Genomic DNA, 55,882 nt, shown 5'->3' with positions numbered 1-55,882 from the left:
CTCCTGGTCGCGGTCGGCTCCGGGCTGCTCAAGGCCAACATCTCCACGATGGTCGGCCACCTGTACAACGGTCCCGAGGACCCGCGTCGCGACGGTGGTTTCACCGTCTTCTACATGAGCATCAACCTCGGCGCCTTCGCCGCCCCGTTCATCATCGGAACGGTCGGCAAGGAGTACAACTGGCACCTGGGCTTCGCGCTCGCCGCGGTCGGCATGGGCCTCGGCCTGACCCAGTTCCTCATGGGCACCCGCCACCTGAGCCCGAAGAGCAGCGTCGTCCCCAACCCGCTGCAGGCCGCGGAGCGCAAGAGCCTGCTGATGAAGGCCGGCGCCGTGATCCTGGCGGGCGTCGTCTTCTACGCCGCCGTCATCGCGCTCGGTGTCTACACCCTGAACTGGGCCCTCGTCCCGCTGACCATCGCGGGTCTGGCCATCCCGGTCGTCGTGCTGGTCCGCATCAAGCGCGACAAGCAGCTGGACGCCGGCGAGCAGTCCAAGATGACCGCCTACATCTGGTTCTTCGTCGCGGCCGCCGCGTTCTGGATGATCTACGACCAGGGCGGGTCCACCCTGTCCCTGTTCGCGGACAAGAACACCGCGGACAAGGTCCTCGGCCTCGGCTTCTCGTCCACCTGGTACCAGTCGCTGAACCCGCTGTTCGTGATGGCGCTCGCGCCGGTCTTCGCCTGGCTGTGGCTGTGGCTGTCGCGCCGCAACAAGGAGCCCAACACCATCACGAAGTTCGCGATGGGCCTGGTCCTGATCGGCGCCTCGTTCTTCATCTTCATCGTCCCGATGAACATGGCGGGCGACGGCACCAAGGTCTCCCCGATGTGGCTGGTCTCGATCTACATGATCCAGACCATCGGCGAGCTCTGCCTCTCCCCGGTCGGCCTCTCGGTCACCACCAAGATGGCGCCGCAGAAGTACGCCTCCCAGATGATGGGCGTCTGGTTCCTCGCCGTCACCGCCGGTGACTGCACCACCAGCCTTCTGTCGCTGGCCGGCGTCAACCTGGACGGCACCGGCATCATCGGCATGCAGGCCGCCCTCGCGTGCCTCGCGGGCTTCGCGGTCTACAGCTACCGCAAGCGCGTCCAGTCGCTCATGGGCGACGTCCGCTGACGCCGCTCCTGAGGCCGGGCCGCTGAGGCCCCGGGGCCGCCGTGGATTCCTGAGATCCGCGGCGGCCCCGGCCGTTTCCGGCCGATTTAATGCCTCGACGGGGCCGCACCGAGTGTGCCTATGGTCCCCGGCATGACCACCGACTCCCTCCCCCGGCAACTGGCCCGCACCCGGCACTTCACGCTCGGGGCCCCCGCCCAGGCCGCGCCCACCGCCGACGGCGCCACCGTGCTCTTCCTGCGCAGCCGGGGCGGCGCCGACCCGGTCCACTGCCTCTGGGCCCTGGACACCGCGACCGGCGAGGAGCGGCTGATCATCGACCCGAGCGCGCTCGGCAGCACCGGCGGCATCGCCTCGTACAGCACCGACGCCACCGGCCGGTACGCCGCCTTCGCGCTGGACGGCACGCTGTGGCTGGCCGACACCGCCACGGGTTCTTCGCACCCGCTCGCCACCGCCGCCCCGCCGCGGGAGGTGCGGCTCGACCCGACCGGCCGCCGGATCGCCTACGTCAGCGGCGGCGCCCTGCGGGTGGTCTCCACGGACGGTACGGACGACCGCGCCGTGGCCGACCCCGAGGCCGAGGACGTGAGCTACGGCCTGGCCGAGTACGTCGCCGTCGGCGAGATGTACCGCGACCGCGGCTACTGGTGGTCCCCCGACGGCACCGCGCTGCTCGCGGCCCGGGTCGACGAACGTGCCGTCGCCCGGTGGTTCCTCGCGGACCCCGCCGACCCCGGGCGCTCCCCGCGCGCCGTCCGCTACCCGCCGGCCGGCACCGCCAACGCCGAGGTCACCCTCTGGCTGCTCGGCCTCGACGGCCGGCGCACCCGCACCGAGGTCCGCTGGGACCGCGCCGCCTTCGAATACCTCACCGCCGCGGGCTGGGACGACCACGGGCCGTACGCCGCCGTGCAGAGCCGCGACCAGCGCACCGTCCGCACGCTGGCGATCGGGGCGGACGGCGCGACCCGGGTGCTCGCCGAGCGGACCGACCCGCACTGGGTCGAGCTGCTGCCCGGACTGCCGGTCCGCACGGCGGGCGGGGCGCTGGTCGACACCGCCGATCACCAGGACACCCGGCAACTGACCGTCGACGGCGAACCCGTCACCCCGGCGGGCCTGCAACTGCGGGGCGTCCTCGGGACGGAGGGCGAGCGGGTGCTGTTCACCGCCTCCGAGGAACCCACCGAGACCCACCTGTGGACGTACGAACCAGGCTCCGGCATACGGCGGTTGAGCAGCGGACCCGGACTGCACAGCGGCGTCGAACGGGGCGGCACGCAGGTGCGCACCGACGGCGCCCGCACCACCGTCCTCCGGGCCGACGGCCCGCCCCTCCCCCTCACCTCGTACGCCGAACCGCCCGTCGTCACCGCCCGCCCCGAACCGCTCCGCCTCGGCCCGCGCGAACTGCGCGCCCACCTCTTCCTGCCCACCGGCCACCGGCCCGGGGGTGCCCCGCTGCCCGTACTCCTCGACCCGTACGCCGGGCCGGCCATGCAGAAGGTCACCACCGGTGACCCGTGGTTCGGCCTGGTCTCGCAGTGGTTCGCCGACCAGGGCTTCGCGGTGCTCGTGGTGGACGGCCGCGGCACCCCGGGGCGCGGGCCGCACTGGGAGAAGAGCATCTGGGGAGACAAGGCCGGGCCGGCGCTGGAGGACCAGATCGAGGGCCTGCACGAGACCGCCCGGCTGCGCCCCGGACTGCTCGACCTCGGCCGGGTCGCCATCCGCGGCTGGTCCTACGGGGGCTTCCTCGCCGCGCTCGCGGTGCTGCGCCGCCCGGACGTCTTCCACGCCGCCTCCGCCGGGGCCGCCCCCACCGACCAGCGGCTGTACGACACCCACTGGCAGGAGCGCTTCCTCGGCCACCCCGACGAGCACCCCGGGCACTACGACAGCGGCTCGCTGCTCACCGAGGCGCCGAACCTCACCCGCCCCCTGCTCCTGGTCCAGGGCCTCGCCGACGACAACGTCTTCCCCGTCCACGCGTTGCGGCTCTCCGCCGCACTGCTCGCCGCCGGCCGCCCCCACGAGGTGCTGCCGCTGCGCGGCGCCGGGCACCGGCCGACGGACGAAGCGACGGTGGAGAACCTGCTCCGGCACGAACTCGGCTTCCTGCGGCGATCGTTGGGCGCGGAATGAGGGACGCCCCCTCGGGCCGGGGGACCCGAGGGGGCAGCAGGACGGCTTCGCCGGAAGCGTCAGTTGAAGTAGTAGTTGTGGATGTTGTAGATGATGTTGTTCCGGTAGTAGTTGCCCCGGACGTCGTAGAAGTTGCCGCCCCGGATGGTCAGACCGACACCGTCCGGCTCGGAGTCGACCCGCGGGGCCGACGGACTGGCGACATTGTTGCCGTTGGGCACGCCCTGGGGGATCGACGCATCGGCGGAGGTCGTCGAGATCTCGGCGGCCAGGACCTGGCCCGAACTGGCCTGGCGCCAGACCAGGACCATCCGATCGTCGTGGTGGTTGTAGGCGACCGACGGGGCGGCGTTGGTGTAGGTGTTCCTGACCTGCTGCCAGTTGTTGTCCCACTGCCAGTACAGGAAGTTCAGGCCCTGGCGGTAGATCCGGTTGTCGGTGCCGCGGTGGACGACGGTCAGCCGGTTGTCGGGCGAAGTCGAGGCGCCGGCCCCGGACTCCGTACGGGCGCCGCCCGGCAGTTCGGTCCAGCGGCTGAAGTTGCGGTTCACGCCCATGGTCGCGTGGTAGATGCGCTCGTTGGCGCCGACCACGACGAAGTGCAGCAGGTCCGGGGAGGCCGCGACGGCCGGGCTCAGGGTCGGACTTCCGGCCGAACCGGAGCCGCCGATGTTCTGGGTACTGAACTGGATGGGCCGGTTCCAGTACCAGCGCCGGTGGTTGGACTCACCGGGGTTGGCGAGGTTCTGGCCCCAGACGTCGCCGTTCTGGCCGGTGTGCCAGATCCACAGCTCGCCGCGGAACACGGTGATCGACGGCGCGGCGTACGTGACGCCGCCGATGTGGTTGAAGTCGCCGTTGTCGACGTTGAACCAGAGGTTGTTGTCCTGGCCCCGGATCACCTCGACGTTGCTCCCCGCGTAGAACGCCATCGCCGGGGAGTCGGGGGTGCTGCCGTTGTGGTTCGTCTCCTGCCAGGGCGTGACCGCACCGGCCGGGGCCGTGCTCGCGAAGACGGCGGCCAGCGCGGCGAGGAGGACGGTCACCGCGGCGACGAACCCGGAGGCTCTGCGACGGTGCAGTGGAGTGCGGGGTGGTGCGGTCATGTCTGCTGCTGCCCTTCTGGTCCGTGAGCCCGGCGATGACGCGCGGGCCCCGGAGTGGTGACGACGTGGTGCGGCCCGGCTCCGACGACGACCCCGCACGGGGCATGGCCCCCGGCGGACGCGGAACGGCCCACCGCAGAGGCTGCCAGCGCACCGGGCCACCCCACATCGGTCATCTGACTTAACGCCCGGGGCACCCCCACCCGAACCCGCCGGCACCCCGTCCGGTGCGTCCCCCCTGGTCCCGGGGAGCCCGGGCCGGGGAGACCGCGCGTTGTGACGACTGTCATGGGTGGCTGGTGATCATCGGCCCTGGCGGGCGGCGGCGCCCGGTTGCCAGGATGGGCGGCGTTGACGGGGTGAGTTGGCCCCGAGTTGTTCGAACGGGGGATGGGCGATGTCGCCGCACGTCATCGGGTTGTACGCGAGCGCTGCTGTGGTGGTCGGCGTGGGGATGCAGACACTGGTGCTGGCCGGGCCGGCGAGGGGCTCCGGGGCTGGTGGCCGCGCAGGTGGGGGTGCCGGGCCGGGTGAAGTGCTGGCCGTGGTCCGCGCGGCGTTGGCGCGGCGCCCTTGGGTCACCCTCGCGCTGTTCGCGGTGATGGCGGTGATGGCCGTGGTCCAGTACGCGGTGCCCTCCGTCGTCGGCGACCTGATGCGTCAACCGGGCGCCCTGTCGGACGGGCAGTGGTGGCGAGCCGGGAGCGCGCTGCTGGTGCAGTCCTCGGGCATCACGCAGATCGCGATCAACCTGCCGGCCCTGCTCGTGGTCGGCGCCGTCACCGAGGCCGCCCTCGGGTGGTGGCGGACCCTGGTCGTCTTCCTCGTCGGCGGCGTCCTGGCGCACGTGGTCAGCCTGGCCGGCTGGTCGACCCAGGGCGGCGGCGATTCGGTGGCCGTCTGCGCCCTGCTGGGCGCCCTGGCCGTCAGCTGCCTGCTGGGCACGACCCAGCCGCGCCGACCGCTCCGGGACACCTGGTACGTGCTCCTCATCCCCGCCGCGGGAGCGCTGCTGTGCCTCCTGCAGAACAACCACGGCGCGGGCCTGGCGGCAGGCTGCCTGCTCGCCCTCGCCCTCGCACCCCGCCCCGGACACCCGCTCGCCCGGTCGTCTGCCGCCTAGCCAGATGCCTATGGCGCCCGCGAAGCCCCCGCCTTCCCAGGCGGGGGCTTCGCGTGTTTCAGTCGCGGTCCTCGGGGGGTTGGATCTTGAGGGTGGCGATGGCGCCGAGGGCGACGGTGGTGAGGGCGAGGGCGAGGAGGGCGAGGAGGATCGCGCCGATGAAGTAGTTCACCGGTGCCAGGCCTCGTCGCGCTCCAGGTCGCGGAGCAGGTGGAGGAGGTTGAGGAGGGTGCTAACGGGCGCGTTGCCGAAGTCGATGAGGATGCGGCCGTCGAGGGTGGTCTCGCCGGGGGTGGCGGAGCCCCAGAGGAGGCCGTGGGGGAGGCCGCGGCGGTGCAACTCGCCCAGGAGGGTGGTGATCTGGGGCTCGGTGCAGTCGCGCATGCGGGGGTCGTCCGGGGCGATGGGGTCGCGGGTCACGAGGCGGCGTCCAGCTCGTACCAGGTGGTCTTGCCGCGCTTCTGGGGGTCGACGCCCCAGCGGTGGGTGAGGCCTTCGACGAGCTGGAGGCCGCGTCCGGTCTCGGCGAGGCCGGTGGGGGTGCGGGGCTGCGGGAGGGCGTCGCTCTCGTCGGAGACGGCGACGTGGAGGGTGGGGCCGAGGAGGGAGAACCAGACGACGGGCGCGGGGGTGGCGCCGTGCCGCCAGGCGTTGACGATCAGCTCGGTGAGGGCGAGTTCGGCGTCGTGGATGGTGTCCGGGTTCCAGCCGCTGTGGGCCAGGGCGTCCCGCAGGGCCTTCCGGGCGAGCACGAGGACGAGGGAGGGAGAGGGGGTGTTACGGGTGCACACGGGAACCTCCGCGAGGCTGTGGTGCGGGAGAGGGGCGGCGGCGGATACGTCGCCGTGAGCCAGGCCGGGGCGGCGGCTGCTCTGCGGCGCGCGGGAGGGCAGCAGGCGCCTACTGCCCTTGATCCAGGCATTACTGACGATCCGTCGGATCGAGCTGAGACGACGATAGCGCGCTCCGCCACAGATTTGTGGCGGAGCGCGCTAAGTTCCCTCTAACGTGGCAGTCTCTCTGCGGCAGACTGGTCCCACGACCTGCAGGGAGGACTTCATGGCGCTTCGATCGAACCCGACTCTCCGTCAACTGCGCCTGGGTGCCGAGCTACGTCGGATGCGGGAGCAGGCAGGCCTCGGCGGGAGTCAACTCGCCCGCGCGCTGGGCATCAACCCTGCCCATGTGACGCAGATGGAGAGTGGCAGGACTGGTATCAGCGTCGAACGCCTGCGTACGATCTCGGCATTGTGCATGTGCGTCAACGAGCCCCTGATCGAGGCCTTGGCAGCGATCATCACGGATCGCGACAAGGGCGGCTGGTGGGAGGACTACCGCGGGACCCTCTCGAGCGACTTCCTTGAGGTCGCCGAGATCGAAGGCCATGCGAGCGGGCTGTCGACCTACACGATGGCCTTCATCCCGGGGCAGCTCCAAACCAGCGCGTACACCTCCGCTGTCTTCGATCGAGCCTTGACACCTCTCCCGCGCCATGAGGTCGACCTGAGAACTGCATTCCGTGTCCGACGACGAGAGCTTCTTCGATCCGGTGCGACACCGTACTCCGCTTACATCCATGAGGCTGCCTTGCGGATGCAGTTCAGCGGACCGCAGGTCCAAGCCGAACAGCTCTGCAGCCTCATCGAAGACTCCGGGCGCCCAAAGGTCTCAATCCGAGTCGTGCTGTTCGAGGTGGATACGCTTCCACTCAACTACGAGAACTTCACGTATGTCGAAGGCCCGGTTCGGGAGCTCGACACCGTGCAGGTGGACTCCGCTGTCGGCAACGTGCTCTTCGATGCGCCGGCTCACATCGCCAGGTTTCGCTCCATGCTCGCCCGGCTCGATTCAGCGGCTCTATCCGAAGACGACTCCCGAGAGTTCATTCGATCCATCAAGAAGAATATGGAAAGTAAGCATGTCTAACTCTGTCTGGCAAAAGTCCAGTTACTCCGGCTCCAACTCCGACTGCGTTGAGGTGCGGACTGCAGACGGGTTCATCGAACTCCGCGAGTCCGACGAGGGCGACGTCATCCTCCGCACCACCCGCCTCAACCTCGCCGCCTTCCTCCAGGGCGCCAAGGCCGGCGAGTTCGACTAACGCAGAGCCCCCGCGCCCGCCACCCCGGGGGCGCGGGGGCGCGGGGGCAGTCTACGGGCCCTACACCGCCAGGGGCTCTACGGTCTATTCAGGGCTCACTCCCTTTCTCCAGGGGACTCCGAGGCCGCGATCAGATCGGCATGAAAGGTTTTACCGATGCGCTCCGAGGAAACACCTTGCCCGGTGACGGAAGAGTAGTTACAGCAACGGACAGGGCGGGGACTTCATCGAAGGTGACGACAGTCGCCCGGGGATAGTCCGCAACTCCAAAGACCCCGACGGGCCCCGCCTGCGCTTCACCTCCGAGGCGTGGGCCACGTTCGTCCACGCCACCGTGGACGGCGAGTTCAGCGACGCGTGAGCTGTCCTCCAACAGAAGAGCCCCCGACCCTTCCGAGTCGGGGGCTCTTCTGTTCGGGCGGCCACTCGTCCGCGCCTCGGGCCTCGGCCCACTCCTGGGACACGTGCGATTTCTTGGCCGATCGGGTGGCAACGTGCGGTGGCCGCAGTGGCCAGAAGGCTGCCGGTTGACCGGTTCTTCATCTGGAGCGGCATTGGCGGCCCACGATCAGCTTCGCGGGCAGCCAATGCATAGAAGGCTCAACCGCTTGTGCGTGACCCGCGTAGGTGCCTTGTCACGGACGCACCCTTCAGCCTTCCTCCGAGAAGTCGAACTCCTGGGTCTGCCGACGGTAAGGCAGGGAGATGATGGCGAGGCGGTGTTGGGGCCAGAGGTCGGAACGTTCGTTGATGCTCAGCCCACCATCCCGGCGCGTCAGCCAGATCTCCTCGAAGTCATAGTGAAGGACCGCATCATCGGGAATCCTCAACAACAATTCGACCGCAAGCCGAACGACGACGTCCTGTTGGCCGGCGATATTGGCCATCTTGTCGAGACGGAAGATGACCGCGACGGTCGGGCTGAAAACACGGCCTCCGATGAGCGGATCCCCCCATGGGGCTGGGCTCTTCGGTATCACCTGGATGCGAGTGCCGTTCAGCGTCCGTGCGCCGTCGCCGAGTAGCGTGTCGGCGTCTGCTGATGCGTCGGACAGCCGCAGTCCCTGTACGACTGCCGCAAGGTTCGTCGCGACCTCGCCGGCGCTGAGTGGCGTCGCCAATTCGAAGCTGTAGGAAATAGCCATATCGGCCGTCTTTCTCAGTTGGGTCACGGGTAGAGGTGGATGATGTTGCCAGACTTGTCGATCACTTTGACCTCCTTGAGGCCATTGACTGGCCAGTCGTTCAGCTGCTTTCGCATCGCAGCCATGTCGACCGGAGTGTCGGACATATTCAGAATAATTCGGTCAGCCTGGCCCGAGTCCACCTTCTCCTGAATCTTGTGGGAGATGGCACGAGGTTTGTCGGTCGTGGGCGCGTAGCAGTCCATGATTTCTCCCTCGACGCGATAGTCGGGGTTCTTGTCGCCAGGCACCTTGGGGTTCTGCTCGACCTTGTAGCCGTTCTTTGCCAGGATGTCAGCAGACTCGTTCTCCCGGGTGATCGAGCGAACCGTCGTCGCATCGGCACTCTTTTCGATGGGGGTGACGCGACCTCCCGGGGTGGCGTTCGGGTCGGGTGACCCCGAAGGCCGGGTTTCCACACTGGGTGAACTGCTTCCTCCGCTGCCCCCGCCGTTTCCCTCCATGTGAACCCGGTCGGGCCCGAACGCATCCTGGGCGATTTGGCTGGCGCCGACGCCGGCGATGCTGAGACCAGTGGCGATGACACCCGCTGAGGCCACGTTTACCGGCACGCCGATCGCCGCGCCAACACCGGTCATGTCCAGTCCGACCCCCAACACCTCGCCGCCGGCCCCAAGAGTCGCGAGCCCTAGACCGCCCGCTATTTCGAGTGAGGCGCCTGGGTCGTGGATCATGGCGTTGCCCACGGAGGCCAGATCCTCGACGACGACCTTGCCGGCGTCCAGGAGGAGGTCCCCGGCGTCGGAGAAGAAGTCGCCTACCTTGTCGAGCCAACCCGGCTCTTCTGGTGCCTTGTCTCGAACCTTGGCGATCTTGTCGGCAGCCGTGTCACCCGCACTCTTCACCTGGCTTCTGGCGGTGCTGAGTGTTTGTCGAGCACTTGTCCGAGTAGCCTCGCCCGGGTCGGTGAAGGGCAGCGCGTGGCCGGCATTCTTCTCCGCGTCTTGGTGATCAGACTTGGCCTTGTCGGTGGCGGCCTGGCCCTCGTTCCACTGGCGGATCGCATCCGTGGCCTGCCCCTGGGCCCACGTCAGCGTCGTCTGGTAGGTGGTGAGAGCAGTGGATGCATCATGAAAGCAGTCACCTGCTTCCAGCCACTTCTGCGGCTCGCCCTTGAAGGCCCCTCGAAACGCTTCGCCAGCCTCACCTGACCATCCATCAGCAGTGTCGATCCGCTTGAGCCCCTCGCCGGTCGAGTGGAGGGTGTCGCCATAGCTCTTGAGCCAGGCGGCGGTCGAAGCGATCGCGTCCGGGTCTCCCGGGACGAGATCGTTCGCGCTAGCAGTCTGCCCCAGCTCCTTGGCCACTACTTTGCCCCCGGGTCGTCGCCGCTGTCGCGGCTCAGCGTGCCGTGAAGATGGCCGACAAGTTGCCCTTCCATCTCCCGATAGGCCTTCACGCTCGCATTCAGGCGTTGGGAGACCTGTGTGGCGTCCTTTGCCAGGTTCTCGACGCCGATCTCCCAGCGGGTACAGAACTTCCCAAGGACATCGGCTAGGTGGCTGTGCCCGATGTCCTCTTTCTTGTGGTCGAGATCGCTGACCTTCTTGAAGTGCAGCTTCGCCAGGGTGTCCGTGATGCCCGAGGCCGCGTTGTCCAACGCTTCCAGATCCACCTTGAATCCCTCTGCCACGAACCTCTCCCCTCGGTCGTAAGTGGGATCAACGGCTCAGCTTCTCATGGGACAGTAGCTATGCGACCTTGGTTCCGGCCGCCCTTCGGCAACGGCAAAGGCATCGCGTGCGCAGGATCGCCGAGGGTGCCCACTCCGGTCGGGTCCCCCGACAGATGTCGAGTTGCAGGGGCGGGCAGGTTCGGTCAAACCCGCTCGTACGGACCTGTGCATGGCGATGGTGGCGAGCGGTACGGGCTTGACGGGTTCCGTTCGCCCCGGGGAATCGGGCCCGAACGAACGGCGGGCAACTGTCCTCTGTGACCTGGCAACGCCGGGCCGGACAGCCTGTCCGGGGGCGTCTTGACCAACCAACCGCCACCTCGTTCCTTGCGCCGCTAGGGGTCGTCTTCAAAGATCAGATCCGGAGCACGATTGAGGCGATGGTGACGGCGGCTTGGTAGGACTTGCTGGTCTTGCCGTAGCGGGTGGCCAGGCCCCGCCATTGATTGAGGCAGTTGAAGCAGGGTTCGACGACGTTGCGGAGCCGGTAGACGTCACGGTCGAACAGGGCGGCCTCGAGGCGGGTGCAGTCGTTGGTGTTGCCGCCCGACAGGACGAAACCGAGTTGGCGGCCACCCCCGAAGTAGGCAGGAATCGTGACAGCACAGCCCACTCGGCGTCCGAGAGCTCATGATGACGCACTATGACGAACATGATCCATCATCACTTGATCAGCATTGAAGACGGGCCCTAACGCAGAGCCCCCGCGCCCGCCACCCCGGGGGCGCGGGGGCCGTCTAAAGGTCCTGGCCCTAGACCTCGCGGACGCCCGCGCGCCAGACCGCGGCCGTCAGCGGCACGCCCGGGCGGTAGGCCAGGTGGACGTGCGAGGGCGCGTCCAGCAGCAGCAGGTCCGCCCGCGAGCCGACCGCGACCGTCCCCACGTCCGTACGCCGCAGGGCGTGCGCCCCACCCGCCGTGGCGGCCCAGACGGCCTCATCCGGGGTCATGCCCATCTCCCGCACGGCCACAGCAATACAGAACGCCATCGAGCTCGTAAAACTCGACCCCGGGTTGCAGTCCGTGGACAGCGCCACCACCGCCCCCGCGTCCAACAGCCGCCGCCCGCTCGGGTACTCGGCCCGCGTGGAGAACTCCGCCCCCGGCAGCAGCGTCGCGACCGTCGCCGAGCCCGCCAGCGCCGCCACGTCCTCATCGGTCAGATGCGTGCAGTGGTCCGCCGAGGCCGCCCCCAGCTCCACCGCCAACTGCACACCCGGCCCGTACGTGAGTTGGTTGGCGTGCACCCGCGGGGTGAGGCCCTTCTCGATCCCCGCCGTCAACACCGCCCGCGCCTGGTCGCCGTCGAAGGCGCCCTTCTCGCAGAACACGTCCACCCAACGGGCGTGCGGCGCACAGGCGTCGAGCATCTCCCCCGTCACCAGCTCGACGTACCCCGCCGGGTCCTCGGCGTACTCGGGGGCCACGATGTGCGCGCCCAGGTACGTCGTCTCCGGCGTGTGGGCGGCCGCGATCCGCAGCGCCCGGGCCTCGTCCTCGACCGTCAGCCCGTAGCCGGACTTGCACTCGATGGTGGTGGTGCCCTGCCGCAGCGCCTCACGGACGAACCCGGCCAGGTTGGCGTCCAGTTCGGCGTCCGAAGCCGCCCTGGTGGCCGCCACCGTCGTCCGGATACCCCCGGCCGAGTACGCCTGCCCGGACATCCGGGCGTTGAACTCGGCGGTGCGGTCCCCCGCGAACACCAGGTGGGCGTGCGAGTCGACGAAGCCGGGCAGCAGCGCCCGGCCCTCGGCGTCGAAGCGCTCGTCCGCCGCCGGGGCCTGGGCGGCCGGGCCGACCCAGGCAACGGTGTCTCCGTCGATCACCACGGCCGCGTCGGTCAGCAGGCCGAGCGGCCCGCCGCCCTGCCCGGGGTCGTTGGTGACCAGGCTGCCGATGCCCGTGATCAAGGTGGTCCTGGTGCTCAAGACAACGCCTTCCTAAGGGGATTGAAACGGGCTCAGTAGTCCAGCGCGCCGATGGCAGCCCGCAGCGCCCCCGGCACGTCGGCCACCAGCTGGTGCACGCCGTCCCGGACGACGTGCCGTCCGCCGACCACCAGGTGCCGGACGTCCGCCGCCGAGGCCGCGAACACCGCGATCTCGGCGCCCAGCCGCGCAGGCGGCCCGGCCGTGCGCACCGAGTCCAGCGCGATCGCCGTGAAGTCGGCGAGCGCCCCGGCCTCGATCCTCCCCGCCTCGGGCCAGCCGAGCGAGGCGTGACCGTCCTCGCCGCCCGCCCGCAGCAGCCCGTTTGCCGTCCAGTGGCCGCGCGTCCGCGTCCGCAGCCGCTCGTCCAGCTCCAGCGCCCGGGCCTCCTCCCACGGGTCGATGACCGCGTGGCTGTCGCTGCCCAGGGAGATCGGGCTGCCCGCCGAGGCGAGCCGGCGGGCCGGGCCGATGCCGTCGGCGAGGTCCCGCTCGGTGGTGGGGCACATGCAGACGGTGGTCCCCGAGTGCGCGAGGAGCTTGACGTCCTCGTCGGTGAGGTGGGTGGCGTGCACGGCCGAGGTGCGCGGGCCGAGCGCGCCGTGGTCGGCGAGCAGCCGGGTCGGGGTGACGCCGTGCGCGGCGAGGCAGGCGTCGTTCTCGGCGGTCTGCTCGGACAGGTGGACGTGCAGCGGCGCCTTGCGCATCGCCGACCAGTGCGCGACGGTGCCCAACTGATCGGCCGGGACGGCCCGGACGGAGTGGATGGCGGCGCCGATCCGGGCGTGCTCGCGCGGCTTGAGCGCGTCCGCGCGGGCGGCCCAGGCCTCGGCGTCGCCGTCGCTGAACCGCAGCTGCGGGTGGGTCGGCTCGGCCCCGAAGCCGGAGGACAGGTAGCAGGTGTCCAGCAGGGTGATCCGGATGCCGGCCCGGGCGGCCGCCTCGATCAGCGCCTCGCCCATCGCGTTCGGGTCGGTGTAGCGGGCGCCGCCGGGCGCGTGGTGCAGGTAGTGGAACTCGCCGACGGCACTGATCCCGGCGAGCGCCATCTCGGCGTAGACCGCGGTGGCGAGCGCCAGGTAGCTGTCCGGGTCGAGCGCCCCGGCGAACCGGTACATCGTGTCGCGCCAGGTCCAGAAGGTCCCGGAGCCGACCTGCACGTGCCCGCGCAGCGCCCGGTGGAAGGCGTGCGAGTGGGCATTCGCCTGGCCGGGCAGCAGCAGTCCGTCGAGCCGGACGGCGCCGGGCGGGCAGGGCCCGCTGTCCGGCTCCACCCGAACGATCCGCCCGTCGGCGCCGACCACGATCAGCACGTCCGGCTCGACCACCGGCCCGTTGTGGTGCGGCAGCCAGGCGTGCTCCGCCCAGTAGCTGACCGAAGGGGTCACTGACACGCCAGGTCCTCCAGTACGTCGGCGAGGGCGGAGACCCCGGCCAGGCAGTCGGCCTCCTCGGCGTGCTCGGCCGGGGAGTGCGAGACCCCGGTGGGGTTGCGCACGAACAGCATGGCGGTCGGGATCGCGGACGCCAGGATCCCGGCGTCGTGTCCCGCGCCGGTGGGCAGCACCGGGGCTTCGAGCAGCTTGGCGAGCCGGTCGCGCAGCGGGCCGTCGAAGTCCACCACGGGGGTGTACGACTCGCGGGTCAGCTCGACCCGGACGCCGTCGCGCTCACCGCGCTCGGCGGCCGCCCGCTCGATCTCGGCGACCAGCTCGGTCAGCGTCCGCTCGTCGGCGGCCCGGGAGTCCAGCCAGCCGCGCACCAGCGAGGCGATCGCGTTGGTGCCGTTGGGCTCCACCGCGACCTTGCCGAAGGTGGCCAGCGCGCCCGCCAGCTTCGCCTTCTTGCGGGCGGCGAGCACGGTGTTGGCGTACGTCAGCATCGGGTCGCGGCGGTCCTCGATCCGGGTGGTGCCCGCGTGGTTGGCCTCGCCGTGGAAGTCGAAGCGCCAGCGGCCGTGCGGCCAGATCGCCCCGGCCACGCCGACCGGCTGCTCCTCGGTGAGGTAGCGGCCCTGCTCGACGTGGAGTTCGACGAAGGCGCCGATCCGGGACAGCCGTTCCTCGTCCGCGCCGATCGCGGTCGGGTCGTAGCCGGCCTTCTCCATCGCGTCGGGCAGCCGCAGGCCGTCGGCGTCGCGCAGCTCGTACGCGGCCCTGCGGGACAGCAGCCCGGCGGTCAGCCGGGAGCCGATGCAGGCCACGCCGAACCGGGCGCCCTCCTCGTCACCGAAGTTGACGATCGCCAGCGGCTTGGTGAACTCCGCTCCCCTGGCGCGCAGTTCGTCCAGCGCGGCGAAGGAGGAGACCACCCCGAGCGGGCCGTCGTAGGCGCCGCCGTCCGGGACGGAGTCCAGGTGCGAGCCGGTGACGACCGCGCCCTGGCCGTGCGGGTCGCCCAGCCAGGCCCACTGGTTGCCGTTGCGGTCCAGCTCGTACGTCAGGCCGCGGTCGCGGGCCTGCTGCTCGAACCAGGCGCGGCACTCGGCGTCGGCGGAGTTCCAGGCGAAGCGGCGGTAGCCGCCGGAGGCGGCGGAGCGGCCCACGGGGAGCAGCTCCGCCCACATCTCGTTGAACGTAGAGGTCACAGCTCACCCATCGGAACGCGCACGCCCCGCTCGTCGGCGACCTCGACGGCCCGGTCGTAGCCGGCGTCCACGTGCCGGATGACGCCCATGCCCGGGTCGTTGGTGAGGACGCGGCGGATCTTCTCGCCCGCGAGCGCCGTACCGTCGGCCACGGTGACCTGGCCGGCGTGGATCGAGCGGCCGATGCCGACGCCGCCGCCGTGGTGGATGGACACCCAGGAGGCGCCGGAGGCGACGTTGACCATGGCGTTGAGCAGCGGCCAGTCGGCGATCGCGTCCGAGCCGTCCAGCATCGCCTCGGTCTCGCGGTACGGGGAGGCCACCGAACCGCAGTCCAGGTGGTCGCGGCCGATCACGATCGGCGCGGACAGCTCGCCGGAGGCCACCATGTCGTTGAAGCGCTCGCCGGCCTTGTCGCGCTCGCCGTAGCCGAGCCAACAGATGCGCGCGGGCAGGCCCTGGAAGTGCACCTTCTCCTGGGCCAGCTTGATCCAGCGGGCCAGCGACTCGTTCTCCGGGAAGAGGTCGAGGACGGCCTTGTCGGTCTTGTGGATGTCCTGCGGGTCGCCGGAGAGCGCGGCCCAGCGGAACGGGCCCTTGCCCTCGCAGAACAGCGGGCGGATGTACGCCGGGACGAAGCCGGGGAAGGCGAAGGCGCGGTCGTAGCCGGCCAGCTGGGCCTCGCCGCGGATCGAGTTGCCGTAGTCGAAGACCTCGGCGCCGCGGTCCAGGAAGCCGACCATGGCCTCGACGTGGGCGGCCATCGACTCGCGCGAGCGCTGGGTGAACTCGGCGGGCTTGGCGGCCGCGTAGTCGGCCATGTCGTCGAAGGCGACGCCGACCGGCAGGTAGCTCAGCGGGTCGTGGGCGCTGGTCTGGTCGGTGACGATGTCGATCGGGGCGTCCATCGCGAGCAGCTGCGGGAAGAGCTCGGCGGCGTTGCCCAGCAGGCCGATGGAGAGCGGCTGCTTCTTGTCGCGGGCGGCGGTGGCGAGCTCCAGCGCGTGGCCCAGGTCCTTGGCCTCGACGTCCAGGTAGCGGTGCTCGATCCGGCGGGAGATCCGGGACGGGTCGCAGTCGATGCAGATCGCCACGCCGCCGTTCATGGTGACGGCCAGCGGCTGGGCGCCACCCATCCCGCCGAGGCCGGCGGTGAGGGTGATGGTGCCTTCCAGGCTGCCGTTGAAGCGCTTGTTGGCGACGGCGGCGAAGGTCTCGTAGGTGCCCTGGAGGATGCCCTGGGTGCCGATGTAGATCCAGGAGCCGGCGGTCATCTGGCCGTACATGGTGAGCCCGAGGCTCTCCAGCCGGCGGAACTCCTCCCAGTTCGCCCAGTCGCCGACCAGGTTGGAGTTGGCGATGAGCACGCGCGGCGCCCACTCGTGGGTCTGCATGACGCCGACCGGCCGCCCGGACTGGACCAGCATGGTCTCGTCCTGCTTGAGCCCCTGCAGCGTCCTCACCATGGCGTCGAAGGAGCGCCAGTCCCGCGCGGCCTTGCCGGTGCCGCCGTACACCACCAGCTTCGACGGGTGCTCGGCCACCTCGGGGTCGAGGTTGTTCATGAGCATCCGCAGGGCAGCCTCCTGCTGCCACCCCTGCGTCGTGAGCCCCGTCCCGCGCGCCGCACGCACCTCGCGCGGCCCGCTCGCCTGCTGCTGCACCATGTCCCGGCCTCCCTGCGGATGGATTCATTCAAGTTCTGCTCGACTGAATATAACTAGACAACCGGCTTTCGACCAGACCCTGGCTCCATCGGAACAGCCGTGGCCCGAACCCGCCCCCGGGCACGCCGAAGGGCCCGCCCGGCACGGGCCGGTACGGGCTGGAGCTGGCGGCCTCAGGCCGCGGCGTCGCCGTCCCAGTCGATGCCGATCTCGGCGAGCCAGCGGCGGTCGGCGGCGTCGGGGGCGGGCGGCGTGGGTGGGCGGGGGATGTTCTGGACGGGACCGAGGCCGTACTTCTCGGCGGCGGCGGTGGCGCGGGCGTCGGGTTCGATGACGCCGACGTGCACGGCGGACTCGTCGCCCGGGTCGTGGACGGTCAGTTCGGGTTCGGGCAGGCGCCGCAGGGTGACGCGGCGTCCGCAGGCGGGGCAGGACCATTCGTCGGCACCCGAGGCCAGGCGGGCGACGAACTTCATCTCGTGGATCACGCGCATGGGCGGCACCCCCTGCACTAGGGGATGCCCGGCTTCGTGACGAGTAGTCCTTCGGCCGTTGTTCCGGGCTACTCCTACTCCAAAGGTTCCTACTCCAGGAAGAGGCCCCGGGCCGCCGCGGACTGCTCGATCGCCTCCAACCTGGCCTCCGCTCCCGGGAGTTCGTCGCACATGCTCTGCAGCAGCACCCGGCCGAGCATCATCGGCGCGCAGGCGGTGTCGAAGACCAGCCCGGTGCCGACGGCGGCCGGCAGCATCAGGTCGGAGAGCTTGGCGACCGGCGAGAAGGCGCTGTCCGCGACGGTGAGCACGGTCAGCCCGCAGTCCCGGGCGACCACCAGGGCGTCCATCAACTCCCGCGGGTAGCGCGGCAGCGCGAAGCAGAGCAGCGCGGTGGCCCCCGCCGCGGTGGCCTGTTCCAGCCGGTCGGCGAGCATGCTGCCGCCCTCGTCCAGCAGCCGGATGTCCGGGTGCACCTTGGCCGCGAAGTACGCGAAGCCGCGCGCCTGGGCCGAGGCGGCCCGCAGGCCGAGCACCGGCAGCGGGCGGGAGGCGGCGAGCAGCCGGGCGGCCCGGGTGATCGGTTCGGGGTCGGCGAGCAGCTCGGCGAGGTGGCGCAGGTGGGCGATCTCGGCGAGGACGGCCTGCTGGTGCTCGTTGCGCACCGCGTCGTCCGGGGTCTCGGGCGCGGCGGGCTCGCCGGCGCCGAGTTCGCGCAGCTGCTTGCGCAGGGCCGGGTAGCCGTCGTACCCGAGGGCGACGGCGAAGCGGGTGACGGACGGCTGGCTGACCCCGGCGAGTTCGGCGACCTCGACGCTGGACAGGAACGGGGCCTCGTTGGCGTGCCGGACCAGTGAGTGGGCGATCCGCCGCTGGGTGGGGGTCAGCCGGTGGCCCTCGAACAGCTGGAGCAGCCGGGCGGAGGGACCGACGGTGCCGGCCTCGTCGGTGGCGGTCATCAGCGGTACCTCCGGATGCGTGCGGTTCGGACGACGACTGTGCAGCAGAGTGCCGCCGCTGGCAAAGACGTCTCGTACGACGGGACGCTTCATGAGACGTCCCACGGTTCGGACGTCGTCCCGGACGGACGGCACCGAAGAGCGGACGTTCCGGGTGCGGACTCGGGGTAACCCTGATTTCTCCCTGAGCCCGCCCGGATTCCCCCCGCGAACGGATGGACCGGGCCCGGCGGTGGCGCCACGCTACTGGCATGGACACTCGCCAGGACGAACTGCGGCGCGACCTCGACGCCACCCTCCAGGCCCGCAAGGAACTCGGCAAGGACTACGAGGACGAGCTCCTCGACTCCTTCATGAAGCGCCTCGACGCCCGCCTGGACGCCCGGGTGGAGCGCTCGGTGGCCGCGCGGCTGGACGACTACGAGCCGTCCCACCACCGGGACCGGCACCACGGCCGCCCCCACCGCGGCTGGTCCTCCAACCGGTCCGGCAACAAGCTCGCGGTGGTCTCGCTGGCCCTGGGCATCCCGCTGACCGCGATCGCGAGCAACCCGGCCGGCGGCGGCTTCGCCGGACTGCTGGCCTGCTGGGCGGGCATCGTCGGGGTCAACTTCGCCGCCGCGCTGGGCAACCGCCGCGACCGCGACGAGCGGAACGACCGCCGGTCGCGGAACGACTGGGACTGAGCCCCAGCCGTCCCGCACGGCTGCCAACTCAGGCCAGCGGCCCGGTGACCCGCTCCACCGCCCGCACCAGGTCCCCGGAGGCGACCAGCGCGGCGGCGGCCTCCAGGTCCGGCGAGAGGAAGCGGTCCCGGCCCGCCCCGCCGACCCCCGCCTCGCGGGCGGCGGCCATCGCGGCCGCGGTGGCCGGGGCGATCCGGCCGGCCGTGTCGGCCTGCTGACGGATCTCCAGCGCGCGGGCCGAGGCGGTCAGCTCGACGGCGAGGATCCGGCCGAGGTTGTCGACGGCCTGGCGCAGCTTGCGGGCGGCCGACCAGCCCATCGACACGTGGTCCTCCTGCATCGCGGAGGACGGGATCGAGTCGACCGAGGCCGGGACGGCGAGCCGCTTGTTCTCGCTGACCAGCGCCGCCTGGGTGTACTGGGCGATCATCAGGCCGGAGTCCACGCCGGGGTCGTCGGCCAGGAAGGCCGGCAGGCCGTGCGAGCGGGCCTTGTCGAGCAGCCGGTCGGTGCGGCGCTCGGAGATCGAGCCGAGGTCGGCGGCGGCGATGGCGAGGAAGTCCAGCACGTAGGCGACCGGTGCGCCGTGGAAGTTGCCGTTGGACTCCACCCGGCCGTCCGGCAGCACCACCGGGTTGTCCACCGAGGCGGCGAGCTCGCGCGAGGCGACCAGCTGGGCATGCGCCAGGGTGTCCCGGCCGGCCCCGGCGACCTGCGGGGCGCAGCGGATCGAGTAGGCGTCCTGGACGCGCGGCGCGTCGTCCTGGTGGTGGCCGGTGAGGCCGGAGTCCTTGAGCACGGCGAGCATGTTGGCGGCGCTGAGCGCCTGGCCCGGGTGCGGGCGGATCGGGGCGTGCAGCTCGGGGGCGAGCACCTTGTCGGTGCCGAGCAGCGCCTCCAGGCTCATCGCGGCGGTGATGTCGGCGGTGGTGAAGAGCCGCTGGAGGTCGGCGATGGCCATCACCAGCATGCCGAGCATGCCGTCGGTGCCGTTGATGAGGGCCAGGCCCTCCTTCTCCAGCAGCTCGACCGGCTCGATCCCGGCGGCGGCGAGCAGTTCGGCGACCGGCTTCTCCTCGCCGTCCGGGCCGGTAGCCACGCCCTCGCCCATCAACACCAGAGCGCAGTGCGACAGCGGCGCGAGGTCGCCGGAGCAGCCGAGCGAGCCGAACTCGCGCACGACCGGGGTGATGCCCGCGTTGAGCAGGGCGGCCATGGTCTGGGCGACCAGCGGGCGGACGCCGGTACGGCCGGAGGCCAGGGTCTTCATCCGCAGGAACATCAGCGCGCGGACCACCTCGCGCTCGACGGCCGGGCCCATCCCGGCGGCGTGCGAGCGCACCAGCGAGCGCTGCAGCTGGGCGCGCAGCTCGGGGCTGATGTGCCGGACGGCGAGGGCGCCGAAGCCGGTCGACACGCCGTAGACGGGGCGCGGTTCGGCCGCGAGGGCGTCGATCCGGGCGCGGGCGGCCGCCATCTCGGCGAGCGCGTCGGGGCCGATCTCGACCCGGGCGTTGCCCCGGGCGACGGCCAGTACGTCCTCCGCACTGACGTCGGCCTTGCCGACCTGGACCAGCGGAGCGTCGGGGGCCACAGCACTGTGCATATCCATATACACAATCACACCAGGTGAATGAAGATATGACAACAGCTGCTCGCCATCCGGATTCTCCGCTGTGCGGATTCTCCGCCGCCCGGATCCCGACCGCACGCCCGGGGGCACCCCCGCCCGCCCTACCCCTTCAACTCGGCCTCGATCAGGTCCACCGCCCGCGCCGTACCGCCCTCGGCCCGACCCGCGGCGGCCAGCACCGCCAGCCGCTCCCCCACCGCCGGGTCCCCGACCAGCTCCAGCAACGCGCCCCGCAGCGCCGCCGCGGTGGCCGCCTCCATATCCAGCCGACGGGCGACACCGAGCCCCACCAGCGCGTCCGCGTTGGCGAACTGGTCGACGGCCTGCGGCACCGCGATCATCGGCACGGCATGGAACAGCCCCTCACTGGAGCCGCCCATCCCCGCGTGGGTGACGAAGGCGTCCGCCTGGGCGAGCACCGACAGCTGCGGCACCCACCGGTGCACCTCCACGGTGTCCGGCACGTCCCCCAGCTCCGCCAGGTCGGTGTGCTTGCCGACCTGGAGCACGACGTGCCAGCCCGGCAGGTCGCCGAAGGCCTCGACGCAGGCCCGGTAGAAGGCCGGCCGATCGGTGAAGGCCGAGCCCAGCGAGACCAGCAGCACCTTCTCGGCGTCCGCCGGGCGCTCCCACCGCCCCTGGTGGGAGCGGTCGCCGAAGCAGGGGCCGACGAAGTCGAACCGGCGCCCGTCGACCCGGTCCGCATGGGGCTGGAGCGCGCGCGGGACGAGCGCGACACACCGCTCCGGGCGGTTCTTGAAGGCCTCCACGTCGCGCTCCACCGCGCCGGCCCCGGCCAGCCACGCCCCGAACCGGCGGTAGTGCTCGGAACCGCCGGGGCCGTTGCGGATCGCCTCGAAGACCTCGGCCAGGTCCTCCTCCACGCCGTCCCAGCCGACGAAGCTGGAGGACAGCTGCACCACCGGCACGCCCAGCCGCTCACCGAGCGCCCGCCCGGCGAAGCCCGCGATGTCGTAGAGCACCAGGTCGGGCCGGTCGCCCTCGAACTCCTCCAGCAGTACGGACCACATCGACAGCGCGTCGTCCAGGAACACGTCCTGGATCGCCACCGGGTCCGCCGGCCAGCCGGCCGGGTCGTCGGCGAGCGGCAGCGCACTCGGATAGGGGACGAACGCCGCGCCGGTGGACTCGACGACCTCCCGGAAGGACGGGTCGTTGACGTAGCTGACCCGGTGGCCCCGGGCGACCAGTTCGGCGATCACCGCGAGGCCGGGGTTGACGTGCCCGTGCGCCGGGACGGAGACCATCAGGATGTGTGCGGGGCGGGGGCGGGTCATGAGGACCTCCGGGAACGGCGAATGAGACGAGACGGACCGTCTCGCCATCGGGCAGAACAAGACGATACGTCTCGTCTAGCCATTTCGCATAGACTTTTTCCCATGGCCTCCAGAACCGCCCCCGACCCCGCCCGCCGCAGCGAGCGCTCCCGCGCCGCCGTCCTCGCCGCCACCACCGAACTCATCGCCGAGATCGGCTACGGCAAGCTGACCATCGAGGCGATCGCCGCCCGGGCCGGCGTCGGCAAGCAGACCATCTACCGGTGGTGGCCCTCGAAGGGGGCCGTCGTCTTCGACGCCTTCCTCGCCGCCAACCAGCACGAGGGCGGCCTGGCACTCCCCGACACCGGCGACCTCGCCGCCGACCTGCGCGCCGTCCTGCGCCCCACCTGCGACGAACTCACCGACCCGGGCACCGACCGCACCTACCGCGCCATCATCGCCGAGATCCTCAACGACCCGGCGCTGCACACCGAGTACCGCACCCGGCTGCTGGACCCACTGCTGGAGGTCACCCGCGACCGCCTGCGCACCGCCCGCGAGGCCGGCCAACTCGCCCCCGACGCCGACCTCGACCTCGCCGTCGAACTGCTCTACGGCCCGATCTACTACCGCTGGCAGTACCGGATCGGCCCGCTCACCCACGAGCACGCCGACCGCCTGGTCGACGCCGCCCTACGGGCCCTCAACCCGCCTGCCGCCGACGCCTGAGCGCGTACACCAGCAGCACCACGACCAGCAGCACCCCCAGCGCGGCGAGCGCGAACCAGCCGAACAGCGCGTCGAGCGCCCGGCCGACCACACTGCGCCGGGCCTTGCGCTTGTGCCGCGCAACGGCCGAGTGCTCGGTGATCTGGTGCGCCCTCAACCCGGTCCGCACCGAGTGCACCCGCCCGGGGCCCGTTCCCCCCGCCGACGCCGACGCCGTCGGCCGCACCACCGGCACCGCCGAAGCCGGACCGGCCACCGCCACCCCGCCCCCGAACACCAGCACCCCGGCCACCGCCGCGCCCACCAGCCGTCCGCCCACCGCCGCCCCCACTCCCGTTCAACCCCCGCCACCCTCCCACCACCCCACCCCGCCCCGGCACCCCACCCCCCGGCCTGCAACCCACCCACAACACCCCGGTCACCGAACCGGCACATCCCCACCCACCAACAGCAACCACCCCCCTCCCCCTCACCCGACCAAGGCGAGAGGGACGCGCTGCGGGAGGGGGCGGTGGAGGGGGTGGGTGCGGAGAGCGGCGTAACGGGTGATTTTCAGACCGCCAACGGTCTCAACCCCCCTCGATGAGGGTCGGCGGTCCGAAAATCACCCAGCCGCCGGAGCACCCCCCCCCGGAACCGCCCCCGGACCCACCCACCCTCCCGAGAGCCCACCCCCACACCCCAGCCCCGCGCAGCGGCCCTCACACCACCGGCGGCGACGCACCCCCCGCCAACGCCACCGCCGCCAAAGCCCGCAACGCACAAGCCACCTGCCCCAACGGCAACGTCGCATCGTCCGCGAACAGCTCGACCAACCAGCCCCCCGCCGCGTTCTGCCCGCCCGCCGCGACCATCCCGCGGTACCCGGAGACCACGAGCATCGCCTCCTCCGCCGGATCGTTCCCCGCCGCCCCCGCGCGGAGCGCGAACGCCCCGCCGCGAACGGCCCGCCGGGTCATCGGGTAGTGACGGAGGTCGAACACCGCGTCGGGCGCCTCGATCTGGGCCCGCTGGGTCTCGGCCCGGGTGCTGCTGGGCCCGCTGGTCATCCGGTAGACGGCGTGCTGGGCGGTGCGCATCAGCTGGGAGCCGGGCGGCACGTACGAGACCCACCAGCCGACCGCGTCGAGCAGCCGGGCAGAGGTCTCGGCGACGACGGCCAGCTTGGCGAGGGTGTCGGCCGGGTGGACGGCCCGGGCGGCCGCGGCCTGGTCGAGGGCGGAGAGGACCGCGGTGAGCAGCTGTCCGGGGTCGGCGCTGTGGGCGGCGCCGCGGAACCGCCGCCGGTCGGCGGTGCCGGCCCGGCCGCCGGGCCCGCGGCGTCCGTCGGCGCGGTGGTGGGGGTCGGCGGCGTCGGCGAGCAGCACGGTGGGGTCGGGCGAGAAGCCGGGGCCGTGGCTGCGGCCGGCGACGACAGGGTGGGCGGCGCGGGCGGCCTTGGCCCGGTACTGGGCGGCGTCGGCGAGCCGGAAGAGCCGGTCGGGGGTGGTGACCGGTCCGATGGAGTCCCCGGTGGAGGCGACGCCGCAGGCGACCCCCTCGCCCTCGGCGAGGGCGAGGGCCCGGGCACAGAGCTCCTCGGCGACGGCGACCACCTCGTCGGCCTTCTGTCCTTCGGCGAGCAGGCAGAACTCGTCCCCGCCGAGCCGGGCGGCCAGGCTGCCGGGCAGTTTGGCGGCGGCCAGCGAGAGCTGGTGGGCGAAGCGTTCGAGCAGCCGGTCGCCCATCTCGTGGCCGAGCTGGTCGTTGACCCGTTTGAGTCCGTTGACGTCGCAGACCACCAGCGAGACCACGGTGTTGTCCCGGTTGTGGGCCTCCAGCGCGCTCTCCAGCCGGGCGTCGACGGCCCGCCGGTTGGCGAGGCCGGTGAGCGGGTCGGAGAAGGCGAGTCTGCGCAGGTCGGCGAGGCGTTCGGTCTGGGCGAGGCCGGCCGAGATCTGGGCGGCGAGCAGGGTCGCGTAGTCGGCGTCGGCCTCGGTGAAGACCGGCAGGCCGACGGACCGGGCGAGGTAGAGCTCGCCCCAGGCCTGTCCGTGCAGCACGATCGGCGCGACCACGCAGCAGGCCCGGCCGCGCCGGCGCAGCGCGGCGGCGCGCTCCTGGCAGTACGCGCCGGCGGTCGGGTGTGCGTGCCCGGCGTGCGGCTCGTCGTTCTCGGCGGTCTGCAGCCAGGCGCGCGGCAGCCGCCCGGTGGTCCAGCGTTCCTCCAGGTAGGTGACGATCTCCGGGAAGTCCGCGACCGGGTAGGACTCGTCCTGCGGCAGCTCCTCCTCGCCGGGCGCGAGCCGGCCGTGGTTGACCAGCACGCGCAGCCGGCCGGACTCGCGGTCCCAGACCGAGACGGCGGCCATGGTGGCGCCGAGCGCCTCGGTGGCCCGGGCGGCGGCGGCCCGGACGGCCTCCAGCGGGGTGAGCGCCCCGGCCATGTCCTGGGCGAGTTCGACCACCGACTGGAGCCGCAGGTCGGGCAGCGGGTCGGCGCGGTGCGGGCCCTCGCAGTCGCAGCCGCGGTCCGTCATGATCGCCTCACTGCTCACCGGCTCGCCTCGCTCCCTGTGCTCGGTCCTCCCGGACCCCCACCGGTCGGCCGCACCCGTGGCCGCTTGCACCAAGACTAGGGCGATTTCGTTCGGTTTTGCCCCGTTTGCCCGGATGGAACCGCAGCAGGCGGTACGACCTTCAACCGTTCGGCCACCGAAACACCACCGACCGGCCCCATCGAACGCCCCGACCGGCCCACTCCCACCGGTGCGACCGCTCCGACCGGTGCGACCGCTCCGGCTACTCCGCCTTCATCCGCCGCGACAGCAGCCACGGCTCCACCAGCCCCAGCCCCCGCACCGGCCGCCGCCACATCGGCTGGAGGTGGAACCGCGCCCCCGCGTCCGGCCCCGGCACCGGCAGCCCGGAGGCGGGCATCCCGGCCGCCACCGACAGCGCCTCGGCCAGGCCCGGCCCCTCCGAGTCGGCGGGGGCGACGCTGCCGTTCTGCTCCAGGGCGGCGGCGAACTCGCCGTCGATGAGCACCGCGTCCTTGGGGGCGATGGAGGTGAGCCGGCTGGCCAGGTTCACGGTGGTGCCGAAGACGTCGCCCATCCGCTGGGTGACCGTCCCGAAGGCCATGCCGACCCGCAACGCCGGGATGGTCTCGTCCTCGGCGAGGGCGTCGATCAGGCTGAGCGCGATCTCGGCGGCGGTGGCCGGGTCCTCGGAGACGTAGAGGATCTCGTCGCCCAGGGTCTTGATCACCCGGCCGCCCTGCCCGGCGATCAGGTCGGAGCAGGTGTTCTCGAAGGTCTCGACGAGTTCGCCGAGTTCCTCCTCCTCCAGCCGCCGGGACAGCCGGGTGAAGCCGACCAGGTCCGCGAAGCCCACCGCGAGCCGGCCGCTGGTGATCTCGTTGTCCTCGGCGGCCTGCACCACCCGGCCGGTGACGGCGGCCAGTTGGCGCCGCCAGACGTACACCAGGAACTGCTCCAGTTCCGGCAGCAGCAGTTCGACCAGCGGGTACGCGACGTCGGCGCGGGTCAGTCCGGGCTCGACGGCCTGGGTGAGGTTCTCCAGGAAGGTGTCCATCTGCCAGCCGGCCAGCCGGGCCGTGGTCTGGCCGGTGGAGCGGGCCACCTGGATCGCCATCGACTCGCTGAGCAGCCCGGACTCGACCAGTCCGGCGAGGCGCCGCAGCGCGATCACGTCGCCGTCGGTGAGGGCCCGGGACTGGCCGATGTCGGGGAAGCCCATGGCCCGCCAGAAGCGGGTGGCCAGCTCCATCGGGACGTCGGCGGCACGCGCGGCCTGGTACGGGGTGTAGCGGCGTGGTGCGTCCAGGATCAGGCGTTCCAGTTCGAGCGCGACCGTGGGGTCGTGGCTGCCCGCCGTCCCGCCGTTGCCGTCCTCTGCCACCGGTCCGTCCCCGTGCGGTCGCCGCACTCGCCTCGTGTCCTACCCGTCCGGGCACGCCGTCCGCCACCCGGGCGGACAGTGGCGCGCCTCACACCGCTGCCAGGTGGAATGTTCGCACGGAATCGCGTGATCCGGGGCATCCGCCCGAGTCAAGGAGAGGTGAAGACTGCCGCTCAGCGCGGCTCGGGGCGCGGTTCGGGGCGGACGTGGACCACGTCCCCCGCGCCGACCGCCCGGCGTGCGCCGTCCGCGGTGCGGACCACCAGGCGGCCGTCCCCGTCGATCGCGACCGCCTCGCCGACCAGCTCGTGGTCGCCCGGCAGGTGCACCTTGACCTGCCGGCCGAGGGTGCTGCAGCGGTCCGCGTACGCCCGCAGCAGGTCGCTGGCGTGCGGGTCCCCGGCGGCGGCCGTCCACTCCCGGTAGAGCCCGGCGAACTCGCGCAGCAGGGCGCGCAGCAGGACCGAGCGGTCGGTGGTGGCGGCTCCGGCCAGCGCGAGCGAGGCGGCGGTGGGGACGGGCAGCTCCGCGGTGCGCAGCGAGACGTTGAGGCCCATCCCGACCACCACCGCGCCGCCGCTCAGCTCGGTGAGGATGCCGCCGAGCTTGCGCTCCGCGCCGTCGATCCCGGTCTGGAGGTCGTTGGGCCACTTCAGCCCGACCTCGACCCCGGCCACCCGGTCCAGGGCGCTGGCGGCGGCCACCCCGACCAGGATCGGCAGCCAGCCGTACCGCGCGACCGGCACCTCCTCCGGGCGCAGCAGGAAGGACAGGAAGAGCCCGGAGCGGGCCGGGGCGGTCCACTGCCGGTCCAGCCGCCCGCGCGCGGCGCTCTGCGCCTCGGCGACCAGTACCGCGCCCTGCGGGGCGCCCGCGCGGGCCCGCTCGGCGAGGTCGCTGTTGGTCGAGCCGGTCTCGGTGACGACGTCCAGCGAGGTCCAGAGCCCACCCGGGACGACCAGGTCGCGGCGCAGCACCTCCTGGTCCAGCGGCGGCCGGTCCAGGTCGGTCCAGGGGGACGGTCCGGTGCGGCCGAAGCCGCGCAGTCCGCTGCGGCGGGGGGTCTCGGGTGCGGTCATGGTGGCCACCCTAGGACGTGCACCGGCCCGCGGCAGGACGGGCCGCAGAGGCGCAGTCCGCCCCATCGTCCCGCAGAACGCTCGTTGACACACTGTGTCGATGGCCATAACGCCAGGACGTGCCGCATCGCCCTGCGCGCTGGTTACGCTACGCAGCGGTAGTTCGCAGCGCCGCCCTGCCCTCGTGCGCGAGCCCCCGATCCCGGCCCGCGCGATCGACCAGGTCGCGGCCCATGATCAGGGAGAGCCACCGGATGACCGAGGCGCCGTACGACCCCCACACCACCGCCGGGAAACTGGCCGACCTGCGGCGCAGGCTGGACGAGGCGGTGCACTCCGGCTCGTCCAAGGCCGTGGAGAAGCAGCACGCCAAGGGCAAGCAGACGGCCCGGGAGCGGGTCCTGGAGCTGCTCGACGAGGACTCCTTCGTCGAGTTCGACGAGTTCGCCCGGCACCGCTCGACCAACTTCGGCCAGGAGAAGAACCGCCCGTACGGCGACGGCGTGGTGACCGGCTACGGCACCGTCGACGGCCGCCAGGTCGCCGTCTTCGCCCAGGACTTCACCGTCTTCGGCGGTTCGCTCGGCGAGGTCTTCGGCGAGAAGATCGTCAAGGTGATGGACTTCGCGCTGAAGACCGGCTGCCCGGTCATCGGCATCAACGACTCCGGCGGCGCCCGGATCCAGGAGGGCGTGGTCTCGCTCGGCCTGTACGGCGAGATCTTCCGCCGCAACGTGCACGCCTCCGGCGTCATCCCGCAGATCTCGCTGATCATGGGCCCCTGCGCCGGCGGCGCGGTCTACTCCCCCGCGATCACCGACTTCGTGGTGATGGCCGACCAGACCTCGCACATGTTCATCACCGGCCCGGACGTCATCAAGACGGTGACCGGCGAGGACGTCGGCATGGAGGAGCTGGGCGGCGCCCGCACCCACAACACCAAGTCCGGCAACGCCCACTACCTGGCCTCGGACGAGAAGGAGGCGATCGAGTACGTCAAGAACCTGCTGTCGTACCTGCCCTCCAACAACCTGAGCGACCCGCCGTCCTACCCGGAGCAGGCCGACCTCACGGTCACCGACGAGGACCTCGAACTCGACGCCATCGTGCCGGACTCGGCGAACCAGCCGTACGACATGCGCAAGGTGATCGAGCACGTCGTCGACGACGGCGAGTTCCTGGAGACCCAGCCGCTGTACGCGGGCAACATCATCACCGGCTTCGGCCGGGTCGAGGGCCACCCGGTCGGCATCGTCGGCAACCAGCCGATGGACCTGGCCGGCTGCCTGGACATCAACGCCAGCGAGAAGGCCGCGCGGTTCATCCGCACCTGCGACTCCTTCAACATCCCGGTGCTGACCTTCGTGGACGTGCCCGGCTTCCTGCCCGGCACCGAGCAGGAGTGGGACGGCATCATCCGCCGCGGCGCCAAGCTGATCTACGCCTACGCCGAGGCGACCGTCCCGCTGATCACCGTGATCACCCGCAAGGCCTTCGGCGGCGCGTACGACGTCATGGGCTCCAAGCACCTGGGCGCCGACCTCAACCTGGCCTGGCCGACCGCGCAGATCGCGGTGATGGGCGCCCAGGGCGCGGTCAACATCCTGCACCGCCGGGAGATCGCCGAGGCCGCGGCCACCGGCACCGTCGAGGAGAAGCGGGCCGAGCTGATCGCCTCGTACGAGGACACCCTGCTGAACCCGTACCTGGCCGCCGAGCGCGGCTACGTCGACGCGGTGATCGCCCCGAGCGAGACCCGCCGGCACATCGTCCGGGGCCTGCGGGCGCTGCGCGGCAAGCGCGAGGTGCTGCCGCCCAAGAAGCACGGCAACATCCCCCTGTAGGCACCACCCCTCTCGGGAGAGAACCAGCCATGTCCCCGATCCACGTGCTGCACGGGCAGCCGACCCCCGAGGAGCTCGCCACCGTCCTGGCGGTGGTCCAGGCCCGGGCCGCCGCCGCGCAGGCCGCCGCGGAGGCGGCGCGCCTGGCCGGTGTCGGCCCGGCCTCCCCCTGGAACGACCGCTCCCGGCTGCTCCGCCCCGCCGTCCACCCGGGCGTCAACGCCTGGCGGACCTCGGGCTGGGCGCACTGAGTTGACCACGCGGAGCAGGAAGTCGGCCGGCCCGACTTCCTGCTCCCCGACTCGCCCGGTCGCTCGCCCGCTTTGCCCGAAACCTGAGTACGGATACTCAGGCGGCCGGGCCCACCCGCACCGCACTCTGGACGGGTGCTCTGGTCAGACCCCGAGGACGGGCCCTCGCCCGAGGCCCGTCGCATGCAGGAGCGGATGCAGCGGGCCGGCAAGGTGCTCGCCGCGATCGTGCTGGTGGGCGCCGTCCTGATCATGGTCAGCCGGTACTTCACCTGAGTCGTTCACCAGAACGGCTCAACCACCCACCCCCTACCCTGGTGGGCATGACCGACCAGCGCTCCCTCGTCCTCGCTTCCGCCTCCCCCGCCCGCCTCGGGCTGCTGCGCCAGGCGGGGCTCGACCCCCGCGTGGTGGTCAGCGGCGTCGACGAGGACGCGATCACCGCCGCCACCCCCGGCGAGCTCGCCCTCGTCCTGGCCGAGGCCAAGGCGAAGGCCGTCGCCGCCGAACTGACCGGCGGAGAGCTGGTGATCGGCTGCGACTCCGTCCTGGAACTGGACGGCCTGGCCCTCGGCAAGCCGGCCGACGCCACCGAGGCGCTGGCCCGCTGGCAGTCCATGCGCGGCCGCGCCGGGGTGCTGCGCACCGGCCACTGCGTGATCGACACCGCGACCGGCCGGCAGTCCTCGGCGACCGCCTCCACCACCGTCCGCTTCGGCACCCCGGACGACGCGGAGGTGGCCGCCTACGTCGCCTCCGGCGAACCGCTGCACGTGGCCGGGGCGTTCACCCTGGACGGCCGCTCGGCGCCGTTCGTCGACGGCATCGACGGCGACCCGGGCAACGTCATCGGCCTGTCCCTGCCGCTGCTGCGCCGGCTGCTCGCCGACCTGGACGTCCGCATCACCGATCTGTGGGCCAACTGACCTGCCAGTCGGCCTGCTTGTGCCTCTAAGCTGACCGGCGTCCGAACGGGGAGGGGAACGCGGGCGATGACCGACAACGTGCTCAACGTGGTGCTCGGCCTGGTGGCCAGCGCCATCAGCGCCGGGCTCGGCTGGCTGGCCCAGGCCCTGCGGCGGCGCCGACGGCTGGAGCGGATCCGCGCGTTCTTCGGCATGCCGCCCGGGGGCGAGTGCCTGCTGGTGGTGAACCGGCACACCGCCTCGGCCAGCGGCAAGAGCGTCTCGCGCAACGACGTGTTCGCACTCATGGAGTTGGCCTCGCTGATCAAGGAGTGCGGGGCCCAGGCCGACCTGGTCGGCCACGAGGACGTCCGCCAGGGCCTGGGCAACAAGGCCGAGTTCTGCCTCGGCGGCCCGTCCAGCAACGACCGGACGGCGGCGCACCTGACCTCCTGGCTGCCCGGGGTGACGTTCACGGATGTGGGCGGTAGCGCCCCGGAACTGACGCTCGCGGTGGGCGCCGAGGAGTACCGGTACGAGCCGGGGTCCGCGCCCTCCGGTGGCCAGGCCTTCACCCTGCTCGCCCGGCTGCACCCTTCGCCCGAAAGCCGGCCCGCCTTCCTGGTGGCCGGGCAGACCGCGGTCTCCAACCACGCCGCCGTGCGCTACCTGGTCGCCAACCACCGTAAGCTCGCCCGACGGTACGGCGAGACCGGCACCTTCGCCCTCGTCCTGCGGGTCGTCAACCCCAAAGCCTACGGACCGGACGTGGTGGAGCTGACTGCCGACGTGACGGCGGAGGCGCTCCGGCGCCCCGGCACCGCCGCGGCATGAGCGGGCCGCGGAAGGTGTGTCCCATCCCACCGACCCGCCACGCCGCCCCGCGGTCACCCACCGTCGACCACCCCCGCGCGAGCACACCTGCCACCACCTGCGCAGTCGTTCTCAACCCCGTCCCGGCGGCGGGGAATCCCATCACCGAGCGTGTGGGATAGTTCACAACCCGGGGCTACTCGCCGGTACCGCCCAGGAATCCATAAACTCATCGAGGTTCAAGAAGGGAGCCACAGTGCGCAAGGTGCTCATCGCCAACCGCGGGGAAATCGCCGTCCGCGTCGCCAGGGCCTGCTCGGACGCCGGTATCGCCAGCGTCGCCGTCTACGCCGAGCCGGACCGGGATGCGCTGCACGTCCGCGCGGCCGACGAGGCTTACGCGCTGGGCGGTGACACCCCCGGCACCAGTTACCTGGACATCGCCAAGGTCCTCAAGGCCGCCGAGGACTCCGGCGCCGACGCCGTCCACCCCGGCTACGGGTTCCTGTCGGAGAACGCCGAGTTCGCCCAGGCCGTCCTCGACGCGGGCCTGACCTGGATCGGCCCGCCGCCGCAGGCCATCCGCGACCTCGGTGACAAGGTCACCGCCCGTCACGTCGCCCAGCGCGCCGGCGCCCCCCTGGTGGCCGGCACCCCGGACCCGGTCTCGGGTGCCGACGAGGTCGTCGCGTTCGCCCGGGAGCACGGCCTGCCGGTCGCCATCAAGGCGGCCTTCGGCGGCGGCGGACGCGGCCTCAAGGTCGCCCGCAACCTGGAGGAGATCCCGGAGCTGTACGAGTCCGCGGTGCGCGAGGCGGTCGCCGCCTTCGGTCGCGGCGAGTGCTTCGTGGAGCGCTACCTGGACAACCCGCGGCACGTGGAGACCCAGTGCCTCGCGGACAAGCACGGCAACGTGGTGGTCGTCTCCACCCGTGACTGCTCGCTGCAGCGCCGGCACCAGAAGCTGGTCGAGGAGGCGCCCGCGCCGTTCCTGACCGAGGCCCAGAACGCCGAGCTGTACCGCGCCTCCAAGGCCATCCTCAAGGAGGCCGGCTACGAGGGCGCCGGGACCTGCGAGTTCCTGGTCGCGCTGGACGGCACGATCTCCTTCCTGGAGGTCAACACCCGTCTGCAGGTGGAGCACCCGGTCACCGAGGAGGTCACCGGGATCGACCTGGTCCGCGAGATGTTCCGGATCGCCGACGGCGAGGAGCTCGGCTACGGCGACCCGGAGGTGCGCGGTCACTCCTTCGAGTTCCGCATCAACGGCGAGGACCCGGGCCGCAACTTCCTGCCCGCGCCCGGCACCGTGACGCTGTTCGCCCCGCCGTCCGGCCCGGGCGTGCGCCTGGACTCCGGCGTGGAGTCCGGCTCGGTCATCGGCCCGGCCTGGGACTCGCTGCTGGCCAAGCTGGTCGTCTCCGGCCGGGACCGCAAGCAGGCCCTGGAGCGGGCCAGGCGCGCGCTGAACGAGTTCAAGGTCGAGGGCATGGCCACCGCCATCCCGTTCCACCAGGCGGTCGTCACCGACCCGGCGTTCGCGCCCGAGGTGCACGGCGGCGAGGGCCCGTTCACGATCTACACCCGCTGGATCGAGACCGAGTTCGAGAACACCATCCCGGCCTTCACCGGCGGCGCCGGCGAGGGCGAGGAGGCGGAGACCCGGGAGACCGTGGTCGTCGAGGTCGGCGGCAAGCGGATCGAGGTCTCGCTGCCGTCCTCGCTGGGCGTCGCGGCGGCCCCGGCCGCCGGTGCGACCGGTGCCGCCAAGGCCAAGCGCCGGGTGGGCGCCAAGAAGGCCGGCTCGTCCGTCAGCGGTGACACCCTGGCCTCGCCGATGCAGGGCACCATCGTCAAGGTCGCCGTCGAGGAGGGCCAGGTCGTCGCCGAGGGCGAGCTGATCGTGGTCCTGGAGGCGATGAAGATGGAGCAGCCGCTGAACGCCCACAAGGCGGGCACCGTGGTCGGCCTCAAGGCCGAGGTCGGCGCGAGCGTCAGCAGCGGCGCCGCGCTCTGCGAGATCAAGGACTGACGACGGGTTCGTCAGTCTTCGACCGGTCCGTACTCCCTTCGGGGGTGCGGACCGGTCGCGTTTACTCGCCCACTCGCCTCCGGGGCGCTCCGACCCGGTGCCGACGGTCGTCGCTCCGGCGCTCGTGCCTCGCTTGTCGCTCCTCGCTTTCGGCACCGGCGCGCCCCTTCGGCTCGGGGCGGTAGGCCCGCGCGACGGCACGGCCGGGCTCAGCGCCCGCGCGGCAGGCCCATCTCGGCCAGCCGGACCGGCAGCCCGCCGGGGCCGACCGGGCCGCCGCCGTGCGCCCCGGGGCGGCGCTGGCCGGGCAGCGGGGCGCCGCCGGGCGGCGGGACCGGACGACGGCCCAGCGGGCCCGGCTGGGTCTGGTGGACCGGGCCGCTGCCGGTGCCGTGCACGGGGGCGTCGCCGCTCGGCGCGGCCCCGAGCGGCGCCAGGTCGATCTGCACCCCGCAGTCGGCGAGCGCGTCCAGTTCGCGGGCGCAGGCGTCGTCGGCGGTGGCCTGCTCGTCGGTGACCAGCCGGGTGATGGTCTCGGTGGAGACGGTCTGGAACATGCCGGCCGCGCCGAGCTTGGTGTGGTCGGCGAGGACGATGACCTCGGCGGCCGCCAGCACCATGGCCCGGTCCACGCTCGCGGACAGCATGTTCGCGGTCGACAGCCCCCGCTCGGCGGTCAGCCCGCTGCCGGAGATGAAGGCCTTGGTGACCCGCAGCCCCTGCAGGGACTGCTCGGCGCCGCTGCCCACCAGGGCGTAGTTGGAGCCGCGCAAGGTCCCGCCGGTCATCACCACCTCGACCCGGTTGGCGTGCGCCAGCGCCTGGGCGACCAGCAGCGAGTTGGTGACCACCGTCAGCCCGGGCACCCGGGCCAGCCGGCGGGCCAGCTCCTGGGTGGTGGTGCCGGCGCCGACCACCACCGCGTCGCCCTCCTCCACCAGCCCGGCGGCGAGGTCCGCGATGGCGCTCTTCTCCGCCGCGGACAGGTGGGTCTTCTGCGGGTATCCGGGTTCGCGGCTGAAGCCGCCGGGGAGCACCGCGCCGCCGTGCCGGCGGTCGAGGAGCCCTTCTGCCTCCAGCGCCCGCACGTCACGGCGCACGGTCACTTCGGAGGTCTGGACGACGCGGGCCAACTCCCGGAGCGAGACCGCTCCGTTGGCGCGCACCATTTCGAGGATCAACTGGCGACGTTCTGCTGCAAACACAGAACCGACGGTAACCTGCGTGACCGTCTGCTTTCAGGCGTTTGCAGCTGGTAGCGGGAATTGCTCACGCAAGAGCGGCGCGTGACCGTACAATACGCGCCGTCAACAACCCGGAACTGCGCCCGCCGTCCGGGTGACGATCATGCCTGCGCGAAGGGCGGCCGCCGACCGGCAGCCGCCCCAACTGTGCGCCTTGAGCTCAGGATTCGCCGCCGGCCCGCTTCCGGACGTGCAGCTGCCGGGCGGCCTCGGCGGTCGAGCCGGAGACCGACGGGTAGACGGTGAAGGCGCTGGCCACCTGTTCGACCGTCAGATTGGCGTCCACCGCGAGCGCGATCGGGTGGATCAGCTCGCTGGCCCGCGGGGCGACCACGACGCCGCCGACCACGATGCCGGTGCCCGGGCGGCAGAACAGCTTCACGAAGCCGTCCCGGATGCCCTGCATCTTCGCCCGCGGGTTGCCGCGCAGCGGCAGCTTGACCACGACGGCGTCCATCTTCCCGCACTCCACGTCGGCGGCGGTGTAGCCGACGGTGGCGATCTCCGGGTCGGTGAAGACGTTGGAGGCCACGGTCTTGAGGTTCAGCGGCTGCACCGCATCGCCCAGCGCGTGGTACATCGCGATCCGGCCCTGCATGGCCGCCACCGAGGCGAGCATGAAGACGCCGGTGCAGTCGCCGGCCGCGTACACGCCCGGGGCGCTGGTGCGGGAGACCCGGTCGACCTGGATCTGGCCCCAGTCGTTGAGCTTGACCCCGGCCTCCTCCAGGCCCATCTCGGCCGTGTTGGGGATCGAGCCGACCGCCATCAGGCAGTGGGTGCCCTCGATCACCTTGCCGTCGGAGAGGGTCACCTCGACCCGGTCGCCGATCCGCTTGGCGCTCTCGGCGCGCGAACGGCTCATCACGTTCATGCCGCGGCGGCGGAAGACCTCCTCCAGCACCTCGGCGGCGTCCGGGTCCTCGCCCGGCAGCACCCGGTCGCGGCTGGACACCAGGGTGACCTTGGAGCCGAGCGCCTGGTACGCGCCGGCGAACTCGGCACCGGTCACACCGGAACCGACCACGATCAGCTCGCGGGGCAGCTCCTCCAGGTCGTACACCTGGGTCCAGGTGAGGATCCGCTCGCCGTCCGGCTTGGCGTCCGGCACCTCGCGCGGGTGGGCGCCGGTGGCGATCAGCACCGCGTCGGCGCGCAGCGACTGCACGCTGCCGTCGGGGCCGTCCACCAGCACCTCGCGGGAGCCGTCCACGGCCTGCCCGCCGGCGCCGAGCCGGCCGCGCCCGCGCAGCACGGTGACCCCGGCGCGGGTGACGGACTGGGTGATGTCGTGGGACTGCGCGATCGCCAGGCGCTTCACACGGCGGTTGACCTTGCCCAGGTCGACGCCGATGACCTTGGACTCCCGCCCCTCGGCGGCGCCCTGGTCGACGGTGATGCCCAGCTCCTCGTACGAGCTGTCGAAGGTGGTCATCACCTCCGCGGTCGCGATCAGGGTCTTCGACGGCACGCAGTCCGTGAGCACCGCCGATCCGCCCAGACCGTCGCGGTCGACGACGGTCACCTCCGCGCCGAGCTGAGAGGCCACCAGGGCCGCCTCGTAGCCGCCGGGTCCGCCACCGATGATCACGATCCGAGTCACGTACCCCATTGTCCCGCACGCCGGGAGCGGCGCCACAAGGGGGTCCGCGCTCGATCTCTTCATCCACTCGCCCCGCCCCGTGGGCCGACCGGGCTACGCTGCACCCATGCCCCTTTACGCCGCGTATGCCACCAACCTCGATGCCCGGCAGATGACCCGCCGAGCCCCGCACTCCCCGCTGCGCGGCACGGGGTGGCTGGACGGCTGGCGGCTCACCTTCGGCGGCGAGCAGCTCGGCTGGGAGGGCTCGCTGGCCACCGTCGTGGAGGACGAGAAGGACCAGGTCTTCGTCTCCCTCTACGACATCGCGCCGATGGACGAGGAGGGCCTGGACCGCTGGGAGGGCGTCCAGCTCGGCATCTACCGCAAGATCAAGCTGCGGGCGCAGACCCTGGACGGCGACATCCCGGTCTGGACGTACGTGCTCAACGACTACGAGGGCGGCCTGCCCGCGGCCCGCTACCTCGGTCTGATCGCCGACGCCGCGGAGAGCGCCGGGGCCCCGCACGACTACGTGATGGAGCTGCGCCGGCGGCCGTGCTGACCGCCGGTCCTCTTTCCGTACGAATCGACGAACCCGGTCACCCGAAAGCGCCACCGAGCTGTGTTTTCGGGCCAACCGGGTAACGATCCGGCATGCCGCGGGCGAATTTCTACGCGCGTAGCCGAAAGCCGTCTATCCTCGGACCCGTGAACGCTTCTCCTCAGTCGGTCGTCTCCGCCGACCCCTACGCCGCCGCCCAGGCCGCCGCCGAGCGCCTGCGCGAGCTGACCGGTGCCGAGCGGCACGACGTCGCCCTGGTGATGGGCTCCGGCTGGGTGCCGGCCGCCGACGCCCTGGGCGAGACCGTGGCCGAGTTCCCGGTCACCGACCTCCCGGGCTTCCCCGCCCCCGCCGTGGCCGGCCACGCCGGCAAGATCCGCTCGGTGAAGATCGGCGACAAGCGCGCCCTGATCTTCCTGGGCCGCAACCACTACTACGAGGGCCACGGCGTCGCCACCGTCGTCCACGGCGTGCGCACCGCCGCCGCGGCCGGCTGCGGGATCATCGTGCTGACCAACGGCTGTGGCGGTCTGCGCCAGGGCTGGACCCCGGGTCAGCCGGTCCTGATCAGCGACCACATCAACCTGACCGCGGACTCCCCGATCGTCGGCGCCAACTTCGTCGACCTCACCGACCTGTACTCCAAGCGCCTGCGCGCCCTGTGCCACGAGGTCGACCCGAGCCTGGACGAGGCCGTCTACGTCCAGTTCCGCGGCCCGCACTACGAGACCCCGGCCGAGGTCAACATGGCCCGGGTGATCGGCGGCGAGCTGGTCGGCATGTCCACCACGCTGGAGGCCATCGCCGCCCGCGAGGCCGGCTCCGAGGTGCTCGGCATCTCCCTGGTCACCAACCTGGCCGCCGGCATCACCGGCGAGCCGCTCAACCACGAAGAGGTCCTGGAGGCCGGCAAGGCCTCGGCCGAGCGCATGGGCGAGCTGCTGGCGAAGGTCCTGGAGCGGATCTGACGCCTGCCGGGCGCAGAATCATGAACGACGGGGCCCACGGGCGGCGTGATCCGCTGATCACGCCATCCCGGGGGCCCCGTCCGCATGTGCACACCTCTTCTACTCCCCTTTGCGTGGAACCCTCCGGCCGTCACCCGACGCACTTCCCGATGGAGCAGGCAAGAACATGACGCAGGCACCTACCACCGACCTCCTCGCCCGGGCCCGCACCTGGCTGGCCGAGGACCCCGACCCGCAGACCCGCGAGGAGCTCGCCGCCCTGCTCGCCCGGGCCGAGGGCGCGGAGGCCCAGGAGGACAACACGCTCGCCTGGGCCGAGCTCGCCGAGCGCTTCTCCGACCGCCTCCAGTTCGGCACCGCCGGGCTGCGCGGCGAGCTCGGCGCCGGCCCGATGCGGATGAACCGCGCCGTGGTGATCCGGGCCGCCGCCGGCCTGGTCGCGTACGTGAAGCAGCAGGGCCTCGGCGACCTCGTGGTGATCGGCTACGACGCCCGGCACAAGTCGTACGACTTCGCCCGGGACACCGCCGCCGTGGTGGTCGGGGCCGGTCTGCGCGCCGCGCTGCTGCCGCGCCCGCTGCCGACCCCGGTGCTCGCCTTCGCCGTCCGCCACCTGGGCGCGGCCGCCGGCGTGACCGTCACCGCCAGCCACAACCCGCCGCAGGACAACGGCTACAAGGTCTACCTGGGCGACGGCTCGCAGATCGTCCCGCCGGCCGACGCCGGGATCGCCGCCGAGATCGACGCGATCGGGTCGCTGGACGACGTCCCGCGCGCCGGGGAGGGCTGGGAGGTGCTCGGCGAGGACGTCGTCGACGCCTACCTGACCCGGGCCGTCTCGATCGTCGACGAGCACAGCCCGCGCGAGCTGGACGTGGTCTACACCCCGATGCACGGCGTCGGCCGCGACACCCTGGTCGCCGCCTTCCGCCGGGCCGGCTTCCCCGCGCCGACCGTGGTCGCCGAGCAGGCCGAGCCCGACCCGGACTTCCCGACCGTGGCCTTCCCCAACCCGGAGGAGCCGGGGGCGATGGACCTCGCCTTCCGCACCGCCGCCGCGGTCGGCCCGGACATCGTGATCGCCAACGACCCGGACGCCGACCGCTGCGCGGTGGCCGTCCCGGTCAACGGCAACGCCGTGGGCAGCGGCAACGGCACCTCCGGCTGGCGGATGCTGCGCGGCGACGAGGTCGGCGCGCTGCTGGGCTCCGCGCTGGTCGCGAAGAAGGCCGAGGGCACCTTCGCCACCACCATCGTCTCCGCCACCCTGCTCGGCCGGATCGCCGAGGCCGCCGGCCTGGGCTACGCCGAGACGCTGACCGGCTTCAAGTGGATCTCCCGCGCCGAGGGCCTGCGCTACGGCTACGAGGAGGCGCTCGGCTACTGCGTCGACCCGCAGGGCGTCCGGGACAAGGACGGCATCACCGCCGCCCTGCTGGTCGCCGAGCTGGCCGCGACGCTCAAGCGGTCCGGCCGCACGCTGACCGACCTGCTGGACGACCTGGCGCTGGAGCACGGCCTGCACGCCACCGACCAGCTGTCCGTCCGGGTGCAGGACCTCTCGCTGATCGCCGACGCCATGCGCCGGCTGCGCGAGCAGCCGCCGACCGTCCTGGCCGGACTGACCGTCACCCGCGCCGACGACCTCTCGGCCGGCTCCGCCGAGCTGCCGCCCACCGACGGCCTGCGCTACTACCTGGCCGGCGAGACCGTGCGCTCGGCCCGGATCGTGGTCCGTCCCTCCGGCACCGAGCCCAAGCTCAAGTGCTACCTGGAGGTCGTCCTCCCGGTCGGCAGCGCGGCCGAGCTGGCCGCCGCCCGGGAGCGGGCCGCCGGGCTGCTCGCCGACATCAAGCGGGACCTCGGCGCCGCCGCCGGCATCTCCGCCTGACCCCGTCGCGGGGGGGGGGGGCCCCCCCCCCCCCCGGGGGGGGGGGGGCCCCCCCCGCCCGGGGGGGGGGGGGGCCCCCCCCCCCGCGTCCGGGGGAGGTCAGCGGTCGCCGGCCGCTCCCGCGCCGAACCGGTCGCCCGCGAAGGGCGCCAGGTCGACCGGCGCGGGCTCGCCCAGCGCCAGGGCGGCCGCGCACTCGCCCACCGCGGGGGCGAACTTGAACCCGTGCCCCGAGCAGGCCGAGGTGTGGACGATCCGCGGGTCCGCCGGCGAGCGGTCGATGATGAAGCTGCCGTCCGGGGTCAGGGTGTAGTAGCAGTAGCGCGCCCGGGGTGCCTCCGGCTGGACGCCGGTGAAGATCCGGGCCACCATCCGGGCCATCTCCTCCCGCTCCTGCGCCGAGACCTCGCGGCGCGCCAGGTCGGTCGGGTCCCCGGGCGTCTGCTGGCGGTTGTGGAAGCCGATCTTGACCTCGCGGCCGCCCTCGCCCCACTCGGGCACGCCGTAGACGACCTGTCCGTCGGCGCTCTCGTACAGGAAGGCCGGGAAGCCCTCGGTGCCCAGCTTCGGGTCCGCCCGGAACCAGTAGACCGGGACCCGCATCGGGCTCAGGTGCCGCGCCGTGGACGGTGCGAGCGGTCCCTTCATCCAGGGGCCGGTCGCGACGACGACGGCGTCGCAGGAGAGCGTCCCGCCGGAGCGCAGCCGTACGGTCACGCCGCTGGCGGCCGACCGCAGGTCCACCACCTCCTCGCCGAAGCGGATCGCGGCGCCCCGGCGGACCGCCTCGTCGATCATCGCCAGCCGGGCGCGGTTGGCCAGGACGGTGTAGGCGCCGGGTTCGTACAGCGCCTTCATGTCGGCGCCGACGCCGAACCACGGGAAGCGCCCGTTGAGCTGCTCGGCGTTCCAGACCTCGTGCGCGATGCCGCCGGTCTCCGCGGTCTGCCGGCTGAGGTCCACCACGCCGCTGGACTCGGCCCCGACGAAGACCCCGCCGGTGCGCATCAGCAGGGTGTCCCCGTACGCGGCCTCCAGGTCCGTCCACCGCTCGTGGGCGCGCTCCAGCAGCGGGAGGTAGTCGGTCCCCTCCCAGTAGGCCCGCCGGAAGATGCGGGTCTCGCCGTGGGAGGAGCCGAAGCGGTGCGTCGGGCCGTGGGCGTCGACGGCGAGCACCCGCGCGCCCCGTTCGGCCAGTGCCTGGGCCGCCGCCGCGCCGAACACCCCCAGGCCGATGACCAGTACGTCGCCCGTTCTCACAGCCGTACCCCCTTCTCGACCGGTGCCGCGACCGGCCCGGACTGCGGACGCGCCCGGCGGACGCGCAGCGCCGATTCGATGACGATGGAGACCAGTGACAGCCAGACCACGGCGAAGCAGATCAGCGTGTTGGCGGACGGCCGCTGGTGGTACCAGACCAGCGCGACGACGAGCTGGGTCGTCGGCAGCACGTACTGGATGAACCCCGTCGCGGTCAGGCTGACCTTCTTCGCGCCGAAGGCGATCAGCCACAGCGGTGTGACGGAGACCAGGCCGCACACCGCGAGCAGCACGAAGTCCGTGTGCCCGGCGGACGGCCCCGGGTCGAGCGAGTAGCCCGTGGTGAGGACGGCGATCCCGATGCCGAGCGCCAGCAGGGCCGTCTCCAGGGTCAGCCCGGTGACCGGGTCGGCGGTGGTGAGCTTCTTGAGGAAGGTGTACACCCCCCACGTCAGGCCGATCGTGACGTACACCCACCAGTCGAGCTCGGTGCTGCGCACGATGAGCAGCACGACGCCCAGCAGGCACAGGCCGAGCGCGACGCGGCGCAGCCGTCCGAGCGGTTCGCCCATCACCAGCGTCCCGAGGACGACGGTGACCGCCGGGGCGATGAGGTAGCCGAGGCCGGTCTCGATGACCCGCCCGTGGATCGAACCCCAGATGAAGGTGAGCCAGTTGATGCAGACCAGCACCGCCGCGGTCAGGTGCACCAGCACCAGCCTCGGGGTGGCGGCCGTGCGGGCGGCGGCCCGGAACCGCCCCAGCAGCGCGAGCGCACCGCACAGCGTCACCAGCGACACCAGGATGCGGTAGCCGAGCAGCGTCTCCGGCGGCACGTGCGCCAGGGCCCGCCAGAACAGCGAGGACGAGCCGAGGATGACGTTGGCGACCGCGATCGCGGCCAGGCCCGCCGGAGCGCCCCGGCCGCGTACGCTACCCATCCGCCCGCCTCTCCCCCCGGCGGGCCAGGCGGCATTCGACGATCTCGTACGACCAGTAGAGGGTCCCGTCGCCGGCGATGCTGAAGGCCGCGCCGTGGTGCTCCTTCCAGTGGTGGAACTCCCTGGTCAGCACCTGTCTGGAGGCGTGCCACTCCCTGGTGTACAGGAACAGCGGGAAGCTGTGCCGCTCGATCAGCCGGAACTCCAGAGGGCCGGCGCTGCCCGCCGGCCCGCCGAGTCGGCGGAGCACGTCCTGGATGCCCGTCATGGAGTTGAGGCCGATGACGGCGCGCCCGGTGTCGGTCAGGTGGTGCGGGAGGTCGCGCAGGAAGCCGAGGAGGACCTCCTCCCCGGAGAACATGGCCGACAGTTCGAGATCGGCGAGCCCCTGCTGCCGCAGTTCGCGCCGGCAGTCCGCGGACGGGGTGCGCCAGCCGGGCGGGTTGAAGACGACGAGGTCGAACCTGCGGTCCGCGGCCGGGCTCTGGAACAGGCTGCCCGCGTCGTACCGGACGATCCGGTCGCCGAAGTTGAGCTGCTCGTTCTCCGCGGCGGTCTTCAACGCGGGGATCGACACGTCCGTCGCCACGATGTCGCGGGCGCCCAGGCTGCGCATCAGCAGGGCCAGGGCCCCGCTGCCGGTGCCCATGTCGAGGACCGAACCGCCCAGGACGGACCGGTCGAGGGTGCGCACCAGGACGTCTCCGAGGCTCAGCCCGGCGGGGCTGACCTTGAAGACGCCTTGGCGGTCCTGGAGTCGGAGGCTGTGCCCGAGGCCGAAGTACACCTCGTAGTGCTCCTCGGAATGCACCGCCGCGGTTCTGTCGCCGGGATTGTGCTGCCGGATCACGCCCAGCATGATTCCCCCTCCAATGGAATTCTCGGTCGAGTTCTCGGCCGGCTCCCCGGCCGCACCGCATTCACCGGGGCGGCGGCCGCCGTGGCACGCGCATTCACCGGCCGATTCCGCCCAGTTCACGCGAACGGTCGGCGGAGCGGGTCAAACCCCCCACGAGCACGCCTTGCAGCCCCAGCTCCTGGAAATGGAAGATTCCCTGTTCGGTCGTTCCCCCCGGGGTCATGACCTGTCGGCAGAGCTCCTCGGGAGAGTGCTCGGTCGAATCCAGGAGTTCCGCGGTGCCGCGCAGTACCTGGGTGGTCATCGACCGGGCCTGGGCCCGGTCGAACCCGGCGGTGACGGCGAAGTCGATGAACGCCCCGGCGATGTGCGCGACGAAGGCCGGTCCACCGCCGCAGAGCGCGGTGGCGTCGTCGATGAGGGCCTCGTCGCGCACGGTGAGGGCCCGGCCGATCGAGGACAGCAGCCGTTCGGCGGTCCGCACGTCGGCCACCGGCACGGTGGCGCCGGGGCACAGCACGGTCATGCCCTGCGCGACCTCGGACGGCGTGTTGGGAATCGCCCGGACGACCCGGTCGGTGCGCAGCAGTGCCGTCATGGCCGCGATGCTCACCCCGGCCATCACGGAGATGACCAGGGCCCCCTCGAACGCCCCCGCCTCCTGGTCGGCCGCGAACCCCTCGAAGGCCTGCGGCTGGATGGCGAGGACCACGGCGTCGCCGGGCTGCGGGCGGTACCGGACGACGGGTTCCAGGCCGAATTCCGCGTGCACCAGGCGCGCCCGGGATTCGGCCGTCTCCACGATTTCGAGCGGAAGGTCCGGAGTTCTCTTCAGGAGTCCGGAAATGATGGCGGTGCCCATGTGCCCGGCACCGATGACGACGACCCGGTCCACGCCGGTTGTCAGACTTTCCCCACTGGTCACATTTCCCCCACTGTCAACGGGCGTCACTCTGGACGCACCAAGCGACGGTCATCACGAATGTGCCTTTTCGGAAGCTTTACAACACCCGCGCCAGCCTATTTATGTGATCATGGACCGACAAGGGACCAAAGGCGGATGGACCGGACAGTTTTTACGACCGTACAAAAACCCATTCGACGGTCGGGCCGCACCACCGCGCCGCCCCTCGCCGTACGTCCGCCTCACCCCTCGCCGCACCTCCCCCAACGCGAAGGAGCCCGCCGTTTCCGGCGGGCTCCTTCGTGGTGCGGTCGTCGTCAGACCGCGATCACCGTGATCAGCGCGACCAGGCCGAGCAGCGCCGGGACGATCACCCACCAGCACCAGCGGACGACCACCGGGCCGGCGGCGTCGGGCCGGCGGCCGTTGCGCTCGGCCATCCCCTGGAGGACGTCGGTCACCTGGTCGGACCAGGCCCGGGTCGGGTCCGAGGACCCCTGGACGACCGGGTTGGTCCGGGCGGCGAGGCCCAGCCCCAGGCCCGTCCGGGAGGCGTGCTCGGCGTTGCCGCGGCTCAGCGCCCGGTTGGCCCGCTTGCGCTGGCGCAGCGACACCGGGACGGCCCACACCTGGTACTTCTTCTCGCCGGACAGCAGCTCGACCGAGTACCCGGCCCGCAGCGCGTCGACCGAGGCCCAGGGGACGGTGATGGTGCGCCAGGGGTTGCGGACCACCAGGCGCCGGCTGTCGGCGAACACCGCCGGGCGCAGCGTGTAGGCGATCACCGGGAGGGCGAACACCGGCAGCGCCGCGAGCGCGACGTACGGGGTCCTGCCGGTGCCGGTCACCGCCGCGTCGCCGATCAGCCAGGCGGCGACGGCGAGCAGGAACACTCCGGAGATCACGCCGGGGACGGAGCGGTACACGCGGTCCGCGTACTCGGGGTCCCCGTCGGGGGCGGCCGGGCCCTGGTGGGGCTTGCCGTCGGATTCGGTCATGGCGTCGATTCTGCCCCATGCACCCCTCACCAGCGGGTCTCGGTCCGGCCACGAATGGCGCCCCGACCCCGGCCGGGGCGCACCCCGATCGGCACCCCGATCGGCACCCTGGCCGGCACCCCCGGCCCGGCCGGGCCGCGGCCGGGCGGCCCCGTTCGGCCGAGGTCTCGGTCCGGCCACGAAAGGCCACCGGAAAGGTGGGCGCTCTAGCGGTCGGCTACGCGCGTAGATATGCTGGTCTGGTGACTATGTCCACTGTTGCAGCCAATGCCCCCGGCGTTGCGGGCAGCGGCCTCGCGGACGTTGCGGCGTCCGAGGCCTCGCTCCGCCGCTTCCTGCACGGCCTGCCCGGCGTCGACCAGGTCGGCCTCGAAGCCCGCGCCGCGTCCCTCGGGACCCGCTCGATCAAGACCACGGCGAAGGCCCGCGCCATCGACCTGGCGATCTCCATGATCGACCTGACCACGCTCGAGGGCGCGGACACGGTCGGCAAGGTGCGCGCCCTGTGCGCCAAGGGCAGGACCCCCGACCCGACCGACCCGACCACCCCGCGCGTCGCCGCCATCTGTGTCTACCCGGACATGGTCGCCACCGCGAAGGACGCCCTGCGGGGCACCGACATCCAGGTCGCCTCCGTGGCCACCGCCTTCCCGGCCGGCCGCGCCGCCCTCCCGGTCAAGCTCGCCGACACCGCCGACGCGGTGGCCGCGGGCGCCGACGAGATCGACATGGTGATCGACCGGGGCGCCTTCCTCTCCGGCCGCTACTTCGACGTCTTCAACGAGATCGTCGCCGTCAAGGAGGCGTGCAAGCGCGCCGACGGCAGCTACGCCCACCTCAAGGTGATCTTCGAGACCGGCGAGCTGCAGACCTACGACAACGTCCGCCGGGTCTCCTGGCTGGCGATGCTGGCCGGCGCCGACTTCATCAAGACCTCCACCGGCAAGGTCGCCGTCAACGCGACCCCGCCGGTCACCCTGCTGATGCTGGAGGCGGTCCGCGACTTCCGCGCCGCCACCGGCGTCCAGGTCGGCGTGAAGCCGGCCGGTGGCATCAAGACCACCAAGGACGCCATGAAGTACCTGGTGATGGTCAACGAGACCCTCGGCGACGACTGGCTGAGCCCGCACTGGTTCCGCTTCGGCGCCTCCAGCCTGCTCAACGACCTGCTGATGCAGCGCCAGAAGCTCGCCACCGGCCGCTACTCCGGCCCCGACTACGTGACGGTGGACTGATCACCATGGCCAAGAAGAAGAACATCGAGGAGCCCGCGGCCCAGCCGGCCGGAGGCCTCTTCACCTACGCCCCGGCCCCGGAGTCCCCCGCCGCCGCCGGCGACATCGCGACCTCGTACGGCCACTTCATCGGCGGCGAGTTCGTCGACTCCTCCGGCAGCGAGGCCCTCAAGACGGTCAACCCGGCCACCGAGCAGGTGCTCGCCGAGTTCGCCCAGGGCACCGACGAGGACGTGGACCGCGCCGTCGCCGCCGCCCGCAAGGCCTTCGCCGACTGGTCGGCGCTGCCGGGCAGCGAGCGCGCCAAGTACCTGTTCCGGATCGCCCGGATCATCCAGGAGCGCGCCCGCGAGCTGGCCGTGCTGGAGTCGATGGACAACGGCAAGCCGATCCGCGAGACCCGCGACTTCGACATCCCGACCGTCGCCGCCTGGTTCTTCTACTACGCGGGCTGGGCGGACAAGCTCGACTACGCCGGCTACGGCGCCAACCCGCGCCCGCTGGGCGTGGCCGGCCAGGTCATCCCGTGGAACTTCCCGCTGATGATGCTGGCGTGGAAGATCGCGCCCGCCCTGGCGACCGGTAACACCGTCGTCCTCAAGCCGGCCGAGACCACCCCGCTGACCGCGCTGCGCTTCGCCGAGATCTGCCGCCAGGCCGGTCTGCCGAAGGGCGTCGTCAACATCGTCACCGGTGACGGCCGCACCGGCGCCGCGCTCACCGCGCACCCGGACGTCAACAAGGTCGCCTTCACCGGCTCCACCCCGGTCGGCCGGGCGATCGCCAAGCAGCTGGCCGGCAGCCGCAAGAAGCTGTCGCTGGAGCTGGGCGGCAAGGCCGCCAACATCGTCTTCGACGACGCGCCGATCGACCAGGCGGTCGAGGGCATCGTCAACGGCATCTTCTTCAACCAGGGCCACGTCTGCTGCGCCGGCTCCCGCCTGCTGGTCCAGGAGTCGATCCAGGACGAGCTGCTGGACGCCCTCAAGCGCCGGATGGGCACCCTGCGGGTCGGTGACCCGCTGGACAAGAACACCGACATCGGCGCGATCAACTCGGCCGCCCAGCTGGCCCGGATCACCGAGCTGACCGCGGCCGGCGAGGCCGAGGGCGCCGAGCGCTGGTCGCCGGAGTGCGAGCTCCCGGGCACCGGCTTCTGGTTCAGGCCGACCCTGTTCACCGGCGTCAGCCAGGCCCACCGGATCGCCCAGGAGGAGATCTTCGGCCCGGTCCTGTCGGTGCTGACCTTCCGCACCCCCGACGAGGCGGTCCAGAAGGCCAACAACACCCCGTACGGCCTCTCCGCCGGCATCTGGACGGAGAAGGGCTCGCGCATCCTCTGGACGGCCAACCGGCTCAAGGCGGGTGTGGTCTGGGCCAACACCTTCAACAAGTTCGACCCGACCTCGCCGTTCGGCGGTTTCAAGGAGTCGGGTTACGGCCGCGAGGGTGGCCGCCACGGTCTGGAGGCCTACCTCGATGTCTGACACGACCTTCGCGCGTCTTGACGTCCTCAAGACCTACAAGCTGTACGTCGGCGGGAAGTTCCCGCGCTCCGAGAGCGGGCGGGTGTACGAGGTGACCGACTCGAAGGGCGAGTGGCTCGCCAACGCCCCGCTGGGTACCCGCAAGGACACCCGCGACGCCGTCCTGGCCGCCCGCGCGGCGGTCAAGGGCTGGGCCGGCACCACCGCGTACAACCGCGGCCAGGTGCTCTACCGGGTGGCCGAGATGCTGCAGGGCCGGCGCGAGCAGTTCGCCGCCGAGGTGGCCGTCTCCGAGGGCATCGGCCCGAAGAAGGCCGCCGCGCTGGTGGACGCCGCGATCGACCGCTGGGTCTGGTACGCGGGCTGGACGGACAAGGTCGCCCAGATCGCGGGCGGCGCCAACCCGGTCGCCGGGCCGTACTTCAACCTCTCCACCCCGGAGCCGACCGGCGTGGTCGGGATCGTCGCCCCGCAGGCCGGGTACGGGCACTCGATGCTCGGCCTGGTCTCGGTGATCGCCCCGGCGATCGCCACCGGCAACACGGTCGTGGTCGCGGCCGCCGCGGACGCCCCGCTGCCCGCGCTGTCGCTGGGCGAGGTGCTGGCCACCTCGGACCTCCCGGGCGGCGTGGTCAACATCATCTCGGGCCGGACCGCGGACATCGCCCCCACCCTGGCCTCGCACCAGGACGTCAACGCGCTGGACCTCACCGGCGCCGTCGCCGCCGACGGCCCCGGCGCGGCGACCGCGCTGGAGGCCGCCGCCGCCGATACCCTGAAGCGGGTGGTCCGTCCGGAGCTGGACCCGTTCGCCCAGGACTGGACGGATGCGCCCGGTACCGACCGGCTACTCTCCTTCCTGGAGACGAAGACGGTCTGGCACCCGATGGGGATCTGACCCTCCGTCGGTTCCGCGTCACAACTCCACAGACTGGCCGTCCCCAGCGCCCTCTCCCCCCCCAGGGCCCGGACGGTCATTGGACGGACCCGCACCTCTCCCCCCCTGGTGCGGGTCCGTCGACTTTCGTCACCGCCCGCGCGACTTTCGGCGCTCGCCGTGCGTGTGCGTCCGGACCAGAATCCCCGGTACCGACACCACCGAGGAGGCGCCGTGGGAGAGTTGATCGCCGAGCTGATGCCGCTGCTGACGGACGGGTTCGTCCGCCGCTGGCACGTCGCGCGGGTCCGCCGCCGCCTGGCCGCCGGGAAGCCCGCCCGACTGCCCTGCTCCGCCCGGTCCGACCGGCCGGGCTGGCAACACCGCTACACCAACGGCAGGTTGGACGTCACCCCGGGTGCCGCCGCGGTCACCTTCCGCGCCCGCGGGGCCCGCCCGCTCGAACTGCCCACCGGGGGCACCTTCCACGAGCCCGAGCCCGACACCTGGCACTCCCAGGACTGGGCCGCCACCGGCTACCAGCCGCCCGGCGGCGGGCGCCAGGTGTACCTCCAGCTCGACAGCCGCTACCTGCCGGCGCTCCACCTCGCCCTCGTCGGCCCCGACTTCCGGACGGCGTGACGGAGGGCGAGGCCGGAAGGTGCCGGCCGGAAGGCGCTGGCCGGAAGGTGTGATGCAGAACGGTTTCGGCAACCGGCCGGGATGCGTCAGACTGGTGTCCCGTGAGTGACTCCCCCATGAATCCCGTCCCGACGGCCCACGCCCGGGTGATCCTGCTCTCCGGGCCCTCCGGATCGGGGAAGTCCTCGCTGGCCGAACGCAGCGGCCTCCCGGTGCTCCAGCTGGACGACTTCTACAAGGACGGGGACGACCCCACCCTCCCCCGGCTGCCCGACGGCGCCGTGGACTGGGACTCCCCGCTCGCCTGGCACCGCGACCAGGCCGTCGCCGCCATCCGCGCGCTGTACGAGCGCGGGCGCACCGAGGTGCCGGTGTACTCGATCCCGGACAACGGCCGGATCTCCACCCGCGCCCTGGACCTGGACGGCGCCACCGCGTTCATCGCCGAGGGCATCTTCGCCGCCGAGATCGTCACCGAGTGCACCGCCGAGGGCCTGCTCGGCGACGCCCTGTGCCTGCGCAACGGCGCGCTCACCACGGCCTGGCGCCGACTGCGCCGGGACGTCCGGGAGGGCCGCAAGTCGCTGCCGGTGCTGCTGCGCCGGGGCTTGCGACTGATGCGGGCCGAGCGGGCCATCGTCGGACGGCAGGTCGAGCTGGGCTCGTACCCGTGCGCCGGGCCGGAGGCGGAGCGGCGGGTCCGCGCCGCCTCCGGGCGGCGGGAGCTGACGGCGGTCTGAGCCGCGCCGGGCGGGACCGCCCGAGGACGTACGACGACGGGCCCGGTGCGTCTCCCCCGCACCGGGCCCGTCGCCCACCGAACGGCTTGGGCTCCCCACGAGCGCCGCTCCCCCGAGCCGGCGCCCCCGAACCGCAACCGTCCGCTACCCGTCCCCCGACGGGAGTCCTGTCCCCTGCTCCCCGCTCGCCGCCGTCAGGCGACCAGCTCGCCGAACGCCCGGACGGTGTCGCCCGACTTGTTCAGGTGCTCGTCGTCGCGCAGCCGGCGCAGCGCGCGCCAGATGCTGCTCTTGACCGTGCCGACGCTGATCCCCAGCACGTCGGCGATCTCCGGGTCGGTCTTGCCCTCGTAGTACCGCAGCACCAGCATGGTCCGCTGGTTCTCCGGCAGCTTCGCCAGCGCCTGCCAGAGCACGGTGCGCAGCTCGGTGCCGCCCATCGCGTCGGTGTCGCCGGCCGTCTCCGGCAGCTCCTCGGTCGGGTACTCGTTGACCTTGCGGCGCCGCCAGGCGGAGATGTGCAGGTTGGTCATGGTGCGGCGGAGGTAGCCCCCGACCGCGGCCTTGTCGGTGATCCGGCCCCAGGCCCGGTAGGTGCTGAAGAGCGCGCTCTGCAGCAGGTCCTCGGCCTCGTAGCGGTCACCGGTGAGGTGGTACGCCGTGGCGTACAGGGAGGCGCGGCGCTCGCGCACGTACGCGGTGAACTCCGTGATGTGGTCCTCCGCGACGGCCGGGTGCTCCCCCTGCGCGTCTCCCTGTCCCGCCTCGGTGGTGCGGGCCGGCGCGGGGTTCAGCCGCAGCAGCGTCGCACCGGCGGCCCCGCGACCGGCCGGCTCCCCCGAGCCGACCGTCCGCAGACCGTTCTTCCTCTGGTCGCCCCCCCGGGCGTCCGTGCCCTCGACGCGGACGGGGAGGATCCCCCGCAGCGTGAGGGTGTTGCCGGAGTCGGCCGTACTCCCCAGTCGGCCGATCCCGTACAGCTCCCCCGTCCTGCCGCCGCCGCTCACCCGGCGGGCGACAGGGTTTCCACCGGTGCTGTGCGCGCACCCCCGTACGGTCACGGCACCGGAGTTCTCGTCGGTCCTGATCTCGTACCGGGTCCGGTGGGTGGTCGCTGAGGAACGCGCGGTGCGGACAGCCGGGTTGGTCCGGGTCTGAAGCATGGCGTTCATCGTGCGCCCCCTTGGTTCGGTACGAGCGGTTCCTGTTGCCGCCCTCCAGCCGGCCCTTGCGGCCCGCTGTCCTGCGGCGACATGGAAAATCCTGCCCGCCGGTTGTGATGGCGCTGTCCGCCGACTGTCACAGGGGTGTCACAGGGCCGGGCCCTTCGACCCGTTCCTCCTCCCGCCGTTCCGGACGCCGGCGGCCGTCCTTCCGGTTCCCGTACGGGCGGTGACCGGTCCGGGGGGTGATTCGGCGCTCCCGGTGGGCCAAAATGGGGCCGTGCCTTTCCTCCTACTGATCGAGGACGACGACGCCATCCGGACCGGCCTCGAACTCGCTCTCACCCGCCAGGGCCACCGTGTGGCCACCGCCGCCTCCGGCGAGGACGGTCTGAGGCTCTTCAAGGAGCAGCGGCCCGACCTGATCGTGCTGGACGTGATGCTGCCCGGAATCGACGGCTTCGAGGTCTGCCGTCGGATCCGCCGCACCGACCAGCTGCCGATCATCCTGCTCACCGCCCGCTCGGACGACATCGACGTGGTCGTGGGTCTGGAGTCCGGCGCGGACGACTACGTGGTGAAACCGGTCCAGCCGCGCGTGCTGGACGCCAGGATCCGCGCCGTGCTGCGGCGCGGTGAGCGGGAGAGCTCCGACTCCTCCGCGTACGGCACCGTCGTGATCGACCGGGCCGCGATGACCGTCACCAAGGACGGGCAGGACCTCCAGCTCACCCCGACCGAGCTGCGGCTGCTCCTGGAGCTCAGCCGCCGCCCCGGCCAGGCGCTCTCCCGCCAGCAGCTGCTGCGGCTGGTCTGGGAGCACGACTACCTCGGCGACTCCCGCCTGGTGGACGCCTGCGTCCAGCGGCTGCGGGCCAAGGTCGAGGACGTGCCGTCCGCGCCGACCCTGATCCGCACCGTGCGCGGGGTGGGCTACCGACTGGACCCGCCTGCCTGAGCCCCTCGCCCCCTTCCTGAACTCCCGTACGACGACAGGCTCTTGTGACTGACCATCAGCAGACTGCCCGACGGTTCTCGTCCGGCCCGTGGCGACGGCTGCGCTCCTTGCGGGTGCGGCTGATCGCGGTGTTCGCGGCCGTCGCGCTGCTCGCCGCCGTCTCGGCCTCCGGCATCGCGTACTGGCTGAACCGCGACGCGGTGCTCAAGCGCGCCCAGGACACCGCGCTGAACGACTTCCGGGTCTCGCTCAGCCGCAACGTCTCCGACCTGCCGCTGAACGCCAGTTGCCCGGACCTCGCCACGCTGGCCTCCAACGTGGCGAGCTCCGGCCTGTCCTACGACGTGGTCGTGGTCGACCCGGCGCACCCCGAGTGCCCGGCGGTCTCCTCCGCCCCGACGCGCTTCACCCTGGCCGACGTCCCGGCGGCGCTGCAGTCCACCGTCGCCAAGCCGCGCGAGGTCACCGAGAGCAACCCGTACCCGTACCACCTGTACTGGCAGCGGCAGAACCTGGACGGCCGCCCGTTCGTGATCGGCGGCACCAAGGTGCTGCCGAACGGCCCGACGGCGTACATGTTCAAGTCGCTGGAGAACGAACGGGCCGACCTCAACACCCTGGGCTGGTCACTGGCCATCGCGACCCTGCTCGCGCTGATCGGTTCGGCCCTGCTCGCCCAGGCCGCCTCCTCGACCGTGCTGCGGCCGGTCAAGCGGCTCGGGGAGGCCGCCAAGCGGCTCGGCGAGGGCCACCTGGACACCCGGCTGGAGGTCGAGGGCTCCGACGAACTCGCCGACCTGGCCCGGACCTTCAACCGGGCCGCGGAGTCGCTGCACGAGCAGGTCGAGGAGCTGAGCGCGCGCGAGGCGCAGAGCCGGCGGTTCGTCGCCGACATGTCGCACGAGCTGCGCACCCCGCTGACCGCGATGACCGCGGTGACCGACATCCTGGAGGACGAGGCCGAGTCGCTGGACCCGATGATCGAGCCCGCCGTCCGACTCGTGGTGAGCGAGACCAGGCGGCTGTCCGACCTGGTCGAGAACCTGATGGAGGTCACCCGCTTCGACGCCGGCACCGCCAGGCTGGTCGCCGACGAGGTCGACGTCGCCGACCTGATCATGTCCTGCATCGACGGCCGGGCCTGGTACGACGCGGTCGAACTGGACGCCCCGCGCGGCATCCTGGCCGTGGTCGACCCGCGCCGGCTCGACGTGGTCTTCGCCAACCTGATCGGCAACGCGCTCAAGCACGGCGGCTCGCCGGTGCGGGTCAAGGTCCGGCAGTCCGCGGACTCGGTCGTGGTCGAGGTCTCCGACAGCGGCCCCGGCATCCCCGAGGACGTGCTGCCGCACGTCTTCGACCGCTTCTACAAGGCCGACCGCGGCCGGGCCCGCTCGGAGGGCAGCGGCCTGGGGCTGTCCATCGCGATGGCCAACGCCCAGATCCACGGGGGGACCATCACGGCGGCGAACGGGGAGGTCGGCGCGGTGTTCACCCTGACGCTGCCGCTGACCCAACCGCCGTCGCCGTCCGCGGGCGGGACCGAGCTCGGCCCCGCCGGCGACGCCGAGCTCAAGGACGCCACGTGACCGCCCCCACCCGCACCGCCCTGCGCCGCACCGCCGGCGTCCTGCTCCTGCTCGCGCTGGCCTCCGGCTGCGGCATCCGGCCGACCGCCGTACCGGTCGACGCCGGCGCGCCCGCCAGCCGGACGGCCTGCCCGAGCGCCCCGCACATACCGACCGCGCTGGCCACCCCGACCCCGCCCGCCCCGGCCGTCACCCCGTCCCGCGGCGCGGCCAAGGCGAGCCCGAGCCCCTCGCCCACGCCGGTGGTGCCGGGCTCGCCGCCGCCCGACAACGTGTTCGGCGCGGTGCCCACGGCGGCGCCCTGCCGGTAGGGCCCGTCCTCGGGCGAGGCGCCCCCCGTCGACTCCGTCGACCCCGTGTGACGGGAAACGGGGGCGCGCCCCGGAATGTTCACGCCCGGCGTGGAACCGCCGCGCCACCGGCCCACGTCCTTCCCCCCGTGCAGCGAGATGGCACCAGGACACGCGACGAGCGTTCCGGCGCACGGACCGAGAACAGGCCGGCGGCGGGCGTCCACCGTCCCCTCCGGCACGCCGGACTGGCGGGCCTGGCCCTCCACCTGACGCTGGTGCTCTGGCTGGTGCTCAGACCCCTGCCGGTGGCCTGGGTGTACGACGCCAACCTGACGCCGCTGGCCTCGCTCCGCTCCTCCACCCCGTGGCAGGTGGTCGGCGAGTTCCTGCTGCTCGCCCCGCTCGGCGTCCTGCTGCCGCTGGCCGGCGGCCGGGTCCGGGCCCCCTGGCTGCCGTCCTTCCTGCGCACCACCGGTGTGTCCGCCCTGCTGGCGACCGGCCTGGAGTTCCTCTCCTCCTGGACGCCCGGGCACGTGCTCAACGTGGACCACATACTCTTCGCCGTGCTCGGCGTGATGATCGCCCACCTCGCCCTCGTCCCCGGCCTGCGCCGCCTGCTGCGGGAGCACCGGACCGCAGCCCGGGCCCGGCGGGCCGCCGTCCTGGCCGCCCCGCCGGTGGCCGCCGCCGTCACCCCGAAGGTGACCATGGCACCCGCGGCCCGTCCGCGCGCCTACGCGGGCCCCACCCCGCCGGCCGGCTAGGCCCTGTCCGGTCGATCTTGTCGGATCAGCCCGCGGCGGTGGGCGCCCGGCTGGGCGTGCGCCCGGATCGTCCTCGTACTGGGTGTACTCGGGCGATTCGGGCGTGCGGCCAGGCGGGATGCCCGGCGTCGCGGGCCCGGCAAGATCGGCCGGACAGGGCCTAGGCACGCACCACCCGGCTATGCGCGCACCACCCGGCCGCCGACCTCGACCAGCCCGCCCGGCCGCGGACCGGCCAGCAGCTGCGAACCCCGGCCCTGGGTGACGGTCAGCGCCCGCCCGAGCCGGCCGGCCAGCAGCAGGGCCGCCGCACCGGTCGCCTCGTCCTCGTCGATCCCGTCACCCCGGCCCGGGAAGGCCCGCGCCCGGACCGTACCGGCCGCCTCGTCCTGCCAGGCCCAGGCGTACACCCACTCCCCCGGCGGCGGCACCTCCAGCGCCTCCACCTCGGCGGCCGAGCCGTACTGCCGCAAGGTCCGCCCCGGGGCCCACTCCGGCCGGGCCTCGATCCGGGTCAGCCCGCCCTCGCGCCGCACCGGCACCTCCCCGGCGGCGGTCACCAGCCGGTCCACCCCGAGCAGCCAGGCGGCGCCCACGCACGGGTGGCCGGCGAAGGGCAGCCGCACGCTCGGGGTGTAGATGTCGATCTCCCCGCGCTCCGCGTCGTCGACGAACACCGTCTCGCTGAAACCGAGTTCACCGGCGAAGGCCTGCCGCGCCGCCCGCCCCGGAACGGCGGCGCCGTCCCGCACCACACCGAGCGCGTTGCCGTACTGCCCGTCCGGCCCGCAAAAGACCCGCAGCACCTCATAAACAGTCATTTCCCACCTCGTCAATTACCGCTCCGGCGCAGCCGCGACCCGGCGCAACGACACCGTGATGAAAAGGCGACGACGGATGTCGGCCCCCTCCAGTACTGTGCGCTGTCGTCCCCGGACGGTTCCCGTCGTCATTCTCCTCCCACAGGAAATTCCCTTGAACAATCTCGACTTCACCAACGAACCCGGTTTCTCCTGGTACGTCGTTCTGCTGGCGCTCAGCGGCGCCATCATGCTGGTCCTCGGCGTCCTGCCGCTTCGCGGGCTCAAGGTCGGCATGCGGATCCTCAACATCGTGATTGGCCTCGGGTTCGCGGGCTACGCCTACTACCTGGCGTTCGTCTTCGAGGGCGGCACCTACCGGATCTTCTTCCAGGCGCTGATCCTGCCGATCGCGATGATCGTCGCCACGGTGAAGGCCGTCGTCGAGCGCAGCAACGCCAAGAACGCGCCGCCCCAGCCGGTCACGCCGTACACCCCGCACGCGCCGTACAACCCGAACGCCCCGCACGACCCCAACGCCGCCGCCCAGCAGGCCGCGTTCAACCCGAACGCCCCGTACGCCCAGCCGGCCGGGCAGCCGGGTCAGCCGGTGCCGCCGCAGGGCGCCGTGCCGCCCCAGCCGGGCGCGCCGGCGCAGCCCGTGGCGGACAACCCGTACGCCCAGCCGCAGCCGCCGCAGCAGCCGGCCGGCTGAGCCCCGGAACGCCGCGAGGCCCGTGCCCCCCCCCCCTAGGGCGGGGGGGGGCCGGGCGCCGGGGGTGCGGGGGGAGTTTCCCGCGCCCAGGGCGCGCGGGGGGCGGCGGGCGGCGACCACGGGTACGAAGGCCG

General features: G+C 72.4%; 53 protein-coding genes and 2 pseudogenes (1 of these 55 cut by a window edge). 27 read left to right on the top strand and 28 right to left on the bottom strand.

The features are described 5' to 3' along the window. Both ACFC1T_RS32810 and ACFC1T_RS32805 read left to right on the top strand, forming a co-directional pair. On the top strand, positions 1 to 1,125 hold the 3' portion of the coding sequence (locus tag ACFC1T_RS32810) for a peptide MFS transporter (protein WP_375894784.1). Its footprint begins 399 nt before the window's first position; the window shows 1,125 of its 1,524 coding nt (coding positions 400–1,524); its start codon lies off the left edge, out of view; its stop codon occupies positions 1,123 to 1,125. Between the two features lie 132 nt (positions 1,126 to 1,257). Beyond that, positions 1,258 to 3,273, top strand: coding sequence for a prolyl oligopeptidase family serine peptidase (locus ACFC1T_RS32805; RefSeq protein WP_375894781.1), 2,016 nt, complete (start codon positions 1,258 to 1,260; stop codon positions 3,271 to 3,273). Between the two features lie 59 nt (positions 3,274 to 3,332). On the opposite strand, the gene ACFC1T_RS32800 is transcribed toward ACFC1T_RS32805, so the two are convergent. Further along, positions 3,333 to 4,379, bottom strand: coding sequence for a hypothetical protein (locus ACFC1T_RS32800; protein ID WP_375894779.1), 1,047 nt, complete (start codon positions 4,377 to 4,379; stop codon positions 3,333 to 3,335). 397 nt (positions 4,380 to 4,776) lie between these two features. Between ACFC1T_RS32800 and ACFC1T_RS32795 the strand changes: the two genes are divergently transcribed. Further along, positions 4,777 to 5,502 (top strand): rhomboid family intramembrane serine protease, encoded by a 726-nt coding sequence (locus tag ACFC1T_RS32795; protein ID WP_375894778.1) that lies wholly within the window; start codon positions 4,777 to 4,779, stop codon positions 5,500 to 5,502. 168 nt (positions 5,503 to 5,670) lie between these two features. Here ACFC1T_RS32795 and ACFC1T_RS32790 read toward each other — a convergent pair whose 3' ends face one another. Beyond that, positions 5,671 to 5,922 (bottom strand): hypothetical protein, encoded by a 252-nt coding sequence (locus ACFC1T_RS32790; RefSeq protein ID WP_375894776.1) that lies wholly within the window; start codon positions 5,920 to 5,922, stop codon positions 5,671 to 5,673. After that, complete coding sequence (locus tag ACFC1T_RS32785) at positions 5,919 to 6,293, bottom strand: ATP-binding protein (protein ID WP_375894773.1); 375 nt, start codon at positions 6,291 to 6,293, stop codon at positions 5,919 to 5,921. The genes ACFC1T_RS32790 and ACFC1T_RS32785 overlap by 4 nt, the downstream gene beginning before the upstream one ends. A gap of 268 nt (positions 6,294 to 6,561) precedes the next feature. Here ACFC1T_RS32785 and ACFC1T_RS32780 point away from each other — a divergent pair, with 268 nt between their 5' ends. The 3 genes and pseudogenes from ACFC1T_RS32780 to ACFC1T_RS32770 form a co-directional block, all read left to right on the top strand. Continuing rightward, a complete protein-coding gene (locus tag ACFC1T_RS32780) occupies positions 6,562 to 7,428 on the top strand; it encodes a helix-turn-helix domain-containing protein (protein WP_375894771.1) in 867 nt (288 codons plus the stop codon). Continuing rightward, positions 7,421 to 7,603, top strand: a complete 183-nt coding sequence (locus ACFC1T_RS32775; protein ID WP_375894768.1) for a DUF397 domain-containing protein — start codon at positions 7,421 to 7,423, stop codon at positions 7,601 to 7,603. Before ACFC1T_RS32780 ends, ACFC1T_RS32775 begins: the two co-directional genes overlap by 8 nt. 199 nt (positions 7,604 to 7,802) lie before the next feature. After that, a pseudogene (locus ACFC1T_RS32770) lies at positions 7,803 to 7,964 on the top strand (DUF397 domain-containing protein); the annotation flags it as partial. Between the two features lie 289 nt (positions 7,965 to 8,253). On the opposite strand, the gene ACFC1T_RS32765 reads toward ACFC1T_RS32770, so the two are convergent. The 10 genes from ACFC1T_RS32765 to ACFC1T_RS32720 all read right to left on the bottom strand — a co-directional run bounded on the left by ACFC1T_RS32765 (position 8,254) and on the right by ACFC1T_RS32720 (position 18,118). Further along, on the bottom strand, positions 8,254 to 8,748 hold the full coding sequence (locus ACFC1T_RS32765) for a SitI3 family protein (protein WP_375894765.1): 495 nt from the start codon (positions 8,746 to 8,748) through the stop codon (positions 8,254 to 8,256). Between the two features lie 23 nt (positions 8,749 to 8,771). Next, positions 8,772 to 10,115 carry a putative T7SS-secreted protein gene (locus ACFC1T_RS32760; protein WP_375894762.1) on the bottom strand — a complete coding sequence of 448 codons (1,344 nt, stop codon included), beginning with the start codon at positions 10,113 to 10,115 and terminating at the stop codon, positions 8,772 to 8,774. Further along, positions 10,115 to 10,441: a hypothetical protein gene (locus ACFC1T_RS32755; protein ID WP_375894760.1), complete on the bottom strand. Its 327-nt coding sequence runs from the start codon at positions 10,439 to 10,441 to the stop codon at positions 10,115 to 10,117. Before ACFC1T_RS32755 ends, ACFC1T_RS32760 begins: the two co-directional genes overlap by 1 nt. Before the next feature lie 397 nt (positions 10,442 to 10,838). Beyond that, the gene (locus ACFC1T_RS32750) at positions 10,839 to 11,096 is read right to left on the bottom strand and encodes a hypothetical protein (RefSeq protein ID WP_375894757.1); all 258 of its coding nucleotides are present in this window, start codon (positions 11,094 to 11,096) and stop codon (positions 10,839 to 10,841) included. 139 nt (positions 11,097 to 11,235) lie between these two features. Beyond that, positions 11,236 to 12,411 carry an imidazolonepropionase gene (hutI, locus tag ACFC1T_RS32745; RefSeq protein ID WP_375894755.1) on the bottom strand — a complete coding sequence of 392 codons (1,176 nt, stop codon included), beginning with the start codon at positions 12,409 to 12,411 and terminating at the stop codon, positions 11,236 to 11,238. A gap of 32 nt (positions 12,412 to 12,443) precedes the next feature. Then, positions 12,444 to 13,805: a formimidoylglutamate deiminase gene (locus tag ACFC1T_RS32740; RefSeq protein ID WP_375894752.1), complete on the bottom strand. Its 1,362-nt coding sequence runs from the start codon at positions 13,803 to 13,805 to the stop codon at positions 12,444 to 12,446. Further along, positions 13,796 to 14,977 (bottom strand): allantoate amidohydrolase, encoded by a 1,182-nt coding sequence (locus ACFC1T_RS32735; RefSeq protein WP_375894818.1) that lies wholly within the window; start codon positions 14,975 to 14,977, stop codon positions 13,796 to 13,798. The genes ACFC1T_RS32740 and ACFC1T_RS32735 overlap by 10 nt, the downstream gene beginning before the upstream one ends. A gap of 17 nt (positions 14,978 to 14,994) precedes the next feature. Further along, positions 14,995 to 16,665, bottom strand: coding sequence for a urocanate hydratase (gene hutU / locus ACFC1T_RS32730; protein ID WP_375894749.1), 1,671 nt, complete (start codon positions 16,663 to 16,665; stop codon positions 14,995 to 14,997). A 173-nt stretch (positions 16,666 to 16,838) separates the two neighbouring features. Continuing rightward, a complete protein-coding gene (locus ACFC1T_RS32725) occupies positions 16,839 to 17,159 on the bottom strand; it encodes a hypothetical protein (protein ID WP_375894747.1) in 321 nt (106 codons plus the stop codon). A gap of 89 nt (positions 17,160 to 17,248) precedes the next feature. After that, on the bottom strand, positions 17,249 to 18,118 hold the full coding sequence (locus tag ACFC1T_RS32720; protein WP_360239715.1) for a MurR/RpiR family transcriptional regulator: 870 nt from the start codon (positions 18,116 to 18,118) through the stop codon (positions 17,249 to 17,251). Positions 18,119 to 18,369: 251 nt separating this feature from the next. On the opposite strand from ACFC1T_RS32720, the gene ACFC1T_RS32715 reads away from it, so the two are divergent. Further along, positions 18,370 to 18,804, top strand: coding sequence for a hypothetical protein (locus ACFC1T_RS32715; protein WP_375894744.1), 435 nt, complete (start codon positions 18,370 to 18,372; stop codon positions 18,802 to 18,804). Positions 18,805 to 18,832: 28 nt separating this feature from the next. Here the strand turns inward: ACFC1T_RS32715 and hutH are convergent, their stop codons facing one another. Next, a complete protein-coding gene (gene hutH / locus ACFC1T_RS32710) occupies positions 18,833 to 20,410 on the bottom strand; it encodes a histidine ammonia-lyase (protein ID WP_375894815.1) in 1,578 nt (525 codons plus the stop codon). 128 nt (positions 20,411 to 20,538) lie between these two features. Beyond that, positions 20,539 to 21,735: a macrolide family glycosyltransferase gene (locus ACFC1T_RS32705; protein ID WP_375894741.1), complete on the bottom strand. Its 1,197-nt coding sequence runs from the start codon at positions 21,733 to 21,735 to the stop codon at positions 20,539 to 20,541. Positions 21,736 to 21,837: 102 nt separating this feature from the next. Here ACFC1T_RS32705 and ACFC1T_RS32700 point away from each other — a divergent pair, with 102 nt between their 5' ends. Continuing rightward, positions 21,838 to 22,446, top strand: a complete 609-nt coding sequence (locus tag ACFC1T_RS32700; protein WP_375894738.1) for a TetR/AcrR family transcriptional regulator — start codon at positions 21,838 to 21,840, stop codon at positions 22,444 to 22,446. On the opposite strand, the gene ACFC1T_RS32695 is transcribed toward ACFC1T_RS32700, so the two are convergent. The 4 genes and pseudogenes from ACFC1T_RS32695 to ACFC1T_RS32680 all read right to left on the bottom strand — a co-directional run bounded on the left by ACFC1T_RS32695 (position 22,421) and on the right by ACFC1T_RS32680 (position 27,428). Then, positions 22,421 to 22,765, bottom strand: coding sequence for a hypothetical protein (locus ACFC1T_RS32695; protein ID WP_375894736.1), 345 nt, complete (start codon positions 22,763 to 22,765; stop codon positions 22,421 to 22,423). The genes ACFC1T_RS32700 and ACFC1T_RS32695 overlap by 26 nt on opposite strands. 976 nt (positions 22,766 to 23,741) lie before the next feature. Beyond that, positions 23,742 to 24,965 (bottom strand): annotated as a pseudogene (locus ACFC1T_RS32690) (diguanylate cyclase domain-containing protein); the annotation flags it as partial. 262 nt (positions 24,966 to 25,227) lie between these two features. Continuing rightward, positions 25,228 to 26,349 (bottom strand): adenylate/guanylate cyclase domain-containing protein, encoded by a 1,122-nt coding sequence (locus ACFC1T_RS32685; RefSeq protein ID WP_375894733.1) that lies wholly within the window; start codon positions 26,347 to 26,349, stop codon positions 25,228 to 25,230. Between the two features lie 173 nt (positions 26,350 to 26,522). Next, positions 26,523 to 27,428, bottom strand: a complete 906-nt coding sequence (locus ACFC1T_RS32680) for a biotin--[acetyl-CoA-carboxylase] ligase (RefSeq protein ID WP_375894730.1) — start codon at positions 27,426 to 27,428, stop codon at positions 26,523 to 26,525. 233 nt (positions 27,429 to 27,661) lie between these two features. On the opposite strand from ACFC1T_RS32680, the gene ACFC1T_RS32675 reads away from it, so the two are divergent. The 6 genes from ACFC1T_RS32675 (at position 27,662) to ACFC1T_RS32650 (ending at position 33,273) form a co-directional block, all read left to right on the top strand. Then, on the top strand, positions 27,662 to 29,272 hold the full coding sequence (locus ACFC1T_RS32675) for an acyl-CoA carboxylase subunit beta (protein ID WP_375894728.1): 1,611 nt from the start codon (positions 27,662 to 27,664) through the stop codon (positions 29,270 to 29,272). Between the two features lie 29 nt (positions 29,273 to 29,301). Then, positions 29,302 to 29,523: an acyl-CoA carboxylase subunit epsilon gene (locus tag ACFC1T_RS32670; protein WP_375894726.1), complete on the top strand. Its 222-nt coding sequence runs from the start codon at positions 29,302 to 29,304 to the stop codon at positions 29,521 to 29,523. A gap of 135 nt (positions 29,524 to 29,658) precedes the next feature. Continuing rightward, complete coding sequence (mmpB, locus tag ACFC1T_RS32665) at positions 29,659 to 29,799, top strand: morphogenic membrane protein MmpB (protein WP_375894723.1); 141 nt, start codon at positions 29,659 to 29,661, stop codon at positions 29,797 to 29,799. Positions 29,800 to 29,846: 47 nt separating this feature from the next. Next, positions 29,847 to 30,449 (top strand): nucleoside triphosphate pyrophosphatase, encoded by a 603-nt coding sequence (locus ACFC1T_RS32660; RefSeq protein ID WP_375894721.1) that lies wholly within the window; start codon positions 29,847 to 29,849, stop codon positions 30,447 to 30,449. A gap of 66 nt (positions 30,450 to 30,515) precedes the next feature. Beyond that, positions 30,516 to 31,262, top strand: a complete 747-nt coding sequence (locus ACFC1T_RS32655) for a hypothetical protein (RefSeq protein ID WP_375894718.1) — start codon at positions 30,516 to 30,518, stop codon at positions 31,260 to 31,262. A 235-nt stretch (positions 31,263 to 31,497) separates the two neighbouring features. Further along, positions 31,498 to 33,273 (top strand): acetyl/propionyl/methylcrotonyl-CoA carboxylase subunit alpha, encoded by a 1,776-nt coding sequence (locus tag ACFC1T_RS32650; protein WP_375894716.1) that lies wholly within the window; start codon positions 31,498 to 31,500, stop codon positions 33,271 to 33,273. 209 nt (positions 33,274 to 33,482) lie between these two features. Here the strand turns inward: ACFC1T_RS32650 and ACFC1T_RS32645 are convergent, their stop codons facing one another. After that, on the bottom strand, positions 33,483 to 34,442 hold the full coding sequence (locus ACFC1T_RS32645; RefSeq protein WP_375894812.1) for a DeoR/GlpR family DNA-binding transcription regulator: 960 nt from the start codon (positions 34,440 to 34,442) through the stop codon (positions 33,483 to 33,485). Between the two features lie 235 nt (positions 34,443 to 34,677). Further along, positions 34,678 to 36,129, bottom strand: a complete 1,452-nt coding sequence (locus ACFC1T_RS32640; protein ID WP_375894713.1) for an NAD(P)H-quinone dehydrogenase — start codon at positions 36,127 to 36,129, stop codon at positions 34,678 to 34,680. A gap of 97 nt (positions 36,130 to 36,226) precedes the next feature. Here ACFC1T_RS32640 and ACFC1T_RS32635 point away from each other — a divergent pair, with 97 nt between their 5' ends. The 3 genes from ACFC1T_RS32635 (at position 36,227) to ACFC1T_RS32625 (ending at position 39,523) form a co-directional block, all read left to right on the top strand. Continuing rightward, positions 36,227 to 36,664, top strand: a complete 438-nt coding sequence (locus ACFC1T_RS32635) for a gamma-glutamylcyclotransferase (protein ID WP_350503464.1) — start codon at positions 36,227 to 36,229, stop codon at positions 36,662 to 36,664. A 146-nt stretch (positions 36,665 to 36,810) separates the two neighbouring features. After that, entirely contained in the window at positions 36,811 to 37,632 is an 822-nt protein-coding gene (locus tag ACFC1T_RS32630; protein WP_375894710.1) for a purine-nucleoside phosphorylase, read from the top strand. Positions 37,633 to 37,798: 166 nt separating this feature from the next. Then, on the top strand, positions 37,799 to 39,523 hold the full coding sequence (locus tag ACFC1T_RS32625; RefSeq protein WP_375894708.1) for a phospho-sugar mutase: 1,725 nt from the start codon (positions 37,799 to 37,801) through the stop codon (positions 39,521 to 39,523). Positions 39,524 to 39,622: 99 nt separating this feature from the next. On the opposite strand, the gene solA is transcribed toward ACFC1T_RS32625, so the two are convergent. From solA to ACFC1T_RS32600, 5 genes are all read right to left on the bottom strand, one after another. Continuing rightward, a complete protein-coding gene (gene solA, locus ACFC1T_RS32620; protein WP_375894706.1) occupies positions 39,623 to 40,783 on the bottom strand; it encodes an N-methyl-L-tryptophan oxidase in 1,161 nt (386 codons plus the stop codon). Then, positions 40,780 to 41,724, bottom strand: coding sequence for an EamA family transporter (locus ACFC1T_RS32615; RefSeq protein ID WP_375894703.1), 945 nt, complete (start codon positions 41,722 to 41,724; stop codon positions 40,780 to 40,782). The genes solA and ACFC1T_RS32615 overlap by 4 nt, the downstream gene beginning before the upstream one ends. Next, positions 41,717 to 42,583 (bottom strand): methyltransferase, encoded by an 867-nt coding sequence (locus tag ACFC1T_RS32610; RefSeq protein WP_375894701.1) that lies wholly within the window; start codon positions 42,581 to 42,583, stop codon positions 41,717 to 41,719. Before ACFC1T_RS32610 ends, ACFC1T_RS32615 begins: the two co-directional genes overlap by 8 nt. Before the next feature lie 94 nt (positions 42,584 to 42,677). Then, the gene (proC, locus tag ACFC1T_RS32605) at positions 42,678 to 43,478 is read right to left on the bottom strand and encodes a pyrroline-5-carboxylate reductase (protein ID WP_375894698.1); all 801 of its coding nucleotides are present in this window, start codon (positions 43,476 to 43,478) and stop codon (positions 42,678 to 42,680) included. A 326-nt stretch (positions 43,479 to 43,804) separates the two neighbouring features. Beyond that, positions 43,805 to 44,485 (bottom strand): PH domain-containing protein, encoded by a 681-nt coding sequence (locus ACFC1T_RS32600; RefSeq protein ID WP_375894695.1) that lies wholly within the window; start codon positions 44,483 to 44,485, stop codon positions 43,805 to 43,807. A 248-nt stretch (positions 44,486 to 44,733) separates the two neighbouring features. Here ACFC1T_RS32600 and deoC point away from each other — a divergent pair, with 248 nt between their 5' ends. The 5 genes from deoC to ACFC1T_RS32575 all read left to right on the top strand — a co-directional run bounded on the left by deoC (position 44,734) and on the right by ACFC1T_RS32575 (position 49,466). Beyond that, entirely contained in the window at positions 44,734 to 45,720 is a 987-nt protein-coding gene (gene deoC, locus ACFC1T_RS32595) for a deoxyribose-phosphate aldolase (protein WP_375894692.1), read from the top strand. A 5-nt stretch (positions 45,721 to 45,725) separates the two neighbouring features. Then, positions 45,726 to 47,207 carry an aldehyde dehydrogenase family protein gene (locus tag ACFC1T_RS32590; RefSeq protein ID WP_375894689.1) on the top strand — a complete coding sequence of 494 codons (1,482 nt, stop codon included), beginning with the start codon at positions 45,726 to 45,728 and terminating at the stop codon, positions 47,205 to 47,207. Then, entirely contained in the window at positions 47,200 to 48,105 is a 906-nt protein-coding gene (locus tag ACFC1T_RS32585) for an aldehyde dehydrogenase family protein (RefSeq protein WP_375894687.1), read from the top strand. Before ACFC1T_RS32590 ends, ACFC1T_RS32585 begins: the two co-directional genes overlap by 8 nt. A 213-nt stretch (positions 48,106 to 48,318) precedes the next feature. Further along, positions 48,319 to 48,726 carry a hypothetical protein gene (locus tag ACFC1T_RS32580; RefSeq protein ID WP_375894685.1) on the top strand — a complete coding sequence of 136 codons (408 nt, stop codon included), beginning with the start codon at positions 48,319 to 48,321 and terminating at the stop codon, positions 48,724 to 48,726. A 101-nt stretch (positions 48,727 to 48,827) separates the two neighbouring features. Then, the gene (locus tag ACFC1T_RS32575) at positions 48,828 to 49,466 is read left to right on the top strand and encodes an ATP-binding protein (RefSeq protein WP_375894683.1); all 639 of its coding nucleotides are present in this window, start codon (positions 48,828 to 48,830) and stop codon (positions 49,464 to 49,466) included. A gap of 194 nt (positions 49,467 to 49,660) precedes the next feature. On the opposite strand, the gene ACFC1T_RS32570 is transcribed toward ACFC1T_RS32575, so the two are convergent. Further along, on the bottom strand, positions 49,661 to 50,323 hold the full coding sequence (locus ACFC1T_RS32570; protein ID WP_375894809.1) for a SigE family RNA polymerase sigma factor: 663 nt from the start codon (positions 50,321 to 50,323) through the stop codon (positions 49,661 to 49,663). A 586-nt stretch (positions 50,324 to 50,909) separates the two neighbouring features. Between ACFC1T_RS32570 and ACFC1T_RS32565 the strand changes: the two genes are divergently transcribed. The 4 genes from ACFC1T_RS32565 to ACFC1T_RS32550 all read left to right on the top strand — a co-directional run bounded on the left by ACFC1T_RS32565 (position 50,910) and on the right by ACFC1T_RS32550 (position 54,233). After that, positions 50,910 to 51,587, top strand: a complete 678-nt coding sequence (locus ACFC1T_RS32565) for a response regulator transcription factor (protein WP_063349065.1) — start codon at positions 50,910 to 50,912, stop codon at positions 51,585 to 51,587. A 44-nt stretch (positions 51,588 to 51,631) separates the two neighbouring features. Then, positions 51,632 to 53,176 carry an ATP-binding protein gene (locus ACFC1T_RS32560; RefSeq protein WP_375894681.1) on the top strand — a complete coding sequence of 515 codons (1,545 nt, stop codon included), beginning with the start codon at positions 51,632 to 51,634 and terminating at the stop codon, positions 53,174 to 53,176. Then, on the top strand, positions 53,173 to 53,487 hold the full coding sequence (locus ACFC1T_RS32555) for a hypothetical protein (RefSeq protein ID WP_375894678.1): 315 nt from the start codon (positions 53,173 to 53,175) through the stop codon (positions 53,485 to 53,487). The genes ACFC1T_RS32560 and ACFC1T_RS32555 overlap by 4 nt, the downstream gene beginning before the upstream one ends. Positions 53,488 to 53,615: 128 nt before the next feature. Next, positions 53,616 to 54,233 carry a VanZ family protein gene (locus tag ACFC1T_RS32550; RefSeq protein WP_375894675.1) on the top strand — a complete coding sequence of 206 codons (618 nt, stop codon included), beginning with the start codon at positions 53,616 to 53,618 and terminating at the stop codon, positions 54,231 to 54,233. Positions 54,234 to 54,412: 179 nt separating this feature from the next. On the opposite strand, the gene ACFC1T_RS32545 is transcribed toward ACFC1T_RS32550, so the two are convergent. Then, positions 54,413 to 55,054, bottom strand: a complete 642-nt coding sequence (locus tag ACFC1T_RS32545) for a PhzF family phenazine biosynthesis protein (RefSeq protein WP_375894672.1) — start codon at positions 55,052 to 55,054, stop codon at positions 54,413 to 54,415. A gap of 154 nt (positions 55,055 to 55,208) precedes the next feature. Between ACFC1T_RS32545 and ACFC1T_RS32540 the strand changes: the two genes are divergently transcribed. Continuing rightward, positions 55,209 to 55,748, top strand: a complete 540-nt coding sequence (locus ACFC1T_RS32540) for a hypothetical protein (protein WP_375894670.1) — start codon at positions 55,209 to 55,211, stop codon at positions 55,746 to 55,748. Positions 55,749 to 55,882: the final 134 nt, after the last annotated feature.

Origin of the sequence: Kitasatospora sp. NPDC056076 (assembly GCF_042266305.1) — a bacterium.
Taxonomy (GTDB): domain Bacteria; phylum Actinomycetota; class Actinomycetes; order Streptomycetales; family Streptomycetaceae; genus Kitasatospora.
Note: the sequence above shows the minus strand (reverse complement) of the source record. Positions and strands in the feature narration are given on the sequence as shown.

Bases quoted from the DNA above. Each gene is read 5' to 3' on its own strand.
- ACFC1T_RS32610 (WP_375894701.1), bottom strand. From the start codon at position 42,583: ATGCTGGGCGTGATCCGGCAGCACAATCCCGGCGACAGAACCGCGGCG.
- ACFC1T_RS32600 (WP_375894695.1), bottom strand. From the start codon at position 44,485: ATGACCGAATCCGACGGCAAGCCCCACCAGGGCCCGGCCGCCCCCGAC.
- ACFC1T_RS32585 (WP_375894687.1), top strand. From the start codon at position 47,200: ATGTCTGACACGACCTTCGCGCGTCTTGACGTCCTCAAGACCTACAAG.
- ACFC1T_RS32680 (WP_375894730.1), bottom strand. From the start codon at position 27,428: ATGACCGCACCCGAGACCCCCCGCCGCAGCGGACTGCGCGGCTTCGGC.
- ACFC1T_RS32655 (WP_375894718.1), top strand. From the start codon at position 30,516: ATGACCGACAACGTGCTCAACGTGGTGCTCGGCCTGGTGGCCAGCGCC.
- ACFC1T_RS32715 (WP_375894744.1), top strand. From the start codon at position 18,370: ATGGACACTCGCCAGGACGAACTGCGGCGCGACCTCGACGCCACCCTC.
- ACFC1T_RS32670 (WP_375894726.1), top strand. From the start codon at position 29,302: ATGTCCCCGATCCACGTGCTGCACGGGCAGCCGACCCCCGAGGAGCTC.
- ACFC1T_RS32645 (WP_375894812.1), bottom strand. From the start codon at position 34,442: ATGGTGCGCGCCAACGGAGCGGTCTCGCTCCGGGAGTTGGCCCGCGTC.
- ACFC1T_RS32805 (WP_375894781.1), top strand. From the start codon at position 1,258: ATGACCACCGACTCCCTCCCCCGGCAACTGGCCCGCACCCGGCACTTC.
- ACFC1T_RS32725 (WP_375894747.1), bottom strand. From the start codon at position 17,159: ATGCGCGTGATCCACGAGATGAAGTTCGTCGCCCGCCTGGCCTCGGGT.
- ACFC1T_RS32545 (WP_375894672.1), bottom strand. From the start codon at position 55,054: ATGACTGTTTATGAGGTGCTGCGGGTCTTTTGCGGGCCGGACGGGCAG.
- ACFC1T_RS32615 (WP_375894703.1), bottom strand. From the start codon at position 41,724: ATGGGTAGCGTACGCGGCCGGGGCGCTCCGGCGGGCCTGGCCGCGATC.
- ACFC1T_RS32635 (WP_350503464.1), top strand. From the start codon at position 36,227: ATGCCCCTTTACGCCGCGTATGCCACCAACCTCGATGCCCGGCAGATG.
- ACFC1T_RS32800 (WP_375894779.1), bottom strand. From the start codon at position 4,379: ATGACCGCACCACCCCGCACTCCACTGCACCGTCGCAGAGCCTCCGGG.
- ACFC1T_RS32640 (WP_375894713.1), bottom strand. From the start codon at position 36,129: ATGGGGTACGTGACTCGGATCGTGATCATCGGTGGCGGACCCGGCGGC.
- ACFC1T_RS32720 (WP_360239715.1), bottom strand. From the start codon at position 18,118: ATGACCGCCACCGACGAGGCCGGCACCGTCGGTCCCTCCGCCCGGCTG.
- ACFC1T_RS32705 (WP_375894741.1), bottom strand. From the start codon at position 21,735: ATGACCCGCCCCCGCCCCGCACACATCCTGATGGTCTCCGTCCCGGCG.
- ACFC1T_RS32625 (WP_375894708.1), top strand. From the start codon at position 37,799: ATGACGCAGGCACCTACCACCGACCTCCTCGCCCGGGCCCGCACCTGG.
- deoC (WP_375894692.1), top strand. From the start codon at position 44,734: ATGTCCACTGTTGCAGCCAATGCCCCCGGCGTTGCGGGCAGCGGCCTC.
- ACFC1T_RS32675 (WP_375894728.1), top strand. From the start codon at position 27,662: ATGATCAGGGAGAGCCACCGGATGACCGAGGCGCCGTACGACCCCCAC.
- hutU (WP_375894749.1), bottom strand. From the start codon at position 16,665: ATGGTGCAGCAGCAGGCGAGCGGGCCGCGCGAGGTGCGTGCGGCGCGC.
- ACFC1T_RS32700 (WP_375894738.1), top strand. From the start codon at position 21,838: ATGGCCTCCAGAACCGCCCCCGACCCCGCCCGCCGCAGCGAGCGCTCC.
- hutH (WP_375894815.1), bottom strand. From the start codon at position 20,410: ATGCACAGTGCTGTGGCCCCCGACGCTCCGCTGGTCCAGGTCGGCAAG.
- ACFC1T_RS32775 (WP_375894768.1), top strand. From the start codon at position 7,421: ATGTCTAACTCTGTCTGGCAAAAGTCCAGTTACTCCGGCTCCAACTCC.
- ACFC1T_RS32590 (WP_375894689.1), top strand. From the start codon at position 45,726: ATGGCCAAGAAGAAGAACATCGAGGAGCCCGCGGCCCAGCCGGCCGGA.
- ACFC1T_RS32780 (WP_375894771.1), top strand. From the start codon at position 6,562: ATGGCGCTTCGATCGAACCCGACTCTCCGTCAACTGCGCCTGGGTGCC.
- ACFC1T_RS32795 (WP_375894778.1), top strand. From the start codon at position 4,777: ATGTCGCCGCACGTCATCGGGTTGTACGCGAGCGCTGCTGTGGTGGTC.
- ACFC1T_RS32765 (WP_375894765.1), bottom strand. From the start codon at position 8,748: ATGGCTATTTCCTACAGCTTCGAATTGGCGACGCCACTCAGCGCCGGC.
- ACFC1T_RS32735 (WP_375894818.1), bottom strand. From the start codon at position 14,977: ATGTGGGCGGAGCTGCTCCCCGTGGGCCGCTCCGCCGCCTCCGGCGGC.
- ACFC1T_RS32660 (WP_375894721.1), top strand. From the start codon at position 29,847: ATGACCGACCAGCGCTCCCTCGTCCTCGCTTCCGCCTCCCCCGCCCGC.